The organism is Sphingobium sp. RSMS, from assembly GCF_005406185.4.
GTDB lineage: Bacteria > Pseudomonadota > Alphaproteobacteria > Sphingomonadales > Sphingomonadaceae > Sphingobium > Sphingobium fuliginis.
In genome coordinates, this window is record NZ_CM191257.1 from 740,490 (window position 1) to 796,626 (window position 56,137).

The 56,137-nt window shown below is 66.3% G+C and carries 53 protein-coding genes and 3 tRNA genes (2 of these 56 only partly in view); 23 read left to right on the forward strand and 33 right to left on the reverse strand.

Features of this window, described 5'->3' with window-relative positions; genetic code table 11:
* Positions 1-2,015, forward strand: partial view of a GumC family protein gene (locus tag EGM87_RS03405; RefSeq protein ID WP_137709859.1) — the 3' portion only. Its footprint begins 127 nt before the window's first position; only the last 2,015 of its 2,142 coding nucleotides appear in the window; its start codon lies off the left edge, out of view; it ends in the stop codon at positions 2,013-2,015.
* Positions 2,016-2,184: 169 nt separating this feature from the next.
* Here EGM87_RS03405 and purQ read toward each other — a convergent pair whose 3' ends face one another.
* Positions 2,185-2,859 (reverse strand): phosphoribosylformylglycinamidine synthase subunit PurQ, encoded by a 675-nt coding sequence (gene purQ / locus EGM87_RS03410; RefSeq protein WP_044661978.1) that lies wholly within the window; start codon positions 2,857-2,859, stop codon positions 2,185-2,187.
* Between the two features lie 3 nt (positions 2,860-2,862).
* On the reverse strand, positions 2,863-3,093 hold the full coding sequence (purS, locus tag EGM87_RS03415; protein ID WP_007682101.1) for a phosphoribosylformylglycinamidine synthase subunit PurS: 231 nt from the start codon (positions 3,091-3,093) through the stop codon (positions 2,863-2,865).
* A 199-nt stretch (positions 3,094-3,292) separates the two neighbouring features.
* On the opposite strand from purS, the gene EGM87_RS03420 reads away from it, so the two are divergent.
* Positions 3,293-3,442, forward strand: a complete 150-nt coding sequence (locus tag EGM87_RS03420; RefSeq protein ID WP_165363364.1) for a hypothetical protein — start codon at positions 3,293-3,295, stop codon at positions 3,440-3,442.
* Between the two features lie 68 nt (positions 3,443-3,510).
* A complete protein-coding gene (locus EGM87_RS03425) occupies positions 3,511-4,263 on the forward strand; it encodes a sulfite exporter TauE/SafE family protein (protein WP_137709858.1) in 753 nt (250 codons plus the stop codon).
* A 20-nt stretch (positions 4,264-4,283) separates the two neighbouring features.
* Here EGM87_RS03425 and purC read toward each other — a convergent pair whose 3' ends face one another.
* From purC to EGM87_RS03455, 6 genes are all read right to left on the reverse strand, one after another.
* On the reverse strand, positions 4,284-5,066 hold the full coding sequence (gene purC, locus EGM87_RS03430; RefSeq protein ID WP_137709857.1) for a phosphoribosylaminoimidazolesuccinocarboxamide synthase: 783 nt from the start codon (positions 5,064-5,066) through the stop codon (positions 4,284-4,286).
* Positions 5,067-5,209: 143 nt separating this feature from the next.
* The gene (locus EGM87_RS03435; protein WP_262857224.1) at positions 5,210-5,338 is read right to left on the reverse strand and encodes a hypothetical protein; all 129 of its coding nucleotides are present in this window, start codon (positions 5,336-5,338) and stop codon (positions 5,210-5,212) included.
* A gap of 31 nt (positions 5,339-5,369) precedes the next feature.
* Positions 5,370-6,773 (reverse strand): alpha,alpha-trehalose-phosphate synthase (UDP-forming), encoded by a 1,404-nt coding sequence (gene otsA / locus EGM87_RS03440; protein ID WP_082166324.1) that lies wholly within the window; start codon positions 6,771-6,773, stop codon positions 5,370-5,372.
* Between the two features lie 25 nt (positions 6,774-6,798).
* Positions 6,799-8,577: a glycoside hydrolase family 15 protein gene (locus EGM87_RS03445; protein ID WP_262857396.1), complete on the reverse strand. Its 1,779-nt coding sequence runs from the start codon at positions 8,575-8,577 to the stop codon at positions 6,799-6,801.
* Positions 8,578-8,676: 99 nt separating this feature from the next.
* A complete protein-coding gene (gene otsB / locus EGM87_RS03450; RefSeq protein ID WP_137709855.1) occupies positions 8,677-9,441 on the reverse strand; it encodes a trehalose-phosphatase in 765 nt (254 codons plus the stop codon).
* A gap of 70 nt (positions 9,442-9,511) precedes the next feature.
* Positions 9,512-9,658 carry a hypothetical protein gene (locus tag EGM87_RS03455; protein ID WP_165363363.1) on the reverse strand — a complete coding sequence of 49 codons (147 nt, stop codon included), beginning with the start codon at positions 9,656-9,658 and terminating at the stop codon, positions 9,512-9,514.
* A 130-nt stretch (positions 9,659-9,788) separates the two neighbouring features.
* On the opposite strand from EGM87_RS03455, the gene EGM87_RS03460 reads away from it, so the two are divergent.
* The 3 genes from EGM87_RS03460 (at position 9,789) to EGM87_RS03470 (ending at position 15,249) form a co-directional block, all read left to right on the forward strand.
* Complete coding sequence (locus tag EGM87_RS03460; RefSeq protein WP_025551056.1) at positions 9,789-10,709, forward strand: LysR substrate-binding domain-containing protein; 921 nt, start codon at positions 9,789-9,791, stop codon at positions 10,707-10,709.
* 415 nt (positions 10,710-11,124) lie between these two features.
* Positions 11,125-13,413: a DNA topoisomerase IV subunit A gene (gene parC, locus EGM87_RS03465; protein ID WP_171407189.1), complete on the forward strand. Its 2,289-nt coding sequence runs from the start codon at positions 11,125-11,127 to the stop codon at positions 13,411-13,413.
* Between the two features lie 93 nt (positions 13,414-13,506).
* On the forward strand, positions 13,507-15,249 hold the full coding sequence (locus EGM87_RS03470; protein ID WP_410483107.1) for a putative bifunctional diguanylate cyclase/phosphodiesterase: 1,743 nt from the start codon (positions 13,507-13,509) through the stop codon (positions 15,247-15,249).
* Here the strand turns inward: EGM87_RS03470 and EGM87_RS03475 are convergent.
* Genes EGM87_RS03475 through EGM87_RS03490 form a run of 4 tightly spaced genes read right to left on the reverse strand, consistent with a single transcriptional unit; the run spans position 15,213 to position 18,143 of the window.
* Complete coding sequence (locus EGM87_RS03475; protein WP_137709852.1) at positions 15,213-16,424, reverse strand: CCA tRNA nucleotidyltransferase; 1,212 nt, start codon at positions 16,422-16,424, stop codon at positions 15,213-15,215. The two genes, EGM87_RS03470 and EGM87_RS03475, sit on opposite strands and share 37 nt — an antisense overlap.
* Positions 16,405-17,016, reverse strand: coding sequence for a CoA pyrophosphatase (locus tag EGM87_RS03480; protein ID WP_137709851.1), 612 nt, complete (start codon positions 17,014-17,016; stop codon positions 16,405-16,407). Before EGM87_RS03480 ends, EGM87_RS03475 begins: the two co-directional genes overlap by 20 nt.
* Positions 17,013-17,579 carry a DUF1285 domain-containing protein gene (locus EGM87_RS03485; RefSeq protein WP_044661985.1) on the reverse strand — a complete coding sequence of 189 codons (567 nt, stop codon included), beginning with the start codon at positions 17,577-17,579 and terminating at the stop codon, positions 17,013-17,015. Before EGM87_RS03485 ends, EGM87_RS03480 begins: the two co-directional genes overlap by 4 nt.
* Positions 17,580-17,624: 45 nt before the next feature.
* A complete protein-coding gene (locus tag EGM87_RS03490) occupies positions 17,625-18,143 on the reverse strand; it encodes a GNAT family N-acetyltransferase (protein WP_044661986.1) in 519 nt (172 codons plus the stop codon).
* Between the two features lie 127 nt (positions 18,144-18,270).
* Here EGM87_RS03490 and EGM87_RS03495 point away from each other — a divergent pair, with 127 nt between their 5' ends.
* Positions 18,271-18,654 (forward strand): dihydroneopterin aldolase, encoded by a 384-nt coding sequence (locus EGM87_RS03495; protein ID WP_025551250.1) that lies wholly within the window; start codon positions 18,271-18,273, stop codon positions 18,652-18,654.
* 88 nt (positions 18,655-18,742) lie between these two features.
* Here EGM87_RS03495 and EGM87_RS03500 read toward each other — a convergent pair whose 3' ends face one another.
* On the reverse strand, positions 18,743-19,687 hold the full coding sequence (locus tag EGM87_RS03500) for an isopenicillin N synthase family dioxygenase (protein ID WP_048578245.1): 945 nt from the start codon (positions 19,685-19,687) through the stop codon (positions 18,743-18,745).
* A gap of 106 nt (positions 19,688-19,793) precedes the next feature.
* Here EGM87_RS03500 and EGM87_RS03505 point away from each other — a divergent pair, with 106 nt between their 5' ends.
* Positions 19,794-20,201 (forward strand): EVE domain-containing protein, encoded by a 408-nt coding sequence (locus EGM87_RS03505; protein ID WP_099185827.1) that lies wholly within the window; start codon positions 19,794-19,796, stop codon positions 20,199-20,201.
* Positions 20,202-20,341: 140 nt separating this feature from the next.
* Positions 20,342-20,620: a hypothetical protein gene (locus EGM87_RS03510; protein WP_025551248.1), complete on the forward strand. Its 279-nt coding sequence runs from the start codon at positions 20,342-20,344 to the stop codon at positions 20,618-20,620.
* A gap of 68 nt (positions 20,621-20,688) precedes the next feature.
* On the opposite strand, the gene EGM87_RS03515 is transcribed toward EGM87_RS03510, so the two are convergent.
* Positions 20,689-20,991, reverse strand: a complete 303-nt coding sequence (locus EGM87_RS03515; protein ID WP_025551246.1) for a glycine zipper 2TM domain-containing protein — start codon at positions 20,989-20,991, stop codon at positions 20,689-20,691.
* Positions 20,992-21,112: 121 nt separating this feature from the next.
* On the opposite strand from EGM87_RS03515, the gene EGM87_RS03520 reads away from it, so the two are divergent.
* On the forward strand, positions 21,113-21,553 hold the full coding sequence (locus tag EGM87_RS03520; RefSeq protein ID WP_048578243.1) for a cupin domain-containing protein: 441 nt from the start codon (positions 21,113-21,115) through the stop codon (positions 21,551-21,553).
* A 518-nt stretch (positions 21,554-22,071) separates the two neighbouring features.
* On the opposite strand, the gene EGM87_RS03525 is transcribed toward EGM87_RS03520, so the two are convergent.
* The 5 genes from EGM87_RS03525 to EGM87_RS03545 all read right to left on the reverse strand — a co-directional run bounded on the left by EGM87_RS03525 (position 22,072) and on the right by EGM87_RS03545 (position 26,067).
* Complete coding sequence (locus tag EGM87_RS03525; RefSeq protein ID WP_137709850.1) at positions 22,072-22,464, reverse strand: YkvA family protein; 393 nt, start codon at positions 22,462-22,464, stop codon at positions 22,072-22,074.
* Positions 22,465-22,586: 122 nt separating this feature from the next.
* Positions 22,587-22,661, reverse strand: a tRNA-Thr gene (locus EGM87_RS03530).
* Positions 22,662-22,692: 31 nt separating this feature from the next.
* Positions 22,693-23,553, reverse strand: coding sequence for a hypothetical protein (locus EGM87_RS03535; RefSeq protein ID WP_137709849.1), 861 nt, complete (start codon positions 23,551-23,553; stop codon positions 22,693-22,695).
* Positions 23,550-24,860 carry a replication-associated recombination protein A gene (locus EGM87_RS03540; protein ID WP_137709848.1) on the reverse strand — a complete coding sequence of 437 codons (1,311 nt, stop codon included), beginning with the start codon at positions 24,858-24,860 and terminating at the stop codon, positions 23,550-23,552. The genes EGM87_RS03535 and EGM87_RS03540 overlap by 4 nt, the downstream gene beginning before the upstream one ends.
* Positions 24,861-24,888: 28 nt before the next feature.
* Positions 24,889-26,067 carry a glycosyltransferase family 4 protein gene (locus EGM87_RS03545; RefSeq protein WP_137709847.1) on the reverse strand — a complete coding sequence of 393 codons (1,179 nt, stop codon included), beginning with the start codon at positions 26,065-26,067 and terminating at the stop codon, positions 24,889-24,891.
* A 123-nt stretch (positions 26,068-26,190) separates the two neighbouring features.
* On the opposite strand from EGM87_RS03545, the gene EGM87_RS03550 reads away from it, so the two are divergent.
* A complete protein-coding gene (locus tag EGM87_RS03550) occupies positions 26,191-26,409 on the forward strand; it encodes a hypervirulence associated TUDOR domain-containing protein (protein WP_025551239.1) in 219 nt (72 codons plus the stop codon).
* A gap of 57 nt (positions 26,410-26,466) precedes the next feature.
* Positions 26,467-27,117, forward strand: a complete 651-nt coding sequence (locus tag EGM87_RS03555; RefSeq protein WP_137709991.1) for an MOSC domain-containing protein — start codon at positions 26,467-26,469, stop codon at positions 27,115-27,117.
* 38 nt (positions 27,118-27,155) lie between these two features.
* Here EGM87_RS03555 and purU read toward each other — a convergent pair whose 3' ends face one another.
* The 3 genes from purU to EGM87_RS03570 all read right to left on the reverse strand — a co-directional run bounded on the left by purU (position 27,156) and on the right by EGM87_RS03570 (position 30,188).
* Positions 27,156-27,995 (reverse strand): formyltetrahydrofolate deformylase, encoded by an 840-nt coding sequence (purU, locus tag EGM87_RS03560; RefSeq protein WP_371873091.1) that lies wholly within the window; start codon positions 27,993-27,995, stop codon positions 27,156-27,158.
* An 88-nt stretch (positions 27,996-28,083) separates the two neighbouring features.
* Positions 28,084-29,112 (reverse strand): 2-oxoadipate dioxygenase/decarboxylase family protein, encoded by a 1,029-nt coding sequence (locus EGM87_RS03565; protein WP_137709846.1) that lies wholly within the window; start codon positions 29,110-29,112, stop codon positions 28,084-28,086.
* A 65-nt stretch (positions 29,113-29,177) separates the two neighbouring features.
* Entirely contained in the window at positions 29,178-30,188 is a 1,011-nt protein-coding gene (locus EGM87_RS03570; protein WP_137709845.1) for an SPOR domain-containing protein, read from the reverse strand.
* Between the two features lie 166 nt (positions 30,189-30,354).
* Here EGM87_RS03570 and EGM87_RS03575 point away from each other — a divergent pair, with 166 nt between their 5' ends.
* The 7 genes from EGM87_RS03575 (at position 30,355) to EGM87_RS03605 (ending at position 38,532) form a co-directional block, all read left to right on the forward strand.
* Positions 30,355-31,074 (forward strand): AAA family ATPase, encoded by a 720-nt coding sequence (locus tag EGM87_RS03575; RefSeq protein ID WP_044661996.1) that lies wholly within the window; start codon positions 30,355-30,357, stop codon positions 31,072-31,074.
* Between the two features lie 15 nt (positions 31,075-31,089).
* A complete protein-coding gene (locus EGM87_RS03580; protein ID WP_044661997.1) occupies positions 31,090-31,626 on the forward strand; it encodes a hypothetical protein in 537 nt (178 codons plus the stop codon).
* Positions 31,627-31,640: 14 nt separating this feature from the next.
* Positions 31,641-32,948, forward strand: a complete 1,308-nt coding sequence (locus EGM87_RS03585) for an SPOR domain-containing protein (protein ID WP_137709844.1) — start codon at positions 31,641-31,643, stop codon at positions 32,946-32,948.
* A gap of 279 nt (positions 32,949-33,227) precedes the next feature.
* Positions 33,228-35,651: a TonB-dependent receptor gene (locus EGM87_RS03590; RefSeq protein WP_171010034.1), complete on the forward strand. Its 2,424-nt coding sequence runs from the start codon at positions 33,228-33,230 to the stop codon at positions 35,649-35,651.
* An 85-nt stretch (positions 35,652-35,736) separates the two neighbouring features.
* The gene (locus tag EGM87_RS03595; protein WP_048577494.1) at positions 35,737-37,059 is read left to right on the forward strand and encodes an LLM class flavin-dependent oxidoreductase; all 1,323 of its coding nucleotides are present in this window, start codon (positions 35,737-35,739) and stop codon (positions 37,057-37,059) included.
* The gene (locus EGM87_RS03600; RefSeq protein ID WP_137709842.1) at positions 37,056-38,069 is read left to right on the forward strand and encodes an ABC transporter substrate-binding protein; all 1,014 of its coding nucleotides are present in this window, start codon (positions 37,056-37,058) and stop codon (positions 38,067-38,069) included. The genes EGM87_RS03595 and EGM87_RS03600 overlap by 4 nt, the downstream gene beginning before the upstream one ends.
* Positions 38,070-38,157: 88 nt before the next feature.
* Entirely contained in the window at positions 38,158-38,532 is a 375-nt protein-coding gene (locus EGM87_RS03605; protein ID WP_137709841.1) for a hypothetical protein, read from the forward strand.
* A 17-nt stretch (positions 38,533-38,549) separates the two neighbouring features.
* On the opposite strand, the gene EGM87_RS03610 is transcribed toward EGM87_RS03605, so the two are convergent.
* Positions 38,550-40,355: an IlvD/Edd family dehydratase gene (locus tag EGM87_RS03610; RefSeq protein WP_137709840.1), complete on the reverse strand. Its 1,806-nt coding sequence runs from the start codon at positions 40,353-40,355 to the stop codon at positions 38,550-38,552.
* Positions 40,356-40,505: 150 nt separating this feature from the next.
* Between EGM87_RS03610 and EGM87_RS03615 the strand changes: the two genes are divergently transcribed.
* Positions 40,506-42,710 carry a PQQ-dependent dehydrogenase, methanol/ethanol family gene (locus EGM87_RS03615; RefSeq protein WP_137709839.1) on the forward strand — a complete coding sequence of 735 codons (2,205 nt, stop codon included), beginning with the start codon at positions 40,506-40,508 and terminating at the stop codon, positions 42,708-42,710.
* A 100-nt stretch (positions 42,711-42,810) separates the two neighbouring features.
* On the opposite strand, the gene EGM87_RS03620 is transcribed toward EGM87_RS03615, so the two are convergent.
* The 4 genes from EGM87_RS03620 to moaA form a co-directional block, all read right to left on the reverse strand.
* Positions 42,811-42,885 (reverse strand) — tRNA-Asn (locus EGM87_RS03620).
* A gap of 182 nt (positions 42,886-43,067) precedes the next feature.
* Positions 43,068-43,142: transfer RNA gene (locus EGM87_RS03625), tRNA-Asn, on the reverse strand.
* Positions 43,143-43,220: 78 nt separating this feature from the next.
* A complete protein-coding gene (locus EGM87_RS03630) occupies positions 43,221-43,997 on the reverse strand; it encodes an NAD kinase (protein ID WP_025550952.1) in 777 nt (258 codons plus the stop codon).
* Positions 43,994-45,004: a GTP 3',8-cyclase MoaA gene (gene moaA / locus EGM87_RS03635; RefSeq protein WP_044662001.1), complete on the reverse strand. Its 1,011-nt coding sequence runs from the start codon at positions 45,002-45,004 to the stop codon at positions 43,994-43,996. The genes EGM87_RS03630 and moaA overlap by 4 nt, the downstream gene beginning before the upstream one ends.
* Before the next feature lie 94 nt (positions 45,005-45,098).
* On the opposite strand from moaA, the gene EGM87_RS03640 reads away from it, so the two are divergent.
* Positions 45,099-47,135 (forward strand): putative bifunctional diguanylate cyclase/phosphodiesterase, encoded by a 2,037-nt coding sequence (locus tag EGM87_RS03640; RefSeq protein ID WP_253719136.1) that lies wholly within the window; start codon positions 45,099-45,101, stop codon positions 47,133-47,135.
* Here the strand turns inward: EGM87_RS03640 and EGM87_RS03645 are convergent.
* The 4 genes from EGM87_RS03645 to EGM87_RS03660 all read right to left on the reverse strand — a co-directional run bounded on the left by EGM87_RS03645 (position 47,124) and on the right by EGM87_RS03660 (position 52,219).
* Positions 47,124-47,885 carry a TorF family putative porin gene (locus EGM87_RS03645; RefSeq protein WP_503345421.1) on the reverse strand — a complete coding sequence of 254 codons (762 nt, stop codon included), beginning with the start codon at positions 47,883-47,885 and terminating at the stop codon, positions 47,124-47,126. The genes EGM87_RS03640 and EGM87_RS03645 overlap by 12 nt on opposite strands.
* Complete coding sequence (locus EGM87_RS03650) at positions 47,857-48,267, reverse strand: hypothetical protein (RefSeq protein WP_025549031.1); 411 nt, start codon at positions 48,265-48,267, stop codon at positions 47,857-47,859. The genes EGM87_RS03645 and EGM87_RS03650 overlap by 29 nt, the downstream gene beginning before the upstream one ends.
* A gap of 108 nt (positions 48,268-48,375) precedes the next feature.
* A complete protein-coding gene (gene mfd, locus EGM87_RS03655) occupies positions 48,376-51,840 on the reverse strand; it encodes a transcription-repair coupling factor (RefSeq protein WP_137709989.1) in 3,465 nt (1,154 codons plus the stop codon).
* Positions 51,841-51,949: 109 nt separating this feature from the next.
* Positions 51,950-52,219 carry an FAD assembly factor SdhE gene (locus EGM87_RS03660; RefSeq protein WP_044662006.1) on the reverse strand — a complete coding sequence of 90 codons (270 nt, stop codon included), beginning with the start codon at positions 52,217-52,219 and terminating at the stop codon, positions 51,950-51,952.
* Positions 52,220-52,304: 85 nt separating this feature from the next.
* Between EGM87_RS03660 and recG the strand changes: the two genes are divergently transcribed.
* Both recG and EGM87_RS03670 read left to right on the forward strand, forming a co-directional pair.
* Positions 52,305-54,368, forward strand: a complete 2,064-nt coding sequence (gene recG / locus EGM87_RS03665) for an ATP-dependent DNA helicase RecG (protein ID WP_137709837.1) — start codon at positions 52,305-52,307, stop codon at positions 54,366-54,368.
* 148 nt (positions 54,369-54,516) lie between these two features.
* Complete coding sequence (locus tag EGM87_RS03670) at positions 54,517-55,608, forward strand: mechanosensitive ion channel family protein (protein ID WP_137709836.1); 1,092 nt, start codon at positions 54,517-54,519, stop codon at positions 55,606-55,608.
* Here the strand turns inward: EGM87_RS03670 and EGM87_RS03675 are convergent.
* Both EGM87_RS03675 and tyrS read right to left on the reverse strand, forming a co-directional pair.
* Positions 55,580-55,933 (reverse strand): PilZ domain-containing protein, encoded by a 354-nt coding sequence (locus EGM87_RS03675; RefSeq protein WP_061934687.1) that lies wholly within the window; start codon positions 55,931-55,933, stop codon positions 55,580-55,582. The genes EGM87_RS03670 and EGM87_RS03675 overlap by 29 nt on opposite strands.
* 76 nt (positions 55,934-56,009) lie before the next feature.
* Positions 56,010-56,137: the final stretch of a tyrosine--tRNA ligase gene (gene tyrS, locus EGM87_RS03680; RefSeq protein ID WP_099185818.1), read on the reverse strand. 1,090 nt of this gene lie beyond the right edge of the window; 128 of the gene's 1,218 nt are visible here — the last part of the coding sequence; its start codon lies off the right edge, out of view; the stop codon is at positions 56,010-56,012.

The window sequence follows — 56,137 nt, forward strand, 5'->3', positions numbered from 1 at the left end:
TCGTCACCATGGCGCTTTGCGTGCTGGCAGGCGTGGTCTTCATCCTGCTGTCGACGCCCGATTATCGCGCCACCGCCTCCGTCGAGGTGGAGGATGTCCCTGCCGGCGCCGCTGGGGCGGCCGCTGCGCAGCGACAGGCGACGCCGTCCGACAATGAAGCGTTGATGCAGACCGAACTGGAAGTGCTGCGCAGCCGCGCCCTGGCGGAAGATGTGGCTCGCGAACTGGCCTTGATCGGCAGCCGCACCTTCTTCGACGGCATGAACGTGCGCCGGCCGGAGCAGGGGACGGGCGCGCTCAGCCAGCGCCAGGTCGAGACCGAGACCGTTGTGGGCCTGCTGCGCGACAATCTGCATGTCGAACTGCCCGGCAAGTCGCGGGTCATCCGCATCAGCTTCACCAGCGCCGATCCGGTGCTGTCGGCGCGCGTCGCCAACAGCTATGCCGACAGCCTGATCCGCGCTGATCTGAAGCGAGGCTTCGAATCCGGCGTTCAGGCGCGGCGATTCCTGCTCGGCGAACTGGACGGAGCGCGGAAGGATCTGGAACGGGCGGAGCGCGACCTGGCGGTTTATGCCGCCAATGCGGGCGCCATGGCGCTGCCGGGATCGAAGGAGGCCGGATCGAAGGAAGCCGGATCGAAGGAGGATGACGGCGATCCGTCTCCCGAGGGCACGATCGCGACACGGCTGGCGCAACTCAACGCCTTCCGTGCGCAGGCGACCGCCGACCGCATCGCCGCGCAGAAGCGCTGGGAAAGCGCCCGCATGTCGAGTGTCGAGACGCTGCCGGAAGTGCTGAACAACGGCGCGATGCAGCAGATCATGACGGAAAGGGCGCAGGCGCGGGCGCAGGTCGTGCAGGAACGCCAGTTCCGCAAGGATGCCCACCCCGAAATGCGTGAGGCCCGCGCCCGGCTGGCCGCGCTGGACGATCAGGCGGAGGGCATGGCCAACACGATCCGCGCCTCGCTCAAGGAACAGTTCGATGTCGCCGTGCATGGCGAGAAGCAGATCCAGTCCGAAATCGCCAAGGTCGAGCGGCAGGCCCGGGCCGAACGCGGGCGCGGCGTGCAGATGAGCATATTGGAGCGGCAGGTCGATACCTATCGCCTGCTGCACGACAGTCTGCTCCAGCGTTATCGCGACATGGCATCGCAGGCAGGCTTCCAGGCCGGCCGCATCCAGCCGCTGGACCGGGCGGCGGTCCCTTCGCGGCCTTCTTCCCCCAATATCGGCGTCACCATGCTGTTCGCTTCGCTGGGTGGGCTGATCCTTGGGCTGATGGCGGTGGCGGGGCGGCATATCTTCGACGACGCCGTGACTTCCGCCGACACGCTGGCGGAGCGGGTGAACCTGCCGCTGCTCGGCGCGGTTCCGGCGGGGGAGAAGCCGGGGGCGGAGATTTTCGCGCCGATGGCTTCTTCGCTGCTTCTGGGTTCTGCGGCCGGTCTGCCGCGTTCCATACTCGTCACCAGCGCGCAGGAAGGGGAGGGGAAGTCCTCCACCCTCCATGCCCTGGCCAGGGCGCTGGCGAAACTCGACAAGCGGGTGCTGGTGATCGACGCCGATATGCGGCGGCCCAAGCAGCACAGCCTGTTCGGCATATCGCCCGCTCGTGGGATCAGCGAGTTGATGACGGGCCAGGCCAGGATGGACGACGTCATCGTGGATAGCGGCGTACCGGGCGTGGCCTTGTTGCCCTGCGGGGCGATCCCGCCCAATCCGGCGGAATTGCTGGTCACGCCCGCCATGGATTCCCTGCTGGCGACCGTTCGGGAACGCTATGACACGGTGCTGATCGATGCGCCGCCCATTCTCGGCCTGTCGGATGCCTGCCTGCTGGCGAGCAAGGCGCAGGTGACGTTGCTGGTGGTAGAATGGGGCCGCAATCATCATGGCGGCCTGCGCGTCGCCGTCGATCGCTTGCGCCGGGCGGGCGGCGCGATCATTGGCGCGATCCTCACCAAGCAGGAAGGCCGCGCCTTCGAATATGACTATCATCGCGGCGGGTAAGCCAAGTAGCGCGGCGCGACTTCGGCGGAGATTTGCTTAGCCCGCTATGCAATAGCGGCGCGTGGAGTGTTACGGCACAAAGCTGTTCATGGATTGAACGCTCTGGCTGACAACGGCGCAATTGCATGCCGAAAGTCGGTTCAGCAAGCCGGGCCATATCCCTTGGTTTTCAGGCCCGGGCAAGCAGCCCTTCCACCAGTCCTTCGAACAGCCGTCGGCCATCGGTCGCACCATGGGCCGGCTCTATCACCCGCTCCGGGTGCGGCATCATGCCCAGCACATTGCCGGCCTCGTTCAGGATAGCCGCGATGTTCCGCGCCGATCCGTTGACGCTCTCCGCATAGCGCAGCGCCACGCGGCCTTCGCCTTCCAGCCGGTCCAGCGTTTGCGCATCGGCAAAATAATTGCCGTCATGATGCGCCACCGGAAAGCTGATCGCCTCGCCAGCTTCATAGCGGCTGGTGAAGGCGCTCTGCGCATTCTCGACCGTCAGCGCCACGTCGCGGCAGACGAAATGCCCGCCCGCATTGCGCAGCAGCGCACCGGGCAACAGCCCGCTCTCCGTCAGCACCTGGAAACCGTTGCAGATGCCCAGCACATAGGCCCCCCGATCCGCCGCCTTCGCCACTGCCTGCATCACCGGCGAACGGGCCGCCATCGCGCCGGAACGCAGATAGTCGCCATAGGAAAAGCCGCCCGGCACGCCGATCAGGTCGAGATCGTCAGGCAGTTCCGTGTCGCGGTGCCAGATCATGGCAGGCCTTGTCCCGGTCGCCGTCTCGAACGCCACGGCGAGGTCGCGGTCGCAATTGCTGCCGGGAAAGACGATGACGGCGCTCTTCATGGCTCAGGCCTTTTCGATGCGGTAGTTTTCGATCACCGTGTTCGCCAGCAGCTTGCGGCACATGGCGTCGATGTCCTCGTCGCTGGTGCCGTCGGCCAGGTCCAGTTCGATCAGCTTGCCCGCGCGCACATCATTGACGCCGCCGAAGCCAAGGCCTTCCAGCGCGTGATGGATCGCCTTGCCCTGCGGGTCGAGGACACCGCCCTTGAGGGTGACGAAGATGCGGGCTTTCATGAGTGTGGAACTCCGTAAAACAGGCTTTCGCGCACCCCCAGGGCATTCTGCCTGCAGAATGCGCAAGCCGTGAAAACCGGAGGACTGGCGATCATTTGAATCGTCCAGCCCTCTAGTCCCGGAGCGCCCGGCAAGCAAGGCATTATGCTTTTGTTAGCGGCCATGGCGTTATCCATCCCGCAGAGGGAAGGATTTTCGCATGGCCGGTCTTGCTTTGGCGATGTTCGTGGGGCTTTTCGCCTTCGGTCAGCAGGTCATGGGCTATGACGATCCCCATGGCCGGGTTCAGCTGGCGCTTCTGGCGACCTTCACCTTCGGCGTCCTGATCGGCTATCGCGCGCATAGTTGACGCGCAGGCGCCAAACGCCGCAAAAAAGATGCTCCCCCAACGGGCCGCCTTGCTTTAGGCGGAGCGCCATGAATCCGGATTATCTCTATTATGCCTGCGCCATAAGCGCGGTGATCCTGTCGGGCCTTGCCAAGGGCGGATTTGCCGGGGTTGGCGCGCTGGCCATGCCGATACTCGCCCTGGGCGTCGATCCCGTGCGGGGAGCGGCGATCATGCTGCCCATTCTGATCCTGCAGGATGTGGTCGGCGTCTGGTCGTTCCGGCATAGCTGGGACCGGCATGTCCTTAAGGTCATGCTGCCCGGCATGGCGGCCGGGGTGGGGCTGGGCTATTTTTTCGCGGCCCGCGTGTCCGAAATCGCGGTGATGGGCGTGCTGGGCCTGATTTCGACATTGTTCGGCCTGCATCGGCTCTGGATCGAGCGGGGCGGCGCGATCATGTTGCCGTCGACCTCGCCCTCATGGGTGGGCGTGCTGCTCGGCGTGGCGAGCGGCTTCACCAGCCAGATCGCGCATGCCGGGGCGCCGCCCTTCCAGATGTGGGTTCTGCCCAAGCGCCTGTCGCGCGACGTTCTGGTGGGGACGACCGCGATCGCCTTTGCGGTGACGAACTGGATGAAGGTGCCGGCCTATGCCGCCCTGGGGCAGTTCACCAAAGCGAACCTGCTGGCGACGGCGATGCTGATCCCGCTTGCCGTCGTGTCGACCATGGCCGGCGTGGCGTTGGTGCGGCGCTTCGATCCTGCCCGCTTCTACACGCTGATCTATGTGCTGATGGTGTTGCTGGGGATCAAGCTGATAGCGGACGCGCTGCTCGCCTGAGCCGCGCGTCCGGATTCCCATCAGTCCTTGCTGCGCTTCTTGCGATGGGTGTCGAGGTCGAGGACGGTGGTATCCACGCCCTCCGGCATCAGGCCCAGGCGCCGGGCGACTTCCTGATATGCCTCGACTTCGCCGCCCAGATCGCGGCGGAAACGGTCCTTGTCCAGCTTCTCGCCGGTCGCCATGTCCCAGAGGCGGCAACCGTCGGGGCTGATTTCGTCCGCCAGGATGATGCGGCTATAGTCGCCGTCCCACAGGCGACCGAATTCCAGCTTGAAGTCGATCAGGCGAATGCCGATGCCCGCGAACAGGCCGCACATGAAGTCGTTGATGCGGATCGCCATGTCGGCAATGTCGTGCATTTCGTCCTGGCTGGCCCATCCGAAGCAGGCGATATGCTCTTCGGACACCAGCGGGTCGCCCAGCGCGTCGTCCTTGTAGCAATATTCGATGAGCGTGCGGGGAAGCTGCGTTCCCTCCTCGATCCCCAGCTTCTTGCTGAGCGAACCTGCGGCGACGTTGCGCACGACCACCTCGATCGGCACGATTTCCACCTGACGGACGAGTTGTTCGCGCATGTTGAGGCGGCGGATGAAGTGGGTAGGAACGCCGATCTGGCCGAGCAGGGTGAAGATATGCTCGGAAATCCGGTTGTTGAGCACGCCCTTGCCCGAAATCGTGCCCTTCTTCTGGGCGTTGAAGGCGGTCGCGTCATCCTTGAAATATTGGATGATCGTACCCGGCTCGGGGCCTTCATAAAGGATCTTTGCCTTGCCTTCGTAGATCTGGCGGCGACGGGCCATATGCGGTTCCTGTCTTCCCAATAAAGAATGTGCCCCGGCAAACGCGAATCGGGAAGGATCAGCGGGTGCCGGGGCTGCTTGGGCTGGCCCTTAGACCAAAAGGGGCGGGGGTGCAAATGGGCGAGTTCGGGCGAGGGAGCCCGCTACAGCACGTCGCCGAACATGAACCAGATCAGCGCCAGCCAGGCCAGAAGGCCGACCACGCCCAATATGACGCCCGATCTGGCGCGAATGGCGGCCAGGGCGCCGCCCGCTTCTTCCTCATCATCCATCGGTCCGACTGTAGCGGCGCTGGCGGGAAAGTTAAGCCGGTTGCGCCTCCTGTTTCACCTCGCCATTGCGTTGGACCGCCATCAGCCGTTCCGTGAAGCGCTGCCGCCACCAGCTTATGTCCTGCTTTTCGACACTGTCCATCATGGCGCGCCATCGCCGCTTGCGCTCGTCCAGCGGCATGGAGAGCGCGCGGGTGATGGCGTCGGACATCTCCTCGGGACTATAGGGATTGATCAGCAGCGCGTCCTTGAGCTGCTGGGCGGCGCCGGCGAAGCGGGACAGGATGAGGACGCCTGGATCGTCCGGATTCTGCGCGGCGACATATTCCTTGGCGACCAGATTCATGCCGTCGCGCAACGGCGTGACGAGCCCGATCTTCGCCGCGCGGTAGATGCCGGCCAGCTTGTCGCGCGGATAGCCCTGATTGACGTAGCGGATCGGGGTCCAGTCCACATCGCTATATTCCCCGTTGATGCGGCCGGCGAGCGCATCCAGGGTTGCGCGGATCTGCTGGTAGCTCTCCACCTCGCCGCGGGAAGGCGGGGCGATCTGCGTCAGGACGACGTTGCGATGCTGTTCGCTATGATCCTTCAGGAAGCGGGCGTAGCCGTTGAACCGTTCCTCCAGTCCCTTGCTATAGTCCAGACGGTCGACGCCCACGATCATCGCGCGATCCTGCAGCGACCGGCGGACCTTTTCATACATGTCCTTGGCCGCATCGCTGACGGCGGCGCTGGCATATTCCTGCGCGTTGATGCCGATGGGGCAGGCGATCGCCTGAATCGTCCGCTTGCCCAGCGTCACGAAATCGCCGTCCACCGAACCGCCCATTTCGCGTTCGACATAATGGCGGAAGGATTCCAGCCATTCCTCGGTATGGAACCCCACGACATCATAGGCGAAAAGCGCCTGCACCAGCTTGCTGTGGTGGGGCAGCGACACCAGCAGCCGGGTAGGCGGCCATGGGATGTGCAGGAAGAAGCCCATGCGATTGTCATGGCCCCGGTCGCGCAGCATCCGGCCGAGCGGGATCATGTGGTAATCCTGGACCCAGATGATGTCTTCCGGTTCGATCAGCGGGCTGGTCGTGTCCGCGAAGCGTTGGTTGACGCGGTTATACCCGCCTTCGAAATCGCGCGCATATTCGGCCAGGTCTATCCGGAAGTGGAACAGCGGCCAGAGGGTCTTGTTGGCATAGCCATTATAATATTCGTCGACATCCTGCTCCTCCAGGTCGATGGTCGCGGTCTTGACCCCTTCATCCTCCGAAAAGCCGATCTGCCCGGTGAAATTCTCCGTGATCTCGCCGGACCAGCCGACCCAGATGCCGCGGCTTTCGCGCAGCGCCTGGGAAAGCGCGACGGCCAGGCCGCCCTGGTTGCCGTTCTTGGTCGGGCGGCTGACCCGGTTCGAAATGACTATCAGGCGGCTCATGCCAAGCGCCTCCATGCCAAGCGCTTCATCGCATCACGCTCCACGGTTTGCTCAAGAGCACGGCGCAATTGATGATGCCGACCAATGAGTAGGTTTGGGGATAGTTCCCCCACAATTCCCCGGTGACGGGATCGATGTCTTCGGAAAGCAGACCGGCGGCGGTGCGGCGGGACAGCATCTCCTCGAACAGGGCGCGCGCCTCCTCGCTGCGGCCGGTCCGATGCAGGGCCTCTATCAGCCAGAAGGTGCAGACGTTGAAGGCGGTGACCGGCTCCCCGAAATCGTCCGGCGCGCTGTAGCGCAGCATGTCGTTGCCCCGGCGCAGGTCCTTTTCCAGCGCCTTCAGCGTTCCGATGAACATGGGATTGTCCGCCGTCAGGAAGCGCAGGTCGATCAGCTGGAGCAGGGAGGCGTCCCTCGCATCGTCCTCAAAATTGGCGGAGATGGCGTTGCTGTCCGTCCGCCAGGCCGACTGGAGGATGCGGGCCTTCATGATTTCCGCCCGCTCGCGCCAATGGACTTCGCGGTACGGCAGCCCAAGGGCGGCTGCCGCATGGGCGAGGCGGTCGCACGCCGCCCAGCACATCACCGCGCTGTAGCTGTGGACATGGGCGCGGGTGCGCAGTTCCCACAGGCCGGCATCGGGCTTGTCATAGACCTGCCAGGCGCGCTCGCCCACGGCCTCCAGCGCTTCGAAGTCCGACAGCCCCGCCATGCGCAGCAGGCGCTGGTCGATGAAGCCCTGAACGGAGGAGAGGACGATCTGCCCATAGGCGTCGTGCTGTACCTGGGAATAGGCGGCATTGCCGACGCGCACCGGCCCCATGCCGCGATAGCCGGGCAGGTTCTGCGCCTCCCGCTCCTCCAGCGTGGCGTTGCCGCGCACGTCGTAGAGCGGCTGGATATGGCCGCCCCGCGCGCCGTCGACGATGTTGCGGAGATAGACGAGATAGCTTTCCAGAACGTCCAGCGCGCCCAGCCGGTTCAGCGCCTCCACCGTATAATAGGCGTCCCTGATCCAGCAGTAGCGATAGTCCCAGTTGCGGCCGCTGTCGGCATGTTCGGGGATGCTGGTGGTCAGCGCGGCGACGATGGCGCCGGTCTCCTCATGCTGGCAGAGCTTGAGCGTGATGGCGGAACGGATCACCGCCTCCTGCCACTCGGCCGGAATGGCCAGGCTTCGCACCCAGATCTGCCATTCGTGGATCGTGTCGTCCAGCATCCGCTCCACCGCGGGGCGGAGGGCGTCGGAAAAGCTCTCGTCCGGCCCCAGGAAGAAATGCATGTCATGTTCCAACCGGAACCAGCTTTCCTGGGAAATCAGGCCGATGGGCGCATTGGTGGACATGCGCATCGCCATGTAGGACAGCACCAGCCGGATATGGTTGGAGCCATAGCTGATCGGCACCTTTTCCGAATGCCAGGAGGTGGTGGGGCGCAGCCTGACGCGGATGCGCGGGCTGCCCGATACGGGCCGGACGACGCGGGCGAACGCGACGGGGCGGTACATCCGCCCCTGATGCTTGTGGCGCGGGCAGAAATCGTAAAGCTCTATCGCATTGCCCTGCGCGTCGGTCTGACGCGTCACCAGCACAGGCGTGTTGCGGATATAATGCTGCTCGATCCGGGCGCAGTTCTCCAGCTCTATGGCCCAGAAGCCCCGCGAATCCGGTTGGTCCCAGGCGGCATCGTCCAGCAGTGCCGAGAATACGGGATCGCCGTCGACGCGGGGGACGCAGGCCCATATCATCCGCCCGGCCCGGTCGATCAGCGCCGATGCCTGGCAATTGCCGATGGGCCACAGGTCGAGCGTGCGCTCATCCCCGCCCGGAAGGTCGTTTTTCTGCGTTTCTATCGGTCCGTCCCCCTTGTTCGTGCACGACAGGGGCGCCGGACCATCGGATCAGTCGGTGCCAGCGACCCCCTGGGCAAGATAATGCCTGACGGCGGCAACCTGTTCCAAAGAGAATGCGGCGAGCGTCGCCCTGGGCACGCCGACGAGAATGCCGGAGCCGCCCAGATCGCGTGCGACGGCAAAGCCCTCCTCATCGGTGACGTCGTCCCCGATGAACAGCGGCGTGCCGCCGGCCATGGGTGCGCGGCGCATCAGTGTGCGGACGGCGCTGCCCTTGTCGGCGCCGCCGGGACGCAGTTCGTAGAGCATCTTGCCCGGCTGGAGCGCGAGGTCGAGCCGATCCGCCAGGCTGGCGGCCAGATCGCCTGCTTCCCGGCCCCATTGCGGGGCGCCGCGGAAATGAAGGCCGACGCTGATCGTCTTGCGTTCTACGAGGACGCCGGCCTTTCCGGCCGCGAAGGTCTGGAAGGCGGCCTCCGCCTCATTGATCGCGGGGAGGCGGGCAGGCGCTTCTACGGGGCGGCCAGGTTCCGCCAGTTCCAGCCCATGGGTGCCGGCGAGCAGGAACTGCCCGAAGCCGAAATCGCGCAGCGTCGCGATGGATCGGCCGCTGACGATGGCAAGCCGCCCATCCAGCCGGTCGCGCAGACGGCCGAGCAGGGCGAGCAGATCGTCATCGACCTCCACGCCGTCGGGCGTATCGGCTATCGGGGCCAGCGTTCCGTCGAAGTCGAGGAACAGTGCGGCCCCTGTCAGCAGCCGGGGCGGCGGAGGGGGAAGATCGGGAACAGGGGAAAGGCGGGAATCGGACACGCGCGCAAGTTGGCGTGTGGCGCGGATTGTGCAACCCCCGTCGCACCATGTTCGCGATTTTCGAGGGGCTTCATCGCCGTTCCTCGATCCAGGGGGCAGACCAGGCGATGCGGTGGAGCGCGCAGAAGGCCTGCATGATGGCGGCGATCAGGCCGGGGCGATTCCGGGCGGCTTCGTGGCCGTTGGGGGACAGCCGGGCGTCCTTGGACAAGTGCATGGCAAGGCTCCTTTTCCATGAATGATCCGGAGAATGGATTTCGTTTCGTGGGAATTCCTATCGCTCTTTTCCGGTGGGGCGGCCAACAAAAGGATGGACGCGAATCATAAGGCTGGCTTATCCATGGCGGATGAGCCAGTTGCCGCCCCTATCCGCCGTCCGCGTGTTCGAGGCCGCCGCGCGGCTGGAGAATTTCACGGTTGCGGCGCAGGAGCTGGGGATGACCCAGGCGGCCGTCAGTTATCAGGTGAAATTGCTGGAGGAGCGGCTGGGCATCAGCCTGTTCCAGAGGGCGGGGCGGAAAGTGGCGCTGACCGACAAGGGGCGGGAGATCGCCACGATCCTGTCCCGCGCCTTCGACCAGATGCGGGAAGGGTTCGCCGCGCTGACGCAGGACCATTCGACGATCCTGACGATCAGTTGCACCAACAGTTTCGCGCATCTGTGGCTGGCGCAGCGCATCGGCACGTTCCAGATGCGCCAGCCGGGGCTGGCCGTGCGGATCGACGCGACCGACCGGGTGGTGGACTTCGCCCGCGACGGCGTGGACGTGGCGGTGCGGGGCGGGCGGGGCGATTGGCCGGGGCTGGAGGCGAAGCTGCTGACCCACAACCGGCTGGCGCCGCTGTGCAGCCCGTCATGGCTGGCGGCGAACGGGCCGATAGCCGATGCGCGGGCGCTGCACGCCATGCCGCGCCTGTCGCCGGACGACATGTGGTGGCATGAATGGTTCGCCGCCATGGGGGTGGAAGCGGACGGCAAGGGGCTGCCGCCCGCGATCGCGCTCGATTCCCAGGTGATGGAGGGGCGCGCCGCCATGGCGGGGCAGGGCGTGGCCATCGTCAATCCCTTCCTGTGGAAGACCGAGGTGGAGGCCGGGTTGCTGGTGGAGGCCCTGCCATCCTATGTCCGGGAACGGGCGAGCTATTGGGTGGTCTATCCGCCCCATGCCCGCAACACCGCCAAGGTGAAGGCCTTTCGCGACTGGATCGGCGCGGAGTTCGCGCGGGAGATCGCGGCGGACCCGGAGGCGCGGTTTTTGCCGCGGTGATAGGAGTTGATGTCGCTTGTTCCTGCGGAGGCGGGAAACCAGTTCTGCCCTAGGTCGCGTGGGTGAATTCGGAATGTCGGGAAATGGCCGATTCAAGACCTTCCCCTCCCGTAAACGGGAGGGGTTAGGGGTGGGCGCGAGCTTAGCGAGCTTCTGACTTAGCCGTTGAAAATTCACGCTGATGTCGCGCCAGCCCACCCCCTAGCCCCCTCCCGCCTGCGGGAGGGGGAATGTCCGCTTTCTACCCGGATCGCTCAGTCCGGCGGGTCTTGCATTTGTCCATGCTGCCTGGCGTGAAAGGGCGACGGCTGAACCGGGCTCTCATGAGCCACTTGTCTCCTTCGAGTGCCTTCGCAGGAGCAGGGGGATTAAACCCCGTTTCCGTTTTGTCGCGGCGCTGCTATTCCCCGTTGCGATGACCGAATTTCGCGACCCGTTCGACGCTATCAAGGATCACCCGTTCGACGATGCGCTGTCCCAGCGCTACCTCGTCTATGCGCTCTCCACCATCACGGCGCGGTCGTTGCCGGATTTGCGCGACGGGCTGAAGCCGGTGCACCGGCGGCTGCTCTGGGCGATGCGGCTGCTGCGGATGGAGCCGGGCGGGGCTTCGCCCGACTTGCTGGTCGCCAATCCGGCGCGCAACACCACGCCGTACAAGAAATGCGCCCGCGTCGTCGGCGACGTCATCGGCAAATATCACCCCCATGGCGACGCGTCGGTGTATGACGCCATGGTGCGTCTGGCGCAGGATTTCTCGCTGCGCACGCCGCTGGTCGACGGGCAGGGCAATTTCGGCAATATCGACGGCGATAATGCGGCGGCGATGCGCTATACCGAGGCGCGGCTGACGCAGGCCGCCGCCGACCTGATGGCCGGGCTGGACGAAGGCACCGTCGAATTCCGCCCGACCTATAATGGCGAGGATCAGGAGCCGGAGGTGTTTCCCGGCCTGTTCCCCAATCTGCTGGCCAATGGCGCCACCGGCATCGCGGTCGGCATGGCGACCAGCATCCCGCCGCATAATGTCGCCGAACTGATCGATGCGGCCAGCCTGCTGATCGACAATCCGGACGCCGAGCATGCCGAGCTGATGCGGATCGTGCGCGGCCCGGACTTTCCGACCGGCGGCGTGCTGGTGGACAGCGCTTCCATCATTTCAGAGGCTTATGCGACGGGGCGGGGATCGTTTCGAACCCGCGCCCGCTGGCACAAGGAGGATGGCGGGCGGGGCACATGGGTCGCGGTGGTCACGCAGATCCCCTTCCAGGTGCAGAAGTCCAAGCTGATCGAGCAGATCGCGGCGCTGATCAACGACAGGAAGCTGCCGATCCTGGCCGATGTGCGCGACGAGAGCGACACCGAGATCCGCATCGTCATCGAACCCCGCGCCCGCACCGTCGACCCGGACGTGCTGATGGACAGCCTGTTCCGGCTGACCGATCTGGAAAACCGCTTTCCGCTGAACCTGAACGTGCTGGACGCGACGCGCACGCCAAGGGTGCTGGGGCTGAAGACGGTCCTCGTCGAATGGCTGAAGCACCAGATCGACGTGCTGGTGAAGCGCGCCCAGCACCGGCTGGACAAGATCGCGGCGCGGCTGGAGCTGCTGGACGGCTATATCATCGCCTATCTGAACCTTGACCGGGTGATCGAGATCATCCGGACCGAGGATGAGCCGAAAGAGGTGATGATGGCCGAGTTCGGCCTGAACGACCGGCAGGCCGAGGCGATCCTGAACATGCGGCTGCGGTCCCTGCGCAAGCTGGAGGAGATGGAGCTGCGGCGCGAGCATTCGGAACTGCTGAAGGAACGCGACGAGCTGACAAAGCTGGTGGAAAGCCCGGCGCGGCAGCGGACGCGGCTGAAGAAGGACCTGGCGGACCTTCGCAAGCGCTACTCGTCCGAGAGCGATTTCGGCCGGCGGCGCACGCTGGTCGAGGAGGCGGCGCCGGCGCGGGAAATCCCGCTGGAGGCGATGATCGAGAAGGAGCCGATCACCGTGATCCTGTCCGAGCGCGGATGGATCAGGGCGATGAGCGGGCATCGCGACCTTGCTTCGGCGGACACGCTGAAATTCAAGGAAGGCGACGGTCCGATGATCGCCTTCCACGCGCAGACCACCGACAAGCTGCTGCTGGCGACGGAGACCGGGCGCGTCTTCACGCTGGGCGCGGACAAGCTGCCCGGCGGGCGCGGCTTTGGCGATCCGGTCCGGTCGCTGGTCGACATGGACGGCACCGGCAATATCGTCGCCCTGCTGCCTGCGCGGGTAGGTGGCGAACTGCTGCTTGCATCCTCGGACGGGCGCGGCTTCGTGGCGGCGGTGGCGGATGTGATCGCCGAAACGCGCAAGGGCAAGCAGGTCGTCAATGTGCGGACCGGCGCGAAGCTGAGCGTCGTGCATCCCATCGCGCCGGAGGCGGACAGCGTCGCCGTGATGGGCGAAAACCGCAAGCTGCTGGTCTTCTCGCTCACTGAAATGCCGCGCATGGCGCGCGGTCAGGGCGTGCAGATGCAGCGCTATCGCGACGGCGGGCTGTCCGATGCCATCGCCTTCCGCCTGTCCGACGGGCTGAGCTGGGCCATGGGTGGCGGAACGGGGCGGGTGCGCACGGAAGCCGACATGACGCCATGGCGCGTCGCCAGGGGCGCGGCCGGGCGCATGCCGCCCACGGGCTTCCCGCGCGATAACCGGTTCTGAGAAGCTGATTTTTTCGTTACTATCGCGCTGGAATCGGGAATGTCGTTTCCCGAAAATTTACCCTTTGGGCCTATCGCCGGGCCTATGGAAGCCATGTCGATGCGTGATCGGCCGACCGAAATGCCGGACATCCAGCTCCTTCTGGGGCAGGATGACGCGCATCTTTCCCATCGCGTGGCGATAGCGGACTGGCTGGCTGCGCTGCCTTATCCGGCGGCTGCATTCTCCTTCGAAGACAACAGGTTGTCCATGGTGGCGACCAATGCGCCGTTCGGAAACTGCTTCACCTGCAGCAACCCGGCCGAAGCCGAACGGCCCCATGCGGCCGAATGGCGCAGGCGGATCGTGCAGAGCGTCCTGTCCGGGCGCGATTCGGAAGGTTTCGAACTGCGCCGCGACGGCATGTTGGGGCCCGAATATTTCTACTGCACCGTCGGGCGGCTGCCCGAACCGGATGGCGAACCCAATCTGTTCCTGTTCACCGCACTCGACCGGACGAGCGACCGCACCATCGAGAAGAACCTGCGGCGGGAATTATTGTCCGACGGCCTGACCGCGCTTCCCAACCGCACGGGATTTGGCGAGGAGATCGAGGACCGGCTGACCAACGCGCCCTGGCCGGACAATGCGCAGTTCGGCATCCTCGCCATCGATCTGAGCCGGTTCAGCCGGGTCAATGAATCCCTGGGCCCGATGGCCGGCGACGAGTTGCTGATCACGGTTGCCAAGCGGTTGAAGTCCAGCCTGCGGCAGGGCGATGTGCTGGCGCGCATCGGCGGCAACGACTTTGCGATTTTCGCCAGGCTTAACAATGGTTTGTCGGACGCTCTTCATATTGTTCAGCGCATCCGGGACTCGCTCAGCTATCCGATCAGGCTGAGCGATCTGCAAATCCGGGTCGATTGCGCGATCGGCTGCGCCCTGTCGACCAGCCTGACCGAAGACCCCGAGGATGTGGTGCGCAAGGCGCAGGCCGCGGTGAAGATCGCCAAGCGCAGCGGCAAGGTGGAAATCTACCGCAACGGCGTGCTGAAGGAGGCGCAGCGGCGATTTTCCGTCGAGAGCCGGCTGCGCGATGCGCTGGCCCAGGGGGGGCTGACCCTGGCCTTCCAGCCGCTGATCCACCTGCAGACGGGTGAAATCACCGGCTTCGAGGCGCTGGCGCGGTGGGAGGATGAAGAACTGGGCCATGTGTCGCCCGCCGAGTTCATCGCCGTGGCGGAGGAAAGCGGGCTGATCACGCCGCTGGGCCGCTGGGCGGCCTATGAGGCGGCGCAGGCGCTCAGCCGGTGGGATGCGAAATTCGGCCAGGCGTTGCCGGTGGGCGTCAATGTGAACCTTTCCCCGATCCAGATGGCGCGGGACGATGTCGCATCCATGTTCGAGGAAGCGCTGCGCTATGCGGGCATTTCGGGCAAGCGGCTGACGGCGGAACTGACCGAAAGCGCCATCGTGGCGGACCCCGAAAAGGCGCGGAAGCTGCTGTTCGCGCTCAAGGACCTGCACATGCCGATCGCCATGGACGATTTCGGCACCGGCTATTCCAACCTGGCGAGCCTGCACAGCCTGCCCATCGACATATTGAAGATCGACCGCAGTTTCGTGACATCCATGCTGGAGGACCGGGACAAGGAGATCATGGTGCGCACCATCCTGTCGCTGGCCGAATCGCTGGGGCTGCATGTCACGGCCGAGGGGATCGAGACGCAGCAACTGGCCCATGCGTTGCAGAATCTGGGGTGCTGGCAGGGGCAGGGCTATTATTTCGCGCGGCCGATGGCGGAGGGCGACGCCTATGACTATTGGCGGGCGCGCTGGAATTTCGAAACGGTCTGATCCGCGATTTCCGAGACGCGGGCTGCGTCGGGAAAATCCTCCGCCACCCAGATGTCCTGAACCTCGGCCAGCGCCTTCGCCACGTCCGGGCCGGGCTGAAGGCCCCGCGCGATCAGGGCGCCGCCGCCCAGCGGCAGGCGCGGCGGGGCCCAGTCCGCGAGCATCTTCAGGCCGTCGAGCGGAGCCGAGGGATCGATCAGGATACGGTCGATGGCCCCTTCCACGCCGATCCGGAAGGCGAGGGCGCGGGGGGTCGCGCCGGTGGCGGCGCCTGCCAGCGCGGCGGTCAGGCGCTTGCGGGCCTTGTTGGACAATTTGAGCCGGGCGCCCACCTGATCGGCGGCGCGCGGGTCCGGCGGAAGCAGGGCCGCCAGGCGGCGCAGGGCTGCAGGGGCGGTGCCGGAGGCGGCCTCCCGCTCGATCAGCATGGACAGGCGGGTCAGTCCGTCATGGTCGACCTCCGGCAGGACGGGCAGCAATATGCCGCCGTCGACCATGAGCCGGAGCGAGGCGAGCGGCCCGGGCAGGGCGAGCAGTTTGAGCAGTTCGTCCGCAATGCGTTCGCGCGAAAGGGCCATCAGGCTGTTGGCGGCGTCGCGGCAGGCGGCATAGGCCTCCACATCCGGTTCGTCATGGCCGAAGCGCGCGAGGAAACGGAAATAGCGCAGGATGCGGAGATGATCCTCCGCGATGCGGGCGCTTGCCTCTCCGATGAAGCGGACGCGATGCGCGCGGAGATCGGCGACGCCGCCGAAGAAGTCCGTGATGGTGTGGGTGAGGGGGTCGGCATAGAGCGCGTTGATCGTGAAATCGCGCCGGGCGGCGTCTTCGCGCCAGTCGTCGGTATAGGCGATGGTGGCGCGGCGGCCGTCCGTGCTGACGTCGCGGCGGAGGGTCGTGATCTCCACCGGCCAGCCGTTGATCACCGCCGTGATCGTGCCATGGTCGATGCCGGTGGGCACGGCCTTTATCCCGGCGGCCCTGAGGCGGTCGATGACCGACTGCGGCTCCAGCACGGTGGCGATGTCCAGGTCGTTGACCGGCAGGCCCAGAAGGCCGTCGCGAACGGCGCCGCCGACGAAGCGGGCGAGGCCCTGTTCCGCGCCGAGCGCCCTCAGCAGCGCGTCCAGGCCGGGGCGATGGCGCCAGTCGGCGTCAGGCAGCAGGCTGGTCATGGCCTAGCCTGCGCGACAGATTGGCGAGGATCGCGGCGGTGATGCCCCAGATGCGGCGTCCTTCCCAGAATATTTCGTAATAATGCCTTTCAACACCCTGATAATCTATCGATTTCCTGATCCGGTTGGCAGGATTGAGGGCGAAGGAGAGGGGAAGTTCGAACAGGTCCGCCACCTCCGCTTCGCGGGGGGAGAGGGGAAGGTCGGGCGGGATCACGCCGAGCACGGGGACGATGTCGAAGCCGGTGAAGGTGTGATAGCGGTCCGACGTGCCGATGATGTCGACGAGGCCGGGAGGGAGGCCGATCTCCTCCTGCGCTTCCCGCAGGGCGCCGGCGATTTCGTCGGGGTCGTCGTCGTCGACCCGTCCGCCGGGGAAGGCGACCTGTCCGGCATGCTGGCGCAGTCCTGCGGAGCGCTGGGTCAGGATCAGTCCGGGTTCGGGACGGTCGGTGATCGCGACCAGCACGGCCGCGGGCGAGAGCAGGATGTCGCCGTCGATCCGGGGGTCGCGGGTGTCGGAGGGTATCAGGCCGACCTCCCGCTCATGTCCCTGCCTGAGGGCGGTCCGCAGCCGTTCCGCCAGGGTCATGCCGATCCGTCCAGCGCGAAGAAGGCGCCGTTGCTCCAGAGGCCGATGGGTTGGGCGCCTTCGTCCAGCGCCAGGTTCATCAGTTCATAATAGACGCTGCGGGCGATCAGCGCCTCCAGCCCGCCGCGGACATGGAGATAGGGATGCGGCCCGTCCGGCGTTTCGCGCAGGACAAGGGCATTGTCCGGGCCGGCGGCGACCAGGTCGCCCGTGTTGAGCCGGAAGGCGAGGTTGCGCGCCCGGCCTTCGCCTTCGCTCTTGAGCTCGACGGCGATGAAGGGGGCATCCTCCACCTCGATCGAGAGTTTCTCCACGGGCGTGACCAGGACGTGGCTGCCGTCGGGTTCGCGGCGCAGGATGGTGGAGAAGAGGCGGACCATGGCTTCGCGGCCGATGGGCGAGCCCTGATGGAACCAGGTGCCGTCGCGGGCGATGCGCATGTCGCTGTCGCCGCAATGGTCGGGGTTCCACTTCTCCACGGGCGGAAGGCGCTTTTCCGCCAGCAGGCGCGCGACATCGCTGAGGGACAGGCTGGAAAGATCGGGGGGCGGCTCCATCGGCATGGGGCGGAGATAGGGGCGCTTGGGCGCGAAGGCAAAAGGGAAATTTCAGGCGCGGACGGTGGCGCGCGGACCCAGCATGCCCGTGCCGCCTATCGGCCTACCGTCGACCGACAGCGCCAACAGGCGGCGCGGCTCGAACGGGCCGGGGCAGTCCCAGCCGCCGGTGCCTTCGGCCGAAAAGCCCCAGAAGCGGCCATAATATTCCGGATCGCCGATCATCATCAGCGGATCGCTTCGCCGCGCGCGGGCGGCCGCGACGACCGCGTCCATCAGGGCGCGGCCGTGGCCCGCGCCCTGCACCGCGGGGTCCACCGCGACGGGCCCGACCATGATGAGCGGCGTCCGGCTGCCGTCTTCATGGGCGAGCGCGACGGGCCAGCTTTGCAGGGAGCCGATGAGCCTGCCCTCCCCATCCCGCATGCCGAAGGAGAGTTCGGGCAGCCAGGGCATGCCGTCGCGAATCAGATAGGCGGTGCGACCGTGCCGGTCAGGGCCGAAGGCCGCGTCAAGCAGTTGCTCGATCGCGTTCCGCGACATCATGTTGAGGGGCACTATCACAGACACGTCTTGCCGATCCGTCCTCAATGGCGCATGGACGCGCCGAGAGCGGCGGGCTTTAGCGCGTGGCTCGCAAAATAAAAGTCTAAACTGGGGCCGGCCCGCGGCAGGGACGGCCTGAATGTGGCGAGCTATGAACAGCGGATTTGACGATTTCCTGACGTTGGAGGTGAATAATCTGGACGTGGATGTCCTGACCGGCATCTATTCGGAGGAGACGCACCTGCCGCAACCGCTGCGCATATCGATCAGGGCGCGGCTGAAGATCGCGGATCATTACGATCCCGACACGCCGCTGTCCCGGTCCAAAAATTACATGGACCTGAAACATGCCGCGACCGCGGCCCTGCCGGAAGGACAGCATTTCACGCTGATCGAGGCGGTGGCCGATCATATCATCGAGACGATCTTCCTCCAGGACGACAAGGTGACCCATGTCGAGGTGAAGATCGTGAAGCTCGCCCTCAGCGAGAAGGGCGAGGAGATCGGGATCACCATGGGGCGCGGACGGAGATAAGGCGGTTTCCGGGCGATCGGAACCGATCGCCGGTCAGGACATGGCGGGCGGGCTCCTGCCCCGGGGCAGGAGCCCGTCATTCCCGTCGCTACCCCTTGATCAGGCCGATTTCCCGCAACCGTTCGGTCAGATAGTCGTGCGCGGTTATGGGCGGGTCGCGGCGGGGATGCGCCGCATCGACGCATTGGGGCAGGGCGTCGATCAGGAAGTCCGGCCGCAGGTGCAGGAAGAAGGGCATGGAATAGCGCGAATGGCCGCGCCGTTCCGGCGGCGGGTTGACGACGCGGTGGCTGGTCGAGGGCAGGCGATGGTTGGTCAGCCGCTGGAGCATGTCGCCCACATTGATGGCGAGCGCGCCCGGCGGCGGAACCACGGGCAGCCAGTTGCCGTCCCGGTCCCTGAGTTCCAGCCCGCCTTCCTCGGCGCCCAGCAGCAGGGTGATGAGGTTGATGTCCTCATGCGCGCCGGCGCGGATGCCCGGCGCTTCCGGCGAGACGGGCGGATAATGGAGCAGGCGCAGGATCGAATTGCCGTTTTCGATGGGCTTGTCGAACCAGCGCTCCTCCAGCCCCAGATAAAGGGCGATGGCGGACAGCAGTTCGGCGCCGACGCGGTCGAATTCAGCGTAGAGGCGCGTGAACGTCTCATGGAATTCCGGCAGCTCGTCCGGCCAGACATTGGGCGGCATGCTTTGCGCCAGCGGATCGCCCTCGGGCAGGTCGCGACCGACATGCCAGAATTCCTTGAGGTCGTTCTCGCTCGCGCCCTTGGCGATTTCCACGCCGAAGGCGGTGTAGCCGCGCTGGCCGCCATTATATCGGGCGTCGTAGCGGCGCTTTGCCTCCTCCGGCAGGGCGAAGAAGCGGCGGGCGAGCGCCCAGCCCCGGTCGATCAGCGCCGGGTCCATGCCATGGTCCTTCACCATGGCGAAGCCGAAGCGCTGGAAGGAGCCGCCGAAGGCGGCGGCGAAGTCGGCCCTTTCCATATTGCCCAAGGACAGGACAGGCACTTGTCCCAGCAGGGATTGCGACACGTGATTCTCCGAAATTCAACTGGACCCGCCCTGGCGCGCCGTCCTGGCGCCGCCGGGCCATGCGCGCATCCTTGATCGTCCTTCGCGGCTGATGCAAGGAGAAGCCATGAACTATTGGCTGATGAAATCGGAACCCGACGCCTTTTCCTACGACGATCTGGCCGCAAAGGGGAAGGCGGAGTGGGACGGGGTGCGAAATCATGCAGCGCAAGGCCATATGAAGGCGATGCGCAAGGGCGATCTTTCGATCTTCTACCACAGCAATATCGGGGTCGAGGCGGTCGGCATCATGGAGATCGTCGAGGAAGCCGCGCCCGACAGCACGGACGGTACGGGCAAGTGGGTGGCCGTGCATGTGGCGCCGAAGGAAAAGTTCGCCAAGCCCGTCACGCTGAAGACGATGAAGGCCGATCCGAAGCTGGCCAATATGGTGATGATACGCCAATCGCGCCTTTCCGTGTCCCCGCTGACGGCGGCGGAATTCAAGCATATCCTTGATTTATCAAAGGGTTGAGTTGGCGGTTGCGGGAAATGCAATCGTTTCGCCTTTGTTTGCGATTGTCGTTTTAGCGCGGCGCACCATAAATCGGCATCAACAGAAAAGAATATTCCAGAGGTGTTTGATCGGCATTCACAAGGAGTTTACCCATGCGAATGCTGTCCAAGTTTGTCCTTTCCGCCCTGTTCGCCGCCGGCGCCGCCAACGCTCCCGCCCATGCCGAAGACGCTGCCAAGCAGAAGTTCACGCACGAGGGCTACACCTATGTGTATGACGTCAAGGACACCAAGACCGGCAAGGTGATTTCGGGCCGTCGCTATCCCGACGCCGTCGCCTTCAACCTGTCGGTCAAGAATGGCCGCGTGTCGGGCGTTTCCGGCGGTCAGTCGGTGGCCTTCAAGGTCGATGAGGCGCGCGGCGCGGCTGCCGAATAAGCCTTGAATGTCTTGAAGACATGAAAAAAGGGCGGCTTCCCATCGGAAGCCGCCCTTTTTCGCGCCTGTCAGCGGCAGCGACGCTTGCTGTCGATTTCCTTGCCGAGCAGCGCGCCGCCGGCGGCGCCCAGGATCGTGCCGGTCGCGCGGTCGCCGCGGGTGTCGATGGCGCGGCCGACCAGAGCGCCGCCCACGCCGCCGACGATCAGGCCGGTGGTGCCGTTGGACTTGCGGCAGTACATGCGGCCGTCGCGGCCGCGCCATTCGCGATATTGATAATGGCGGCGGGCGTTGGCGCCATCCGTCGGGATCGCCATCGAAGCGGGAATGGCCAGCGAGACGGCGGCCATGGCCATAAGGGCTTTACGCATTTTTTCTCCTCCAAAAGACGTGCTTTGATCGTTCAACCCGCGCATATTGATGGAGGTTGCATGAACCTGCGACAACGACGCATCATGTTGTTTTTCCGGGCATAAATTTTGAGGCAGGGCGATGGACGGTTGCGATGAAGCGGCAGCGGGGGCTTTGATCCGGCTTCTCGACCTTGCGCCGCATCCGGAGGGGGGATGGTTTCGGGAAAGCTGGCGGGCGGCGGCCGGAGCGGGCGAACGGGCAGGCGGGACCGCGATCTATTTCCTGCTGGAGGCGCATCAGGCTTCGCACTGGCACCGGGTCGACGCCGTCGAGCACTGGTTCTGGCATGCCGGGGCGCCGCTCACCCTGTCGATCGCGGACGAAGGAGGGGCTGCACGGGACATGCTGCTGGGCGGGGACGTGCTGGCGGGGCAGCAGCCGCAAGGGCTGGTCCCGGCCCATCATTGGCAGGCGGCGCGGCCGATGGGCGGATGGACGCTGGTCAGTTGCGTGGTCGTGCCGGGCTTTGAATTTTCCGGCTTCACGCTGGCGCCGCGAGGCTGGTCGCCGGGCGGCTGAACCGTGCGGAAAAATTATCCACACTTATCCACAGCTTTAGCGCGAGGCGGTCTTCAGGGTGCAAGATTCCGCTTTGAGCGACTCGCTTTTGGTGAGAGCATCCTCTTATCGGAAAGACCGGGAGACAGAGCGATCTGGATGCCAAAGTCGATGAGAAATCAGCGACTTGAAGGGATTTTCGAGCGTCGGGAAAGAAGCATGGACCGGAAGGAAAATGCGGAAATCCGATGGTTCTCAATAGACGGTGCCGTGCACGCGCGAAAGTGAACGTCGGGCATCGAATAAAGAGGACAGGCTGCGGGAGAACGGCCGACCGGCCGGGCAAACGGAGCCGACACGATAGCAAAGCCTTTGAGGCGGACCTATCGCACGCCGAGTCCGATGATCGCATCTTGAAAGAGAAGCGGATCGAGAGACGCGACGGAAGTGGGGACCGGCAGAAATGCCGGCCCCCATTTTGTTTTTGGGGCGTCAGGGCGCGCTGCGTCAGATTGCGCAGGTCGCGCTCTGAAACATGATCAGCGGGCGCGATGGGCGATCCAGTGGGCGGCGTACAGTGACAGCGCCAGACCCGAAGCAAGCCAGATCAGGAGGATGACCGCCATTGCCGTGCGGCTTTTGGGACGGTCCGACAGGCGTTGCGCTTCGGTGCGGAACTGCGCCATCAGCGGCGCGGGAATGAGGCGGATCGCCAGGGCGATGCCGAGCGGCAGGATGATGAGATCGTCCAGATAGCCCAGGATCGGGATGAAGTCCGGGATGAGGTCGACCGGGCTGAGCGCGAAGGCGGCGACGGCGGCGGCGACGAGCTTTGCGGCCGGGGGCGTGCGGCTGTCGCGGGCGGCGAGCCACAGGGCCATGATCTCGACCTTCAGCGCGCGGGCCCAGTTTTTCAGGCGTCGATATGCCATCGGGCGAGTATAGGGCAGGTGGCGTGGAATCAGAACCTGTCGGTTCGGGCTGCGCGGAATGTTTCGACAGGGGACTTCGGCTTCGTCCAGCCTCACCCCGGCATGAACGGTTCTGGAAGTCATGGTGCCGGCTGAGGGGATCGAACCCCCGACCTTCGGTTTACAAAACCGCTGCACTACCGCTGTGCTAAGCCGGCCCATCCGTTTCGGACGGGGAGCGCCTTACTATCAGATGATGCCGAACGTCCAGCCCTCTGTTGCGGCGATTTTTTCGTCGAGCGGCGCAGGGTTCCACAGGCTGGGGCGGGGGGCCGCGCGGCGGAGCCAGGCGGCGGTCAGGATCGCGTCGGCGCCATGGTCGTCGGGGGGAAGGCCCATGTGCGGTTGTGATCCGACGGCGAATAGCGCGTCGTTCAGCGCCGGGAGGTCGCGCATCTTGGCCCTGCCCTTGGGGCGTCCGGCGGCGCGCGCGGCGATGCTGGTGTAGATTTCCACGATCAGCGAGCCGATCCTGGGCGGCGGGTCGAAGGGCCAGACGGGGACGTGCGGATGGACGTGGTGGAGCAGGCGCATCCCTGAAAAACTGGCCTTGGCGACCTGCGCCGCGCCGATGGCGTCATAGACGGTGGAGGACTTACTGCCGCCTTGCGCGTTGTAATGCGCCTCGCAGGCGCGGTTGTGCATATAGTCCGCCTTGATGCCGTCGGCCTTGCCGAAATAGAAATGCCGCCGGTGGGTGCGTTCGAGCAGGCTGGCGGCGCCCAGATCCTCGTCCGCGCAAATGCCGTCGACATAGGCCCAGAAGGCCGGGCCGGTGGCGGGCACGTCGTCGCCGGGCAGATAGCTTCGGCGCGCGACATAGGGCGGGGCGAAGCTGAAATCGAAGCCGAACAGGGTCGGGGCTTTGGCCGCGGTGCGGACAAGCCAGTCCGCGACGGCGCGGCGCGACCAGAGGCCGCCGCCGTCCGGATGCTGGAGCCGGGGCGCCGCATCGCCGGCTTCGCACAGGGCGACGGCTATGCCCTTGTGGCGCGATCCCTTTGCGCCGGACCAGTCGATGACCGCATAGCGGGCGAAGCGGGGGGTCATTTCGGGCGGCGTTCGGCCCTCAGGCGGTCCCAATAGGCCATGCGTTCGGCAATGCGGGCTTCGAAGCCGCGTTCGGTGGGGGCGTAGAAGCTTTGGGGCTGCATTTCCTCGGGCCAGTAATTGTCGCCGGAAAAGCCGTCCTGCGCGTCATGGTCGTACTGATAGCCCTTGCCATAGCCGATGGTCTTCATGAGCTTGGTCGGGGCGTTCAGGATGTTCTGCGGCGGCATGAGCGAGCCGGTCTCGCGGGCGGACCTCCAGGCGGATTTCATGGCGCTGTAGGCGGCGTTGGACTTGGGCGCGGTGGCGCAATAGAGGCAGGCCTGGACGATGGCGAGTTCGCCTTCGGGGGAGCCGAGAAAGTCGTAGCTGTCCTTGGCGGCGAGGCACTGGACGACCGCCTGCGGGTCGGCAAGGCCGATGTCCTCCACGGCGAAGCGGACGAGGCGGCGCAGCACGTAGAGCGGCTCCTCGCCCGCGGTCAGCATGCGGGCGAGATAATAGAGCGCGGCCTGCGGGTCGGAACCGCGCAGGCTTTTGTGGAGCGCGGAGATGAGGTTGTAATGACCCTCCCGGTCCTTGTCATAAACCGCGACGCGGCGGTGGAGCAGGGCGGAAAGGCCCGCCGGATCGAGCGGCTGCGGGACGTCGATGGAATAGAGGGTCTCCACCTGGTTCAGCAGGAAGCGTCCGTCGCCGTCGGCGCTGGCGAGCAGGGCTTCGCGGGCGTCGTCGTCGAGCGGCAGGGGGCGTTCCATCAGCGATTCGGCGCGTTCCAGCAGCTGTTCGAGGGCGGTTGCGTCGAGGCGGCGCAGGATCAGCACCTGCGCGCGGGAGAGGAGCGCGGCGTTGAGTTCGAAGCTGGGATTTTCGGTGGTCGCGCCGACCAGGGTGACGGTGCCATCCTCCACGAAGGGGAGGAAGCTGTCCTGCTGCGCGCGGTTGAAGCGGTGGATCTCATCCACGAAGAGCAGTGTCTTTTCGCCCCGCCGGGCATGGTCCCTTGCGGCGGCAAAGACCTTCTTGAGGTCGGCGACGCCGGAGAAGACGGCGGAGATCGGTTCGAAACGCATGCCCACGGCATCCGCCAGCAGGCGGGAGATGGTGGTCTTGCCCGTGCCCGGCGGGCCCCAGAGGATGATCGAGGAGAGCCGGCCGGCGGCGACCATGCGGCCGATCGCGCCATCCGGTCCGGTCAGATGATCCTGCCCGACGACGTCCGCCAGCGCGCGGGGGCGCAGCTTGTCGGCCAGCGGCGCTTCGGCTGGGACAGGGGGGAGATCGTCGGGGGCGAAAAGATCGGCCATCGCCTGTGATATAGGAAGGCTTTTGCGTTCAGGGAACAGGGCTCGACCGGACCAGCGCGCCATGTTCGCGCTGGCGGATGATGCGGATATAGGTGTCGACCAGCGCCTGGTTCACCTGATCCCAGCCATAATGTTCCGCCTGCCCCATGGCGGCCGCGCCGGCGGCGGAGCGGGTGGCGGGATCGGTGCAATAGACGGTCAGCGCGTCGGCAAAGGCGGTGATCGCGCCGGGGCGGATCAGGCGGCCGGTGACGCCGTCGGTGACAAGGCTCTCGCTGCCGGTGGCGCGGGCGGCGACGGTGGGCAGGCCGCAGGCCATCGCCTCCAGCGTGACGTTGCCGAAGGTTTCCGTGACGCTGGGGTTGAACAGCATGTCCATGCCCGCGACGGCGCGGCCGAGGTCGGCGCCCTTCTGGAATCCGGTGAAGACGGCGTTGGGCAGGCGGTTCGCGAACCATTCCCGCGCCGGCCCCTCGCCGACGATCAGCACCTTGTGCCGCACATTCTTCGCCGCCAGATGATCGATCGTGTCGGAAAAGACGTCGAGGCCCTTTTCCATCACCAGGCGGCCGATGAAGCCGATCACCGGTTCGTCGTCCGCGATGCCGAGCGACCGGCGCCACGCCATGTCGCGGCGGCCGGGATGGAAGATGTCCCGGTCTATGCCGCGGGTCCAGATGCCGACATCATAGCTCATTCGCTGTTCGCGCAGGAGCTGCGCCATCGATTCGGACGGGGCGACGATGGCGTCGCAGCGGCGGTAGAAGCGGCGGAGCAGCGATTCGATCACCGGCTCCAGAAAGGCGAGGCCGTAATAGCGCGGATAGGTTTCGAAGCGCGTGTGGACGGAGGCGACCGCCGGCAGCCCGTGGCGGCGCGCCCAGGCCACGGCGCGATGGCCGAGCGGATCGGGGCTGGACACATGGACGAGGTTCGGGCGGAAGGCCTTCAGGTCGCGGCGGACGGCGCCCGACATGCGGTAGGGAATCCGATATTCGCGGCGGCCGGGCACGGGCACCGACGGCGCGCTGACCAGATCGCCCGCCGGATCGAAGGCCGGGCTGTCCGTGGTGGGCGAATAGACGCGCACCGCCGCGCCCTGCCGCAGCAGATAGGCGACGAAGCGGTTGAGCGCCTGGTTCGCGCCATCGCGCACATAATTGTAATTGCCGCTGAAGAGCGCGACGCGAAGCCCCGTGACATCCATCCGCCGCCCTTAACGCAGGCAGGCGCAAAACCCAAGGGAACCAGGACGGCATTCGGGATTTTTGCCTTGCGGCAGCAATGATGGCCGGCCGGCGCGGTTGTTCCCCGAAGGAGAGAATGCTTGATGACCGGAAGCTTTCGCAAAGGAGCGAGGGTCAAGTGGAATTGGGGGCAGGGCGTCGGCCGCGGGAGAGTGGCTGAGCGGTTCGAGCAACAGGTCGAGCGCCGGATCGAGGGCGCCGTCATCAGGCGGAACGGTTCCCGCCGCAATCCCGCCTATCTGGTGACCACCGACAGCGGTTGCGAAGTGCTGAAGCTGGGTTCGGAGCTGTCCCCCGCCTGAGTCCTTTTCTTGCCGAGCGGCCTTTTCCCGGTCATGGCTTCCATGGCAAGGGAGGGCATGACCCTTTGTTCCATGACCGTCGACGCGCTGCTGACCGGGATGCCCGCGCCCTTTCGCGACGGCGACTATAGCGCGATCGCGAAGAAGCCGGTGACGGGCGCGGTGCGGATCGGCTGGCTGGGCCTTGAAGGCGACGGGGTGGCGGACAAGGTGCATCATGGCGGGTGGGACAAGGCCATCCACCTCTATCCGCAGGACCATTATGGCTGGTGGCGCGAGCGCAAGCCCGGTCATCCCTTGCTGGAGGGGCCGGGCGCCTTTGGCGAGAATATCGCGTCGCGCGGGATGACCGAGGAGGATATCTGCCTTGGCGACCGCTTTGCGCTGGGCAGCGCGGTGGTCGAGGTGAGCCATGGACGGCAGCCCTGCTGGAAGCTCGACCATCGTTTCGGCGCGCGCGACGTGATGGCGGCCATCGTGAAGACGGCGCGATGCGGCATCTATTTTCGGGTCTTGCGGGAGGGGGAGGCGGAGGCCGGCACGCAGATGGAATTGCTGGAGCGGCCATGGCCCGAGTGGCCGGTCGCGCGGCTGTTCCGGCTGCTGATCGGGGGAGGGCACAAGGGCGAGCCGGACGCCGTGAGGGCGCTGGCGGACATGCCGGTGCTGGCCGAGGCGTGGCGGGACAGGGCGCGCAAGCTGGCCTGAAGGCCGGCGGGGTCGCGCTTGCCCCGATTAGCGCCCGATTAGCGGAAAACCACCGTTTTGCCGCCATTTTGCAGGACCCGGCGGTCGGCCAGCCATGTGACGGCGCGGGCGAGCACCTGCGCTTCGATGTCGCGTCCGATGCGGATCATGTCCTCCGCCGTGGCGCGATGGTCCACGCGCTCCACCGCCTGTTCGATGATCGGCCCTTCGTCGAGATCGGCGGTCACGAAATGCGCCGTGGCGCCGATCAGCTTCACGCCCCGCTCATGCGCGCGGTGATAGGGGCGCGCGCCCTTGAATCCGGGAAGGAAGCTGTGGTGGATGTTGACGCAGCGGCCGGCGAGTTTCTCCACCAGTTCCTCCGAGAGCACCTGCATGTAGCGGGCGAGGATCAGATATTCCGAGCGTGTCCGTTCGAACAGGCCGAGCAGCGCTTCCTCCTGCGCGGCCTTGTCGCCATTGGGCGGAAGCTCATGATAGGGGATGCCGTGCCATTCGGTGATCCGGCGCATGTCGGGATGGTTGGACACCACGCCCATGATGTCGACCGCCAGCGTGCCCGTCTGCCAGCGGTGCAGCAGGTCCGCCAGGCAGTGCGACCCCTTGGACACCGCGATCAGCATGCGCGGCTTTTCATCGGCGGCGGTCAACCGCCAGTCCATGGCGAAGCGGGCGCCGACATCGCCGAATTCGCCGCGCAGCCTGCCGGTGTCGCCCATGCGGCCGTCCGTCGCCTCGAACGCGACGCGCATGAAGAAGCGGCCTGCTTCCCGGTCGGCATATTGCTGGCTGTCGGTGATGAAGCCGCCGCGTTCCGCCAGGAACTGGCTGACGGCGGCGACGATGCCGACGCGGTCGGCGCAGGCCAGGGTCAGCACCCAGGATGGGACAACCGGATCAGTCAACGCGCATCTCCCCGCAAAAATCGGGAACCCGTTGCCTCAAGCCCGCGCGCCGATCAACCCGTTATGCGCGTCCTTCGCCCTGGGTGCTGGTCATCGCGAAGATGCCGGTCGCATTGCCGGTGTCGAAGGCCAGGTCCAGCCTGCCGGTTGCGGGATCGATGTCCCGGCTGATAAATTCGTAGAAGGAGCCCGGAACCCGGCGCAGTTCGTTGCCGGCGAAGAGCCGTTCCACCGTGTCGGCGCGCAGGGCGGTTTGCCGCACCCGCCCGGTGCGGGAGATTTCCAGCCGATCCTTGATCGGCCAGTCCTCCGCCTTCAGCCGTTCCGCCAGCGCGGCGACGTCCGCCACCCGGTCGGTGGCGTGGTTGAAGGCGTTTCCTTCCGTCGCGATCCAGCCCGCCTCATGGGATCGGGAGAGCAGCAGTTCATAATCCTCGACGCTCGGCGGCTGATGCTGCCGGTCGAAGGCGGCGACGATCACCGGCAGGGCGGCGGCCGCCTCCGCCAGCGTGACGGGCTGGCCGTCCGCGAATTTCCCGAGCACGGCCTGCGCCTCCCCCGTCAGCGGATCGCGGGATGTGCCGAACACCCGCGCCGCCGTTTCGGCGAATTCCGGGTCGAAGCGGTCGGCATGCAGTTCCGACAGGAAGAATTGGGGAATCGCTTCGGGCAGGTCGGCATGGCGATAGGCGCGGCCCGTCATCCGCAGCCGGTCGAGCGGATAGACCGCCGCCATCTCATAGCCCAGCGGCAGCAATATGCGGGTGAAGGCCTCCTCCCCGGGGGGCAAGCGTCCGGTCGCGCCTTCGGCCAGCCTCATGGTGCGCAGCGCGCCATGGTCGAACAGCACCTTGCCCCCATGCGCCAGCCGGTCCGCGACATAGGCCGCTCCGCTCGGCACCCGCCGCAGCAGGTCGTGGAACAGCGCCACGTTCATCGCCATGGCGAAGGCGGCGCGGGAGACATGGGGGCCGCCCTGTTCCGTCAGGCGGCGGTCCAGATCGAGCGCCGCCAGCGCTGCACCCGCTGCTTCCGGGCCAAGAAGCCCCTCCACCAGCGCATGGATCACCGATTGATTTTCGATCGACATGGGACGCTCCGTGCTGAGATCCCATTATCGCACGGTTGAAATAAAATTCCAAGCTTTGGCAAGATTTACATCTTCTTCGGCATGCACTCCGCGCCGGCCGCCCTGATCGCGCCGCACAGCCGGGTCGCGTCCGCGCCGCTCGCCAGGGGACCGGCCTGAAGCCGGGTCACGCCGCCGCTGGTCGATATATAGGGCTGGTAGCCGGACAGGCCGCCGACCTTGGCGCTGAGCTGGGTCCAGAGCGTCCGGGCCCGCGCCTCCGCGCTGAAGGCGCCGATCTGCACGCGCCAGCCGCCGGCGGCCGGCTTGGGGAGGGCCGGCTTGGGGAGGGCGGGCTTCGGGGCGGCGGGTCCGGCCTCCGGGGGTTTAGCGGCGGCTGTCCTTGCGGGCGCGGGTTTGGCCGCGGGTTCAGGCGCCTTGGGCCTGGGGGTGGAGGGCGGCAACTGCGCCGTCCGCACCGGGGCGGGAGCCTCCCGCACCACGGGGGCGGGCAGGCGAGGATCTTCCTCCTGCCGGCCGATCGAGCGGGCCATGGCGATGGCGTCGTTGCGCTGATCCTGCGGAATATATTTGTCCATCTGGCGGAGGCTGGCCGTCGCCTGCGCCAGTCCGGACTGCGACGCCCGCGTCATCAGCGCATAGGCGCGCACCCAGTTCTTGGCGGTCAGGTCTCCGTTGAACAGGGCGGTGCCGACGATATATTGCGCACGCGGCTCACCCCGTTCGGCGGCGCGTTGCAGATAGGGAAAGGCGCCGGCGCGGTCGCCCTGCTGGAACATCAGGAGGCCCAGATTGTCCTCGGCCCGGGCATGGCCCTGCTTCGCGGCCTTGCGATACCAGTCGATGGCGAGGGCGGGATCGGCCTTCACGCCGCGGCCCAGCTTATAGGCCTGTCCCATGTTGAACTGGGCATCGGGATCGCCGGACTGCGCCAGCGGCTGCCACACCGCCACCGCCCTGGCATAATCGCCCTGTTGCCAGGCATCGACCCCGGCCTTCACATCGGCCGATGCGGCCTGCGTCAGGCCCAACATTGCTCCAGCGGCCAGCACGCCCCAGATACGCTTCATGCTCATGCTCCCAAGGGTTCCTGCCTGATCCTATGCCGTCACAAGGTTAATAGCGACTTAGCATTGAGAACATCGCCTTTTTAACGGGCGTCAGGCTTCCGCGCGGATTAACCAATTCTTAGGCGGGCCTGTGGCACTGCTTCCCTCCATTGGATTTTCTGGGGGAAATTGCGTGCGCATATTGGCATTGGCATCGCAAAAGGGGGGATCTGGCAAGACCACCCTGTCGGGGCATCTGGCCGTCCAGGCGCAGATGGCGGGCGCCGGTCCGGTCGTGCTGATCGACATCGACCCGCAGGGATCGCTGGCCGACTGGTGGAACGAGCGCGAGGCCGAATATCCCGCCTTCGCCCAGACCACGGTCGCCCGTCTGGCCGCCGATCTTGAGATACTTCGCCAGCAGGGCTTCAAGCTGGCCGTCATCGACACGCCGCCCGCCATCACCATGGCGATCCAGAGCGTCATTTCCGTGGCCGAGCTGATCGTCGTTCCGACCCGTCCCAGCCCGCACGACCTGCGCGCCGTGGGCGCCACGGTGGACCTGTGCGAGCGCGCGGGCAAGCCGCTGATCTTCGTCGTCAACGCCGCCACGCCCAAGGCGCGCATCACATCCGAAGCGGCGGTCGCCCTGTCGCAGCACGGCACGGTCGCGCCGGTCACGCTGCACCACCGCACGGATTTCGCGGCGTCGATGATCGACGGCCGCACGGTGATGGAGGTCGACCCCAATGGCCGATCCGCTGGGGAGGTCACGCAGCTCTGGACCTATGTGTCCGACCGGCTGGAGAAGAATTTCCGCCGCACCGTCTTTTCCGTGCCGCACAATGCCGTCGGCACGGCGGGCACGGTTCGTCCGGCAAGCGGCGGCTTCGGCCGCCGGGTCACGCAATAAGGGAAGGGGAGCATCATGGTCGAACCGAAACCTCTCGCTTCGCTGACGTCCGGCCTGCTGGCGCGCAAGGGCGCCGCATCGCCCGCCATGCGCCGTCCCGTCTTCGGCCTGACCGCCGGAGCCACGGCGCTGCAGGAGGATCTGGGCTGGAACGACATGGGATTTGACGTGACGCAGCCGGAACCGGCGCCGTCCGAGGCCCGCTCCGTCGCCGGGCTGACCCCCATGACCGCGGTTCCCGCCGTGGCGCCGGTGCCCGCCGTCGTCACCGAACGCGAGGAACTGGCCGAGCGCATCGCCGAAACGGCCGTGCCGGCAAAGGTCGGGAAGGCCGGGAAGAAGGCCCGCGCCTCCGCCGTGGCGAAGGGGCGCAAGGCCGCCTTCACCCTGCGGCTGGATGCCGACCGTCATCTGAAGCTGCGCCTTGCCAGCGCCATCGTCGGCCGCTCCGCGCAGCAGATGGTGACCGAGGCGCTGGACGCCTATCTTGGCAGCCTGCCGGAAGTCGACCGGCTGGCCCAGCAACTGCCGCGCGCCCGCGGCGACAATTGAAGGTTGGGAAAGCCATGAAGCGCAAGGCCTTCGCCAAAGCAGCGGCCGCGTCGATGCTGATCGGCACGACCATGGTGGGATGCACCGGTGCGGCGTTCCGCACCACCGCCGCCGTCGCGCCGCAGAAGCCGGACCGTCTGGCGGCCGGCGTCGAGAAGGCGCTGGCGGATCGCGACGGGGCCCGCGCGGTCGAACTGGCGGAGGCGGCCGTGCAGGCGGCGCCGCAGGATGCGGGCTATCGCCAGTTGCTGGGCCGCGCCTATGTCGCCGGCGGTCGCTTCGCATCGGCGGAAACGGCGCTGACCGATGCGATGACGCTGGGCAATCGCGACGCCCGGACGATCATCACCCTTGCGCTGGTGCAGGTGGGACTGGGCAAGGATCGCGCGGCGCGCGACCTGCTCGCCAGCCATGCCGACATCGTTCCGGCGGCCGACTATGGTCTGGCGATGGCGATGGCGGGCGATGCGCCGGAGGGCGTGCGCATCCTGTCCGAGATGATCCATGATCCGTCGGCCAATGCGCGCACCCGCCAGAACCTGGCCTATGCCTATGCGCTGGCGGGCCGGTGGAAGGATGCGCGGATGATGGCGGGATTCGACCTCGATCCGCTTGCCGCCAACCAGCGCATCACCCAATGGGCGCAGAACGCCGCGCCCGGCCTTTCGCAGCAGCGGGTCGCTGCGCTGATGGGCGTGACGATCGACGGCGCCGATGCCGGTCAGCCTGTGGCTCTTGCCCTGGCGCCGCCAGCCTCGCCGGCCCGGATGGCGGAAGCCGCCCCGGTCGAGCAGGCCGTGGAGGCGGGTCCTGTCGCGCTTGCCGCCGCCGATCCCGCACCCGCGCCGCCGCCGGCCATGGCGGAAACGCCGGCGCCGATGATCCAGGCCATTGCGGCCCCCGTCCGCGTCGCCGCCCCGCGCCAGGCCGCTCCGGCGCGTGTCGCGGCGGCTGCGCGCATGCAGCAGGCTCCGCGCCTTCAGCCGGCGGCTTTCCGCGCGAGTGGGAAGGGCGGCGGCCACTGGGTGGTCCAGCTCGGCGCCTATGACAATGCGGCCATCGCCAAGGAAAAATGGTTCTCCATGGCTCGCCGCAACAGCATGCTGGCGAATTTGCCGGTCGTCACCAGCCAGATCGCGGTGAACGGCGCCACCCTGGCCCGTCTGGCGGTTGGCGGCTTCGACGAGAGGGCGGAGGCGGTCGCGCTTTGCCGGGCCATACAGGCGCGGCGCGGTCAATGCTTCGTGCGGGAGAATGTGGCGGACGCGACGCCGCAGCGCTGGGCGCTGGCGACGCGCGGGCGCCAATTTGCCGGCCGCTGAAAAAGATCTTTGCATTACAGGCGTCTTGCGGGCGGCTCCCCCATGGGAGCCGCCCGCTTCCTTTTTCGCTGCTGCCTGCGGGGCGTGAAATGGGGAAGAAGGCGGGGCGCGGGACATCTGCCCTCCTCCTCCTCCACCTATCAGCATTTCGAATGGGTGTATTCGAAGAACTAAATCGCCTCCCTTAGATTATATTCATAATGCAACGCCCCGAAGGCCGACCGGACGTCGTGCCGAATGGAGCGGCGCGCGACAGCGCCGCCTGGGGGATATATGCGGTTGAGTTCGAAAATCGGGCGGGTCCTGGCGGCCGGCGCGAGCGCCATGGCCTTCTGCGCGGGCGGGGTTGCCGGGGCCGCGGAGCCCGATGCGCCGTCCCCGGCGCAGGCCGGGCCGGGAGACACCGGCGTGGAGGTGATCACGGTCACCGCGCGCCATCGCGCCGAAAAGCTTCAGGAAGTGCCGATCGCCGTCACCGCCCTGACGGAGCGGGACCTTGCCGCGTCCGGCAATTCCAGCATCCGCCAGATGCAGAGGCAGGTGCCGAGCCTTCAGATATTGGGGTTCAATCCGCGCAACATCACGATCCAGATCCGTGGGCTGGGAACGACGGGCGGCGCGGCCAACAGCGGCACCGAGCCGGGCGTCGGCATCTATGTGGACGGCGTCTATCATGCGCGTCCGTCGGTGGTCGTCTTCGACACTTTCGACGTGGCCAATGTCAATGTCCTGCGCGGTCCACAGGGCACGCTGTTCGGCAAGAACACGGTGGCCGGCGCAATCGAGATCACCAGCCAGCGCGCATCCTATGAGCCCGAATTGCTGGGGGAGGTTTCCTATGGAAATTACGACTATGGCCAGATCAAGCTAGCGGCGTCGGGGCCATTGGGGGACAGCGGCTTCGCGGTCCGGGTCGCGGGCATGAAGGCGGACCGCAACGGCACCGTCTATAACAGCGTCTACAGGGACGACTGGCAGGATCACCATAACCAGGCCGTTCGCGGGGAGCTGGCCTATCGCAATGGGGATGAGAGCTTCACCGCCCGGCTGAACGCCGATTATAACGACCAGAATTCCTATTCGGCCATGCCCCGGCGCGGCGTCCTGCCGAAGCTGCGCGCGGATGGCAGCGTCGCGACCGCAAGGGGCTATTACGACCGGGCGCGCGACGCCGGTTATGTCCCGCCGCCCATAGACGCCTTTGCGCGGCGCATCGATGTGGATACGCCGTTCACGATCAACATGCAGACCGGCGGCGCTTCGCTTACCCTGGTGAAGAAGCTGCCGGGGGATCACAGCCTCACCTCGATCACCGCATGGCGGTTCTGGGACTGGAATCCCTCCATCGACAGCGACGGCACCGGCGCGGCGATCAACATCCAGACCAATCTGCCCACCGCCCAGCGGCAATGGAGCCAGGAACTGCGCATCGCCTCCCCCGGCGGGGGCGCGGTCGACTATACGGCGGGGCTTTATTATTTCTGGCAGCGCACCCGCGAGGTGCCGTTCAACACCTATGGCAGGGATGCCGCCAAATATCTGCTGGGCGCCGCCTTCCCTTCGGAAGCGCTGAACAATTTCAGCCAGACCGGCCTGCAGCTCTTCCACACCAAAAGCTATTCCGCCTTCGCCAATGCGACATGGCATGTGGATGAGCGCCTCGACCTTACCGGGGGCATCCGCTACACCTATGAGAAGCGCTCGGGCCGTTTCGAATCCGTGGCCGTGGGCGGCGTGCCGCTGACCGACCCGGTCTTCTCCTCCCTGTCCCCCGAGCAGCTTACCGCCATCGCGTCCCGCCGGAACGGCTTCGCTCCCACGGCGCGATACGATGCGGCGACCGAGGGCGGGCGCGTGTCGGGGACGGTCAACGCGCTTTATCGGCTGGCCCCCGGCATCAACCTTTATGCCGGTTATTCGCGCGGCTTCAAATCGGCGGGGATCAACCTGGTGACGCCGGTGCAGCTAGCCAACGGGCCGGCTCCGGTGACTTTCGATCCGGAGATCGTGGATTCCTTCGAAATCGGCCTGAAGACCGACCTGTTCCACAACGCCGTCACCTTCAACCTTGCCGCCTTCCGGTCCGACGACAAGGGCTATCAGGCCAATCAGGGAGTGATCGTGCAGACGGGCACCGGGCCCATCGCCCGCTATTTCATCACCAATGCCGGCAAGGTCCGGACCCAGGGCGTCGAAATGGATGTCCGGGCGAGATGGAACGGCCTGTCGCTGACGGGCGCCGCCACCTATAACGACGCCAAATACCGGTCCTACACCAACGCCCAATGCCCCTATCTCTGGGTCACGGCGGCCAATGGCGGGATCTGCGACATTTCCGGGCGCCAGATCGCGGGCGTGTCGAAATTCGTCTATACCATCGCCGCCGAATATGCCTTCTCCCCACGGCCGATATTGGGCACGGAGGCGACGCTGTTCCTGGGCGGCGACTATAATCACCGGACCGGTTTCTACGGATCGCTCAATACCGATCCCTTCGCCCGCGTGCCGGGCTATGGGCTGGCGAGCGCCTATGCCGGAATCCGGAGCGCCGACAATCGCTGGGAATTGCGGCTGTGGGGCCGCAACCTCTTCGACAAACAATATTTCGTCAATGCGTCGGTCGATCAGGTCACGACCTATTCCTACAACGGGACGCTTGGCGATCCGCGCTTCTATGGCGCCACGCTCCGGATGAAGCTGTGAACCGCGCCGCCGCCGCCCGCCGGGCCGCCCGAACCCTTCCAACGATCCCCGCCAGAAGCGGCTTTGCCCAGACAGGAGACAGCAGATGACGATTGCCAACCGGTTGAAGCTGGGCCTTGTCCTCCACGGCGTGGGCCGGGGATGGCAAAGCTGGCGCCATCCCGAAGCCATCATCGATGGCAGCACCAATATCGACCTTTATGTCGAGCAGGCGCAACTGGCCGAAAAGGGCCTGTTCGACTTCGTCTTCGTGGCCGACAGCCTTCAGATCGACGAAAGGTCCATGCCCCATTATCTGAGCCGGTTCGAACCGGCGACGATCCTTTCGGCGCTGGCGACCGTCACCAGCCATATCGGCCTGGTCGGCACTTTCACGGTATCCTATTCCGAACCCTTCAACCTGGCCCGCCAACTGGCATCGCTCGACAAGATCAGCCGGGGCCGGGCGGGCTGGAACGTGGTTACGTCCTGGCTTGCCGGGACCGCCGCCAATTTCGGCAAGGACAGGCATTTCGACCATGACGAGCGCTATCGCCTGGCCGCGGAATATGTCGACGTTGTCCGGGGGCTGTGGGACAGTTTCGAACCCGGCGCGCTGGTGGGGGACAAGGAGGCGGGCGTCTTCCTCGAACCCGGCAAGCTTCACACCCTGGATCATGCCGGGGAGTTCTTCCGCGTTCGTGGCCCGCTCAACCTCGACAGGACGCCGCAGGGCTATCCCGTGACCTTCCAGGCCGGCACGTCGGAAGAGGGCAGGAACTTCGCCGCCAGCTATGCCGACGCGATCTTCAGCGTGCCGCGCAGCAAGGAACAGTCGATCGCCTTCCGCAGCGATCTGCGCCGCCGCGCCGCGGAGGCCGGGCGCGATCCCGACAAGCTCTATGTCTTCGGGGCGATTTCCGCGCAGGTCGCCTCCACCCGGGAGGAACTCGACCGCCTGGTGGAGGAGCGCAATCGCTATAATTCGATCGAGAATGCCCTGTCGTCGCTCGGCCAGTCGTTCAACGACTATGATTTTTCCAGGCATGATCTGGACGCGCCCTTTCCCGCAGTGACGGAGGAATGGCTCAACAGCAGCCAGGGGGCGGTCACGCGCATCGTCAGCGCGGCGGTCGAGGAAGGGCTGACGCTGCGGCAGACCGCGCTGCGCTTCGGCAGGCCGATCGACAGCCTGGACGGCACGCCCGAAGAGATTGCGGACCAGATGCAGAGCTGGCTGGACGACGGCGCGATCGACGGCTTCATGCTGACGGAGGGGCTGCCGGGCCAGTTGAAGGCCTTTGTCGAGCAGGTCGTGCCGGTGCTGCAGCGGCGCGGATTGCTGCGGACCAGCTATGAGGGCGCGACCTTCCGCGAGAATCTGGACCTGCCGATACCGCAGAACCGCTATTCGGGCGCGGCGGCATGAGAATGAGTGGGGCGATCCGCCGGATGAAGGCGCTTTGGCGGACGCTGGCCGGCGCGGCGGTCGCTGTCCTGCTCGTTCCGCTTGGCGGGTGCGATCGCCCGGCCGACGGCGACGGTCAAGTCCTGCGCGTCGGCACGCACAGGGGCGGCACGCGGGGCATGATGCTTGCGGCCGGAGAGTTGAAGGACGTGCCCTACCGGATAGAATGGGCGCAGTTCCCGAGCGCCCAGACGCAGATCGAGGCGATTTCAGCGAATGCGGTGGATGTGGGGATCGCCGGCGCGGCCTCCTTCCTCTTCGCCTATAACGGCAACCCGCAATTGCGTGCGATCCAGGCCATGGACGGAGGACCGGAGCAGAAGGCGGTCGCCGTCATCGTTCCGGAAAAATCGGCGGCGCGGGACATGCGCGACCTTCGCGGCAGGTCGATCGCCACGACCAGGGGGTCGGTCGGGCACATCACGCTGCTCCAGGCGCTGGAACAGGCCCATCTGAAGACCAGCGACGTGTCGATCAGCTTCCTGAGCCCGAACGATGCCATGACCGCCTTCGCCACGGGCAAGGTCGACGCGCTTGCGATATGGCTTCCCTATCTGGCAACCGCCGTCCGCAGCCACCATGCGCGGGTGCTGACCTATGCCTGGAACGGCACATCCAACTATCTGGTGCAGGTGAGCAGCGATGCTTCGGTGCGGGCGAAACATGCGTTGCTGGAGGATTTCCTGCGCCGCTATGCGCGGGCGCAGCTCTGGGCGAACGGGCATCCGCGCGAATGGTCGGAAATCTCTTCGCGGGAAACCGGCGTTCCGCGCGACATCGCCGCCTACAGCGCCGAACGCTGGCACTGGACGCCTGCCCCGGTGGACGGCCGGGTGGCCGACGCCCTGCACGAAACGGCGCGGATCTTCGCCGCGGAGCTGCCGCCGCCGCACCGAGACGGCGCGGCGGGCCTGGATTCCAGCTTCGACCATGCGGTCGACGGATCGGGAGGCCCGCGCAGCGGAGGGTGATCCGCCCCCCTGAAAATCCCTGGTGGTGCGGCCATCGCTTTGCGCTTAGGTTCCCCCCTCGAAATCACGATCGGTCATGAGGTGGAGGATGAAGTACAGGATCGGTTTCGACGATCAGCGCAAGCTGGTTTCCGTTTCCTTCTTCGAATTTCTGGATGCGGAAACCGGCCAGCGCTACACCACGGAATTGTCTGACGGGCTGCGCGCCAGGCAGGGGAGGGGGCGCTATAACCTCCTCATCACGGTCGGGCAGCAGGACATCATGCCCCAGGGCACCGTGGAGGCGATCAACGATCTGGTCGAATCCGAAGCCTTCAGGATCATCCGCAAGACGGCGGTGGTTTCGCACAGCGCGCTGCATGCGATGCAGGTCAAGAGGATCGGAGAAAACCGCCTGATCAGGCCAGTGGCCACCGAAAAGGAGGCAATGGACTGGTTTGCCGAGGAGGAAGGGCCGGAGTAGCGCCGCCGGGCGATGCGCTAAACCGGATGTCGTGGCAGATCGCTGAGCGCCGAGACATTGCGGTAGCGGGTGGCGCGGCCGATGACCATGCCGTCGGAAAGCTGATCGACCAGTTCCCGCTGGATTTCCTGCCACGGCGTCTGCGCGCTGGGCATGGGGAAGCCGCCTGCCGCCTCCAGCGCGTCCCGCCGCCGCGTCAGTTCGGCCTGCTCGACCAGCAGGTCCGCCCTGCGGCGGCGCAGATCGATGCGAATCCGGTCGCCGGACCTGACCAGAGCCAGATTGCCGCCGCTTGCCGCCTCCGGCGAGGCGTTGAGGATCGACGGGGAGGCGGAGGTGCCCGATTGCCGGCCGTCGCCGATGCAGGGCAGGACGCTTATTCCCCGCTTCACCAGGGCGGCTGGCGGGCGCATGTTCACGACCTCCGGAGCGCCGGGATAGCCGATCGGTCCCGCGCCCCGCATCACCAATATGCTGCTTTCGTCTATCCCGCTTGCCGGATCGTCGATCCTTTTCCGGAAATCCTCCGGGCCTTCGAACAGGACGGCCGTGCCTTCGAACGCGTCCGGATCGTCGGGATCGGTCAGATAGCGGTCCCGGAATTCGGATGTGATGACCGACAATTTCATGATCGCCGATGCAAAGAGATTGCCGCGCAGCACGATGAAGCCGGCATTCCGGCGCAGGGCCGTTTCGGCGGTGCGGATCACATCGCTGTCGGTCGCCACGGCGTTCCGGCAATTCTCGCCCAGCGTGCTGCCGTTGACCGTCAGCGTGCCTTCATGGATGCGGCCCATCCGCATCAGTTCCGCGACGACCGCCGGAACGCCGCCCGCCCGGTGGAAATCCTCCGCCAGATAGGCGCCGGCGGGCTGCATGTTGACGAGCAGGGGAACGTCATGGCCCCGTTCCCAGTCCGCGATGCCGAAATCGACGCCGACATGGCGGGCTATGGCTATGATGTGGACCGGCGCGTTGCTCGATCCCCCGAGCGCGGTGTTCACGACCACGGCATTTTCGAAGGCTTCGCGCGTCAATATGTCGGAAGGGCGGATATTCTGCCGCACCAGTTCCACGATCCTGCGCCCGGTGCGATAGGCGGCGGCGCCGCGTTCCCGATAGGCGGCCGGAATGGTGCCGCTGCCGGGCAGGGAGAGGCCGAGCACTTCGGCCAGGGCATTCATCGTCGACGCGGTGCCCATCGTGTTGCAATAGCCGGCGGAGGTGGCGCCATCCATGATCGCCTTCCTCATCTCGCCCTCGCTGATCCGGCCGGCGGCATGTTCGGCGCGCAATTTCCAGGCGATGCTGACCGCGCCCGCCCGCTTGCTTCTGTACCAGCCGTTGAGCATCGGCCCGTTGGTGAGCACCATGGCGGGGATGTTGGCGGTCGCCGCCGCCATGATGCAGGCGGGGGTCGTCTTGTCGCAGCCCGTGGTCAGCACGACGCCGTCCAGCGGATAGCCGTGCAGCGTTTCGACCAGTCCCAGATAGGCGAGGTTGCGGTCGATCGCGGCGGTCGGGCGGCGGCCGGTCTCCTGGATGGGATGGACTGGAAATTCCAGCGGAATGCCGCCTGATTCGCGAATGCCGTCCTTCACCCGCTGCGCGAGTTCGAGATGGCTTCTGTTGCATGGCGAAAGGTCGCTGCCGGTCTGGGCGATGCCGATGATGGGCCGCCCGCTCTGGAGCTCTTCCGGCGTCAGTCCGAAGTTCAGATAGCGTTCCGTGTACAGCGAGGCGAGCACCGGATCCTCGGCATTGTCGAACCATTGCCGGGACCGCAGCCTGTGTTCCTCCCCGGACTTTCCGCCGCCGCTCATCTGCCGCCTCCCTAAAAAGTGACTTCCAGTAAAAAAGTCGATTTAATATTGTATGGTGGATAATGTGGCATATGATCGCGTCGGTGACAACTGCCGCCGAGTCCGGCGGATGCGGGGCGGGAAAACCCGGCCGGTGGGAGGGGGAAGATCATGAGCGGACCCAATCATGTCGATCGAGGCCAGCGGAGTCCGGAAGGCGGCAGGCCTGCCATGGCGGGCATTGCCGCCGGGCTGTGCAGGCGTCTTCTCGCCCCTTCCCTCGTGGCTGCGATGACGATCGGCCTTGCCGCCTGCCGCGGTCCGGCAGAGCCTTCCGTCGGCGGCAGTTCAGCGGACTGGGCGCATTATGGCGGGACGCAGGACGAGATGCGTTTCAGCCGGCTGGAGGAGATCAACGACGGCAATGTCGGGTCGCTGGGCCTTGCCTGGTCGCTCGATCTGGAGGGGGAGCATCAGCTGGAGGCGACGCCGCTGGCGGTCGGCGGCACGCTCTATTTCACCGGTCAGGACGCATCGGTCTATGCGGTCGATGCGCGGACCGGAAAGCGGCTCTGGCGCTGGGACTCACGGGAATGGGCGCTGCGCCCGCAGACCATGCACTATATCTTCTCGGTCAACCGAGGCGCCGCCTATTGGCAGGGCAAGGTCTATGTCGGCACGCGCGACGGCCGGCTGGTGGCTCTGGACAGCCGGACCGGCCGCCCCATCTGGTCGCGGCAGACGGTGGCGGAGGATTCCTTTCAGTTCATCACGGGCGCTCCGCGCGTGTTCAATGGCAAGGTGATCATCGGCAATGGCGGGGGGGACTGGGCCGCCAGAGGCTATGTCACGGCCTATGACGCGAACAGCGGCAGGCAATTGTGGCGTTTCTACACCGTGCCGGGCGATCCGGCGAAGCCGTTCGAGCAGCCGGCGCTGGCGATGGCCGCGAAAAGCTGGACCGGGCAATGGTGGAAATGGGGCGGGGGCGGCACCGTCTGGGACGGCATCACCTATGACGCGGAGATGAACCGCATCTATATCGGCGCAGGCAATTCGGGACCCTATAATCCGCGCCTGCGCACGCCCGGCGGCGGCGACAATCTCTTCCTCGCCTCCATCGTCGCGCTGGATGCCGATACGGGCCGCTATATCTGGCATTATCAGGTCAATCCGCAGGAAGCATGGGATTACAAGGCGGCAGCCCAGATGACGCTGGCGCGGCTCGACATCGACGGGAAGCCGCGGCGCGTGTTGATGCAGGCGCCGACCAACGGCTTCTTCTATGTGATCGACCGCGACAGCGGGAAGCTGATTTCGGCCGAAAAGATCGGCAAGGTCAACTGGGCCGAGCGGATCGACGCGAAATCCGGCCGGCCTGTGGAGGTGCCCAATGTCCGGTATGAAAAGGGGCCGATAACCATCTGGCCGGGCCCGCAGGGCGCGCATAATTGGCAGTCCATGGCCTATAATCCGGATACGGGGCTGGTTTATATACCCTATATGCAGCTCGGCGCCGTCTATGAGGAAGACAAGGCCTTTCTGGAGAGGGTGAAGGCGAACGGCGGCGAACCCATATTCGGCGTTTCGGGCGCAGGCACGCATTTTTCGATCCATGCCGATCCGAACGACCCGCGCGACGGCAAGGGCGAACTCATCGCCTGGGACCCCGTGGCGCAGAAGGCCCGGTGGAAGGTCCAGTATGACAGCCTGTGGAACGGCGGCACGATGACCACGCGGGGCAACCTGGTCTTCCAGGGCGATGCCGACGGGATATTGCACGGATATGACGCCCGCACCGGCAAGGAACTGTGGCGTTTCAACGCGGGGCTGGGGATCATCGCGCCGCCGATCACCTATGAAGTGGGCGGCAGGCAATATCTCTCGCTGCTGGTCGGCTATGGCGGCGGCGTGGCGATGCTGGGCCGGTATGCGGATCGCGGCTGGAAATATAATGCGCAGCCCCGGCGTCTGCTGACCTTCGCCCTGGGGGGCAAGGCGCGGCTTCCGAAGACGGCGCCCGCGGATTTTCAGGTTCGCGCGGTGGACGATCCGAAGCTGGTTCTGGATGAAGCCGCGGTCAAGCGCGGCGGCAGGCTCTATGGAGCGAACATGTGTCACGCCTGCCATGGCGCGGGTCTAAACAATACCGGCGTTCCCGGGCCGGACCTTCGGGAATCGGGCGTGGCGCTGGATTACCAGGCCTTCTCGCAGCTTCTGTCGGAAGGGCCGCTCATGGAACGGGGCATGCCCCGCTTCGAAACCCTCTCCGATGCGGACAAGCGCGCGCTGTGGAGCTATATCCGGGCAGGAGCGCGCGTGTCGCTCGGCAAGCGCAAGGCGAACGACGCGCCCGTGAAGGCGACCGCATTCTGATGGCATGATGATGCGCGGAAACTGCTGGGGGACATGCTTTCACGCCCGAATGGAGCGGAATGTCCCTCTGGTTTCGCGAAGCCGATCCGGTGTGAAAGACTGGCTCCCCGAGTAGGATTCGAACCTACGGCCATTCGATTAACAGTCGAATGCTCTACCGCTGAGCTATCGGGGAGCGGCCCGGCTTGCGCCGGGCAGGCCGCGCATATGCAGCGGCTTTGGCGAAATGGCAAGGGCCGGAACCGCCGCCAGTCCGAAAAAAATGCCTGAATGGCCCGATGCGCGCGGGGCATGAGCCAAGGCGCGTCAATCTGCCTGAATTTGGGAGGTTTTCCGGTGCCGCCGCAGGATGGAAAGTGGCTCCCCGAGTAGGATTCGAACCTACGGCCATTCGATTAACAGTCGAATGCTCTACCGCTGAGCTATCGGGGAGCGACCCGGCTTCCGCTGGGCAGGCCGCGCCTATAGCAGCGGATTTCCGGCAATGGCAAGCGCCAAATGACGGAATTTTCACGCGATGAACTGTTCGGCCGCGATCCGGTCGTCCAGCGTATGTTCGGGGTCGAACAGCAAGGTCAGCGGGGTCGCGCGGTCGATCTTCACCTCGACCTGCGCGACGTCGCGCACTTCGCGCTGGTCGGCAACGGCGCTGACCGGGCGCTTCACGGGATCGAGCACCGTGAACTGGATCGCCGTATTTTCCGGCAGGATCGCACCGCGCCAGCGCCGGGGACGGAAGGGGCTGATCGGCGTCAGCGCCACCAGCGCCGATCCGAGCGGCAGGATCGGTCCATGCGCCGAGAGATTATAGGCCGTCGATCCGGCCGGCGTCGCCACCAGCACGCCGTCGCACACCAGTTCGGGCAGGACGGTGCGGTCGTTGACCTTCACCTCCAGCTTGGCGGTCTGGCGCGTTTCGCGCAGCAGCGAGACTTCGTTGATGGCGGGGATGGAGAAACGCTCCCCATCCACGGTGTCGACGACCATGCGCAGCGGATTGACCTTGAACGGCTTGGCTGCTTCTATCCGCTGTTCCAGCCGTTCGAGCCGCCATTCGTTCATCAGGAAGCCGACCGTGCCCAGGTTCATGCCGAACACCGGCAGGATTCGCCGCCCCTCCAGCATGGAGTGCAGCGTCTGGAGCATGAAGCCGTCGCCGCCCAGTGCGATGATCATGTCCGCCTGCTCCACGGGCACGAAATCATAGGCGGCGCGCAGCCTTTCCTCCGCCGCCTTGGCCGCCGGGCTGGGGGACGCGACCAGAGCGCGCCGGACGTCGTCGGTCATCCGCCGGTCACGCTCATATGCCGCCGCACCGCCGGCGCGGCATCGGCGCCGATGCGGAAATCATGCGCCGCCGGCTTCAGCCGCAGGGCGCGGTCGATCAGCGGTTCCACCGCGGGCAGGCCGCCCTGGCGGAAGGCGGCCTTCAGGTCGACATGATCCTCATGGCCCAGGCACATGAAGATCTTGCCTTCGCAGGTCATGCGCATGCGGTTGCAATCGGCGCAGAAATTATGGGTGAGGGGCGTGATCAGTCCCAGCCGCGCCTTCAACCCCTCGACCGCATGATAGCGCGCGGGGCCGCCGGTGCGATGCGGGACCGGCGTCAGCGCGTGATGCCGGCGGATCGAATCGGCCACCTGCGTCAGCGGCAGATAATGATCCGTCCGGTCTTCCCCGGTTTCGCCCAGCGGCATGGTCTCGATCAGCGTCAGGTCGAACCCCCGCGCATCGCACCAGTGCAGCATCGGCAGGATCTCGTCCTCATTGATGCCCTTGAGCGCGACCATGTTGATCTTGACCGACAGGCCGGCGGCCCGCGCCGCCTCCAGCCCTTCGAACACGGGCCGGATGTCGCCGTTCCGCGTGACATGGGCGAAACGTTCAGGGTCAAGGCTGTCCAGGCTGACATTGATGCGCCGGACGCCTGCATCCGCAAGCGCCTGCGCATGATGCGCGAGCCGCGTGCCGTTGGTGGTGAGCGTCAGTTCGTCGAGGCCCGCCCCCACATGCCGGCCGATGCGCCGGACGAGGTCGACGATGTCGCGCCGCACCAGCGGTTCGCCGCCGGTCAGCCTGATCCTGCGCACGCCCCGGGCGATGAAGAGATCGGCCAGCAGCGCAATCTCCTCCAGCGTCAGGACCTGGTCCCTGGGAAGGAAGGTCATCCGCTCCGCCATGCAATAGCGGCAGCGCAGGTCGCACCGGTCCGTCACCGAAATCCGCAAATAGCTGATCCGGCGGCCGAGTGCATCGGTCAGGACCGTGCGCCCAAGATCGGCCATCTCCATATATGCTAGCTAGGCGATGGACCTGCCCCGTGCAAGCGTCACCGGTTGCGGCAGCGTAAACAGGACGCTAACCGATGGGGTCTAGGAAGGGGCGATGGACCGTCCCGAGGAGCATCATGTGAGCGGCGAGACCGCACTGGACGGACAGCGCAGCCTCTTCATTCTGTCGCCGGGGGACCGCGACGGACTGTCGCAGCAGGTGCGGACGGCCGGCTGGCGCGCCATCGCCGCCCGTCGCGCGACCGATGCGGCGCAGCGCTTCCTGCACAGCGATGCCCAGATCGCCCTGATCGACATGCGCGGCGCGCGCGATGGCGAGGCCGGCCTGATCACGTCGCTGGTGCCCGCGGTGGATGCGGGTGGGGGCGCGCTCATCGCGCTGGTCGACGCTCTCGACATGGCCGCCGTGCCTGGATTACTGGAGGCGGGGGCGACGCATTTCCTTGCCGTGCCCTTCACGCCGGTCGAGCTGCGCGCGACGCTGGCTTCGGCGCAGCGGCTGGTCGACCGGCTCGTTGGCGGGACGACGCACAGCCGGCGCGCCCAGCGCATCCGGCGCGGGGATGCGCTATACTGGGAAAGGGACGGGGACCGCATCCGCCTCAGCGACAATCTTGCGCGCCATCTTGGCCTTGAGCGGCAGAGCGTCGATCCGGCCGCCTTTATCCGCCGCCTGCCGCGATCGGAGCGCCGTTCGGTGATCGCCGCCCTGCGCGGCATGATGCGTTCCGGGCGTCCGGAGGCCTTCGCCCATGCCGCGCCGGGCCGTCCGGGCGACCGGCTGGTCCACCATCTGCGGCTGATCGACGGGGTGGTCGCGGCGGATGTGGAATGGTTGTCCGACGCGCATGGCCATGATGCGACCGGCCGCGACGACCTGACCGGGCTGCGTTCGCGTCAGGCGGCGCTCGACTGGCTGGAACGGCGGCAGGGGCTGGCGACGACGGTGCTGCTGCTGTCGATCAGCCAGTTCGACCGGATGAACGCCGCCTATGGCCAGGTGGTGGGCGACGCGCTGCTGGGCCGGATCGCCCGCCGCATAGAGCGCATGACCGTCGACATGGCGGTCGGCGCGACGGTCGCGCGCATCGCCGGGACCGAATTCCTGATCGGCCTGACGGGCGAAGCGGCGACGGCGGAGAAGGCGACCTTCCTGGCCCGGCAACTGATCGGCGCCATCGGCCGTCCGTTCAGCGCGGGCGACCATCTGATCCGTCTGACGGCGCGTTGCGGCATCGCCCAGTCGCGTCCGGACGACGACGCCACCCGGCTGATCCGCCGCGCCGGCACCGCTCTGGCCGACGCCAGGGTCGGGGGAGGGGAGGGCATCCGCATCTTTTCTTCGGAAAAGCGCAGCCGACAGGTGGATGCCGACCAGTTGGAAACCGACCTGCGCCTCGCCTTGCATCGCGGGGAGATCGGCATATTGTTCCAGCCGCAATATCCGGTCGGGGGCGAGCATATGATCGGGGTCGAGGCGCTGGCGCGCTGGAACCACCCGCAATATGGCGCTCTGGGGGCGGGGATGCTGTTCGCCACGGCGGAGCGTTCCGACTATATGCTGCCGCTTTCGGCGCATATTCAGGCCGAAGCGCTGCGGCAGGCCGCCGCCTGGCCGCGCGCGCTGTCGCACCTGCGCCTGTCGATCAACGTCACGGCGGAGGACATCGCCCAGCCCGGCTTCATGCCGCAGTTCCTGAACCTGGTGGACATGAGCGGATTTCCCCGGTCGCGCCTGACGGTGGAGATCACCGAGAGCGGCCTGATCGAGGATGTGGACAATGCCACCGCCTTGCTGACGGCGCTGCGGGCCGAAGGGCTGGCGGTGGCGGTGGACGATTTCGGCACCGGCTATTCCAGCCTTGCCTATCTCAAGAGCCTGCCGCTCGATTATCTGAAGATCGACAGCGGGCTGGCGCAGGACATTGCGGGGACCGCCCGCGACAGGATCATCGTGCGGGGCGTCATCCACATGGCGAAGTCGCTGGGCCTGCGCGTCATTGCCGAAGGGGTGGAGACCGAGCAGCAGCTCGATCTCCTCACCCGTGAAGGTTGCGACTATTATCAGGGTTTCCTGCGTTCGGCGGGCGTTTCCTCCGCCGATCTGGTGGCGCTGGCGCTAAAGGCCTAACCCCACCCGTCCGATCAGGCTTGCCCCCGCATGGCGGCCTCCGGGGCCTGCGATGCCGCTGTCGGCATAGCGCAGGCCGGCGAACCAGCGGCCCTTCATATAATCGACGCCGATCCCATGGTCCCAATAGGCGCCGTCCGGGCGCAGTCGCGCGGCGCGGGCCGGGTCGCGCGCATCGCCCGAAGACCGGCCGATCCGCGCGGAGACGGTGAGGGGCGTGCCCGGCAACCCCATCGCCGCCGACGCGGACAGATAGAGATTGTCCCCGCCGATGGACGACTGCCTGGGGGCATAGCTGCCGTTGACGTCGATGCTGGCCGGCCCGATCAGGAAAGCCGCGCCAGCGCCGATTTCGCCATAGCCCTGTCCGGAACTTCCGGGGAAAAGGTGATAACGGCCTTCGGCGGAAAGCCGCCATCCGCCGATCTGCCGTGCATAGGCCGCCCCCAGGTCGACGACGGCATCGGCTCCGCCATGCCGGGCGCTGCCCCATAGCGAGGCGGCGGCGCCGTCGAGGCTCAGCCCGTCAGCAACGGGCACGGACAGCGTACCACGCAGCACCGGGTCGCCCTCGCTCCAGCTCAGGCCCCGGCGCCGCTCGCCGCTTGCGACCTCGACCGTGGCCGACACGCCGTCGGCATATTGCGCAAAGGCGGGGCCAGCGCCGACGCCAGCCAGGAAGGCGCTGGCCAGAATGGCGCAGGCCAGCGCCGCCCTGTCTTCAGTTGGAGGCAAGATTGCGGACGGCATCAAGCTCGGCCAGTAGCGGCGCGTGGTCCGCCTGTGCAACCGCGATCAGATGTTCGCGGATTGCGCCTTCATAACGGGCCAGATTGCGTTCGCCCGACTGGCGGCCGGGCGTGCAGGCGCCATGCTCGCTGCCGGAAAACTGCCTGTCGCTGGAAACCGTGCGGCTGAGCGCAGGTCCATGGCTGAGCGCCCGGTCGACCAATATGGTGGCGGTCCACTGGCACCGTTGCATGTCCGTTCGGTTCGGGGTCCGGGCGCCGATGGTTCTGGTGCGGAACTCGGCGCGGGCGCTGTAGGTCGCCTCGACAGGCTTTCCGCCATGGTCGATCTGCACGCTGTGCGTGGCCGCTGCCGCGGCCAGGGCAATAAGGGTCAAACTCATGTCATTCTCCTGCTTGGCGCCGGACTTTGCTGTCCGGTCGCCAGAGCGGGATTTAGGTTGCGACTGTTGCTGGCTGTTGTCCGAGGGATGACAAAGGGGTGCTGGCGTTCAGGCAGCAGCCTTCGCCAGCCCCTTGGAAAGCTGCAGCGCGCCGTTGAGCCGCGCCGCCGGATCGGCCCAGGCCCGGTTCACCACCACCTTGCTGTCGGGCCGCAGCCGCGCCACGCCGTTCAGCCGCTGGATATAGGCGACCAGCCCCTCGGGCCGGGGGAAGCGGTCCTCGAAGAAGCTGACCAGCGCGCCCTTCGGTCCGACATCGATTTTCGCGATATTGGCGGCGACGCAATTCTGCTTGATCTCGATGATCTTGAACAGGTTCTGCGTCGGCGCGGGCAGCTTGCCGAACCGGTCGATGAGTTCGGCGGCGAACGCCTCCAGCCCCTGCCGGTCCTCGACTTCGTTGAGGCGTCGATAGAGCCCCATGCGCAGGTCGAGGTCGGGCACATAATCCTCCGGAATGAGGATCGGCGCGTCCACGGTGATCTGCGGCGAGAAGCTCTCGCGCGCCTTCTCCAGCCCCGCGCCGCCGGCCTTCGCCTCCAGTATCGCGTCCTCCAGCATCGACTGGTAGAGTTCGAACCCGACCTCCTTGATATGGCCGGACTGCTCGTCGCCCACCAGATTGCCCGCGCCGCGTATGTCGAGGTCGTGGCTGGCAAGCTGGAACCCCGCGCCCAGCGTATCCAGGTCGGACAGCACCTTCAGCCGCTTTTCCGCCGTTTCGGTGATCACCCGGTTGGCGGGCGTGGTGAAATAGGCATAGGCGCGCGTCTTCGCCCGCCCGACCCGCCCGCGAAGCTGGTAGAGCTGCGCCAGGCCGAAGCGGTCCGCCCGATGGATGATGAGCGTGTTGGCGGACGGAATGTCGAGCCCGCTTTCGACGATGGTGGTCGAGAGCAGCACGTCGTAGCGCTTGTCGTAGAAGGCCGACATGCGTTCCTCCACCTCCGTCGCGCTCATCTGGCCATGGGCGACCACCGGCCGCACTTCGGGCACTTCGGTGCGGAGAAATTCCTCGATCTCCGTCAGGTCGGAAATGCGCGGCACGACGAAGAAGCTCTGGCCGCCGCGATAATGTTCGCGCAGCAGCGCCTCGCGGATCACGACCCCGTCCCACGGCATGATGTAGGTCCGCACCGCCAGGCGATCCACCGGCGGCGTCTGGATGACCGACAGTTCGCGCAGGCCCGACATCGCCATCTGCAAGGTGCGCGGAATGGGCGTCGCCGTCAGCGTCAGCACGTGGACGTCGGTCTTGAGCGACTTCAGCCGTTCCTTGTGGGTCACGCCGAACCGCTGTTCCTCGTCCACGATGACGAGACCCAGCCGCTTGAACTCCAGCCCCTTGGCCAGCAGCGCATGGGTGCCCACCACGATGTCGACGGTTCCGTCGGCAAGGCCGGCCTTCACCGCCTTCGCCTCCTTGTCCGGCACCAGCCGGGACAGGCGGCCGATCTTCACCGGGAAACCCCGGAAACGCTCCTCGAAATTCATGTGATGCTGCCGGGCGAGCAGGGTGGTCGGGCAGATCACCACCACCTGCATCCCCGCCATCGCCGCGACGAAGGCGGCGCGCAGCGCGACCTCCGTCTTGCCGAAGCCGACATCGCCGCAGACCAGCCGGTCCATCGGCCTGCCAGCGCCCAGATCCTCGATCACGTCGCTGATCGCCCGGTCCTGATCGTCGGTTTCCTGATAGGGGAAGCGGTCGACGAAGGCGGGATAGCCCGCGCTGTCGGGTTCCGCCACGGTCGCGGGCCGCAGGGCGCGCTCCGCCGCGGTCTTGAGCAGTTCGCCCGCAATCTCCCGGATGCGTTCCTTCATCCGCGCCTTGCGCCGCTGCCAGGCCTCCCCGCCGAGCCTGTCCAGGCTGACGCCCTCGCTTTCGGAGCCGTAGCGGGAGAGAACCTCCAGATTCTCGACCGGCACATAGAGCTTGTCGCCGCCCGCATATTCCAGCGCGACGCAATCATGCGCCGCCTTGGCGACGGGAATCTGGGTCAGCCCTTCATAGCGGCCGATGCCATGGTCCATGTGCACGACCAGATCGCCCGGCGAGAGCGTCGCCAGTTCGGCCAGGAAAGCGTCGGCGCTCTTCTTGCGCTTGGCCCGCCGCACGAGCCGGTCGCCCAGCATGTCCTGTTCGGTCAGCACCGCCACGTCGGGCGCGGTGAAGCCATGGTCGAGCGGCAGGACGGTCAGCACCGTGCTGCCCCCCGCCGCGATGCCCAGCGCCTCCTGCCAGCTGTCCGCCGCCGCGATCCGCTTCAGCCCATGGTCGGCCAGCAATCCGGACAGCCGTTCCCGCGCGCCGCCCGAATAGCTGGCGATGACCACCTTCTTCTTCGCCCGCTGGAGCGCGGCGATATGTTTGCTCACCGCCTCATAGACATTGGCGTTCTGCGCCCGCTCCGGCGCGAAGTCGCGTGGGCCATCCACGGCGAAGTCGAGGACGGAGGCGGTTTCCGGTTCATGGAAAGGGGTGGTGGCGTGCATCGGCCAGTCCCGCGCCAAAGCGGCCCATTCCTCCGCCTCCAGATAGAGGGCCCTGGGCTCCAGCGGCCGATAGGCGCCGGGATCGGAGGATTTTGCCGCCGCGCGGTTCGCATGATAGTCCCTGATCGCCTCGAACCGCGCCTCCGCCGCGCCCGCGACGCCATGGTCCAGCAGGATCAGGCTGTCGTCGCCCAGATGGTCGGTCAGGGGCACCAGCCGTTCCTCGAACAGCGGCAGCCAATGTTCCATGCCCTGCAGGCGGCGCCCGTCGCTCACCGCCTGATAGAGCGGGTCGCCGGTGGCCGTGGCGCCGAAAATTTCGCGATAGCGGCCGCGGAAACGCTTGATCGTCTCCTCGTCCAGCAAGGCCTCCGACGCGGGGAGCAGGGTGAAGCCCTCGACGCTCCCGCTCGTCCGCTGGTCGGCGGGATCGAAGCGGCGCACCGTCTCTATCTCGTCCCCGAAGAAATCGAGCCTGAGCGGCTGTTCCTCGCCGCCGGGGAACAGGTCGACAATGCCGCCGCGTATGGCGAACTCGCCCCGGTCATGCACGGTGTCGGTGCGCACATAGCCATTGGCCTGCAGCATGTCGGCCAGCCGCGAGATGGCGATCCGTTCCTTGGGCGCGAGTTTCGCCACCAGTTGCCGCACGCGGAACGGCGTCAGCGTGCGCTGGGTGAGGGCGTTGAGCGTGGTGAGGACGAGTTGCGGTCCCTGCGGCTTGCCTTGCAGGGCGTAGAGGCCCGCCAGCCGGGCCGCGGCGGTGCGCAGCGAAGGGCTGGCCCGGTCATAGGGCAGGCAGTCCCAGGCCGGGATTTCGACGATCTCGATCTCCGGCGCGAAATAATGCGCCGTATCCGCCACGGCGCGCATCAGCTGCTCGTCGGGGGCGACGAACAGGGTGCGGGACGGGGCGGCGCGCGCGATGTCCGCCAGCAGCCAGGGCTGAAAACCGGCCGGCACGCCGGAAAGGGTCATCGGGGCGGAGGCTTTGAGGATTTTCTGGAGATCGGTCATTTCTTGCTTCGTCATTCCCGCGAAGGCGGGATGCGTTTCCCGGCCCGGCGTGTGGATGCTCCGTCAGGAGATGAATCCCCGCCTTCGCGGGGATGACGGCGTAGGGCTTCTATTTCTTCCCGATCTCCACGAAATCCATCTTCACGAACCTGTCCCACATCGGCCCGCGCCATTGTTCCGGCAGCGGCAGCGTGCCGAGGGCCCAGGCCATGATGTCGGCATCCTGTTCCTCGATAAAGCGTTCGAACCAATCCAGTTCCTCTTCGCCCCATTCGGCATGGTAGCGATCGAAAAATCCCCCCACCGCCAGGTCCGCTTCCTTGATGCCGCGATGCCAGGCCCGGAATTGCAGGCGGCGGATGCGGGGGTCTTCGTTCACAATTTGTTCCTTGCGCGAGCATGGCGAAATTGCCGATCGGATGTTTGCGCATCGTCCCGGCTGGGCTAGACGCATGCAGATAGCCATGCGACCCGATATCCTCAACCCACTCTTCACCGAAATCGAAGCGCTGAAAGGCGTCGGCCCAACATTGGCAAAACCGCTGGAGCGGCTGGGCCTGGCGCGCGCCGTCGACGTCGCCTTCCATCTTCCGGTCAGCTTCATCGACCGCCGCATGGTGGACGAGCTGATCCTGGGCGATTCAGGCCGGGTCATCGGCATCACGCTGACGCCCACCGATTATCGCGCGTCCGGCAGCGCCCGCGCGCCGTTCCGCGTGATCGCGCAGGACCGGCACGGGAACAGCGTCGCGCTGGTCTATTTCGGCCGCAACAGCGCCTGGCCGCGCAAGCTGCTGCCGCTGGGCGAAGCGAAGTTCGTCTCCGGCAAGCTGGAGGCCTATGGCGACAATCTGCAGATCGTGCATCCCGACCATGTCCTTCCGCCGGAGGAAGCCGCCACCATTCCCGCGCGGGAGCCGGTCTATGGCCTGTCCGAAGGGTTGACCAACAATCGCCTGCGCGACCTGGTGGCGCAGGCGCTGGCCCGCGCCCCCGAACTGCCCGAATGGATCGAACCCAGCCTGCTCGCCCGCAAAGGCTGGCCCGGATGGCGGGAGGCCCTGCATCGCATCCATGCCGATCCCACGGACGCGCTGGCCCGCGAGCGGCTCGCCTATGACGAGATATTCGCCGGGCAGCTTGCGCTGATGCTGGTGCGCCAGTCGTCCCGCAGGCGCCGGGGCGTGCCCGTTGCCGGTGACGGCCGGTTGCGCGCCATGCTCAAGCTGCCCTTTGCGCCGACCGGCGCGCAGAGCCGCGCCTTCATGGAAATAGAGGGCGACATGGCCCAGCCCGTGCCCATGCTGCGCCTGTTGCAGGGCGATGTGGGGTCGGGCAAGACGCTGGTCGCGCTGATGGCGCTGCTCAACACGGTCGAGGCGGGGGCGCAGGGCGCGCTGCTGGCGCCGACCGAAATCCTTGCCCGCCAGCATTATGAAACGCTGCGCGGGATGGCGTCGGGCCTGCCGGTGAATATAGCCATCCTGACCGGGCGCGAAAAGGGCAAGGCGCGCGAATCCACCCTCATGGGACTGGCGGACGGGAGCATCGACATATTGGTCGGCACCCACGCCATCTTCCAGGATGCAGTGCGATACAAGAACCTCGCCCTGGCGGTGATCGACGAGCAGCATCGCTTCGGCGTCGCGCAGCGCATGATGCTGGCGGCCAAGGCGGAGCGCGCGCCGCACCTGCTGGTGATGACCGCCACGCCGATCCCGCGCACGCTGACGCTCACTTATTATGGCGAGATGGACGTGTCCCGCCTGGACGAGATGCCGCCGGGCCGGAAGCCGATCCAGACCGTCGTCATGTCCTCCGGGCGTCTGGACGAAGTGGTGGAGGCGCTGGCCCGCCATGTGGAGGGCGGGGGTCAGGCCTATTGGGTCTGCCCGCTGGTCGAGGAAAGCGAGAATAGCGACCTTGCCGCCGCCGAGGCGCGGGCGGAAACGCTGCGGATGCGCTTCGGCGAGCGGGTCGCCATCGTGCACGGCCGGATGAAGGGGCCGGAGAAGGACGCCGCGATGGAAGCCTTCGCCTCCGCCCGGGCGAAGATATTGGTGGCGACGACCGTAATCGAGGTCGGCGTCGACGTTCCCAACAGCAACCTCATCATCATCGAAGGGGCCGACCGCTTCGGCCTGGCGCAGCTTCACCAGTTGCGCGGGCGCGTGGGGCGGGGGCAGAACCAGTCGGTCTGCATCCTGCTGCGCGGCAATGCGCTGAGCGAGACCGCCCGGGCGCGGCTGGCCCTGATGCGGGAAACCAATGACGGCTTCCGCATAGCCGAGGAAGACCTGCGCCTGCGGGGCGCGGGCGAGATATTGGGCACGCGCCAGTCGGGCGAGCAGCAGTTGAAGCTGGCCACGCCGGAGCATCTCTCCGCCCTGCTCGATCCGGCGCGCGACGACGCGCATCTGCTGATCGACCGCGATGGGGGACTGAGCGAGGCGCGGGGGCAGGCGGCCAGAACCTGCCTCTATCTTTTCGAACGCGACGCGGCGGTGGGTCTGCTGCGCAGCGGGTAGGATCGCTGCCTGTTCTGGCGAAGGCAGGAATGCGGTGCCGGCGGCTGTGCGACCGGGCGGCGTTTCCCTCGCAGGGTCGGCACGCATCGTGGAAGCAACGGCCTGCCGCACCTGCGAAACCATCCCGCGGCCCTGTCGTTGCAGGACCATGCAATCCGACATCAGCCTGCACCATGTCACGTCGATGGCGGCGATCTCGATCGGCCTGTCGGTCGCCGTCGCCTTCCTGCTCCATTGGCTGGTCTATTGGCTGGCGACCCGCATCGTGCGGCGGATGCGGATAGAGCCGGTGATCCTTCCCGCCCTCTATCACCCCAGCCGCTGGCTGATCGTCCTCATGACGCTGGCGGCGGGCATTCAGCCGCTGACCTTCAGCCCGAATGTGGAGGCGATCTGGTCCATCGGGTCGAAAATGCTGTTCATCCTGCTGATGGGCTGGCTGATCTTTTCCCTGATGCGGGCGGGGCGCATCATCCTGGAGCGCCGCAGCGACATCAGCGTGGAGGATAATCTGAAGGCGCGGCGGCAGCATACCCGCATCCGCATCCTCTACCGCGTGACGCAGTTCATCGTCAGCTTCCTGATCGTCTCGCTGATGCTGATCGCCATTCCCGGCGTGCGGAGCGTCGGGGTTACTCTGATGGCGTCGGCGGGGCTGGCCGGGCTGGCCGTCGGTGCGGCGGCGCAGCCCGCGCTCAAGAACCTGATCGCCGGCATCCAGATGGCCTTTTCAGAACCGATCCGGCTGGACGATGTCGTGATCGTCGAGGGCGAGTGGGGCCGGATCGAGGACATCAAGCTGACCTATGTCGTCATCCGCATCTGGGACGACCGGCGGATGATCGTGCCGGTGTCCTATTTCCTGGAAAAGCCGTTCCAGAACTGGACGACGAAAACCTCCGACCTGCTCGGCACCGTATTCCTTTACGTCGATCCCGCCGCCGACATAGAGGCGATCCGGGCGAAATTCATCGAGGCGGTCAAGGCCAACAGCCGCTGGGACGGGCGGGTCGCGATATTGCAGGTCACCGACCAGCGCGCCGATGCGCTGGAGCTGCGCGGCCTGCTGAGCGCCCGCAACGCCGGCATAGCCTTCGACCTGCGCTGCGAGGTGCGGGAGGCGATGATGAATTTCCTGCGCACGCAAATGCCGCAGGCGCTGGTCCGTTCGCGCCAGCGGCTGGAGGCGGGGGATGATCTTGGGAAGGCGTTTACCAGGCCGTCTGCCGTGGTGGAATGAGGGACAGCATCGCGTCATAGACATGCGGTTCGATCCGCCTCAGGAACTCGACGCCGATCCGTCCATCTTCCGACCAGCGCACGTCCCCGGCATGGTCCTTGACCACGGGCAGCCATATCGTCACCCGTTCGCCCATGGCCAACGGCGCATCCGTCCGGCACATCAATCCCAGGGCGGAGATGTTGATGATCCGCGCGCCATGGGTTCGCCCCTGCGCGGTGATATGGCTGACCATATCGACCAGATCCCGCTGCACGCGTCGCTGGTTGGCGGCGGGGTCCCGCGACTGGTTCAGATGGGACAGGCTTGCGAACACCGAAGGCATGCCCGCAGGATAAGATAAGGAAGGTGGCCTATTCCTTACCTTCCATGGTTAAGGCGCGCTGCACGCTCTTTCGATTTCAGGCGGTTACCAGCCCGTGCTTCTTCGCGCCGAAGCTGACCTTGTCCCCCGCCTTCAGGGGCAGGGCGGGGTCGTTCACCACCTCTCCATTGACGCGGATGGCGCCTTCCGCCAGCTTCCGCCGCA

Coding starts and splice junctions, on each gene's coding strand:
- purQ (WP_044661978.1), bottom strand. CDS start 2,859: ATGAAGAGCGCCGTCATCGTCTTTCCCGGCAGCAATTGCGACCGCGAC.
- purS (WP_007682101.1), bottom strand. CDS start 3,093: ATGAAAGCCCGCATCTTCGTCACCCTCAAGGGCGGTGTCCTCGACCCG.
- EGM87_RS03420 (WP_165363364.1), top strand. CDS start 3,293: ATGGCCGGTCTTGCTTTGGCGATGTTCGTGGGGCTTTTCGCCTTCGGT.
- EGM87_RS03425 (WP_137709858.1), top strand. CDS start 3,511: ATGAATCCGGATTATCTCTATTATGCCTGCGCCATAAGCGCGGTGATC.
- purC (WP_137709857.1), bottom strand. CDS start 5,066: ATGGCCCGTCGCCGCCAGATCTACGAAGGCAAGGCAAAGATCCTTTAT.
- EGM87_RS03435 (WP_262857224.1), bottom strand. CDS start 5,338: ATGGATGATGAGGAAGAAGCGGGCGGCGCCCTGGCCGCCATTCGCGCC.
- otsA (WP_082166324.1), bottom strand. CDS start 6,773: ATGAGCCGCCTGATAGTCATTTCGAACCGGGTCAGCCGCCCGACCAAG.
- EGM87_RS03455 (WP_165363363.1), bottom strand. CDS start 9,658: ATGCACTTGTCCAAGGACGCCCGGCTGTCCCCCAACGGCCACGAAGCC.
- EGM87_RS03460 (WP_025551056.1), top strand. CDS start 9,789: ATGAGCCAGTTGCCGCCCCTATCCGCCGTCCGCGTGTTCGAGGCCGCC.
- parC (WP_171407189.1), top strand. CDS start 11,125: ATGACCGAATTTCGCGACCCGTTCGACGCTATCAAGGATCACCCGTTC.
- EGM87_RS03470 (WP_410483107.1), top strand. CDS start 13,507: ATGTCGATGCGTGATCGGCCGACCGAAATGCCGGACATCCAGCTCCTT.
- EGM87_RS03475 (WP_137709852.1), bottom strand. CDS start 16,424: ATGACCAGCCTGCTGCCTGACGCCGACTGGCGCCATCGCCCCGGCCTG.
- EGM87_RS03480 (WP_137709851.1), bottom strand. CDS start 17,016: ATGACCCTGGCGGAACGGCTGCGGACCGCCCTCAGGCAGGGACATGAG.
- EGM87_RS03485 (WP_044661985.1), bottom strand. CDS start 17,579: ATGCCGATGGAGCCGCCCCCCGATCTTTCCAGCCTGTCCCTCAGCGAT.
- EGM87_RS03495 (WP_025551250.1), top strand. CDS start 18,271: ATGAACAGCGGATTTGACGATTTCCTGACGTTGGAGGTGAATAATCTG.
- EGM87_RS03505 (WP_099185827.1), top strand. CDS start 19,794: ATGAACTATTGGCTGATGAAATCGGAACCCGACGCCTTTTCCTACGAC.
- EGM87_RS03510 (WP_025551248.1), top strand. CDS start 20,342: ATGCTGTCCAAGTTTGTCCTTTCCGCCCTGTTCGCCGCCGGCGCCGCC.
- EGM87_RS03515 (WP_025551246.1), bottom strand. CDS start 20,991: ATGCGTAAAGCCCTTATGGCCATGGCCGCCGTCTCGCTGGCCATTCCC.
- EGM87_RS03520 (WP_048578243.1), top strand. CDS start 21,113: ATGGACGGTTGCGATGAAGCGGCAGCGGGGGCTTTGATCCGGCTTCTC.
- EGM87_RS03525 (WP_137709850.1), bottom strand. CDS start 22,464: ATGGCATATCGACGCCTGAAAAACTGGGCCCGCGCGCTGAAGGTCGAG.
- EGM87_RS03535 (WP_137709849.1), bottom strand. CDS start 23,553: ATGACCCCCCGCTTCGCCCGCTATGCGGTCATCGACTGGTCCGGCGCA.
- EGM87_RS03540 (WP_137709848.1), bottom strand. CDS start 24,860: ATGGCCGATCTTTTCGCCCCCGACGATCTCCCCCCTGTCCCAGCCGAA.
- EGM87_RS03545 (WP_137709847.1), bottom strand. CDS start 26,067: ATGGATGTCACGGGGCTTCGCGTCGCGCTCTTCAGCGGCAATTACAAT.
- EGM87_RS03550 (WP_025551239.1), top strand. CDS start 26,191: ATGACCGGAAGCTTTCGCAAAGGAGCGAGGGTCAAGTGGAATTGGGGG.
- EGM87_RS03555 (WP_137709991.1), top strand. CDS start 26,467: ATGACCCTTTGTTCCATGACCGTCGACGCGCTGCTGACCGGGATGCCC.
- EGM87_RS03565 (WP_137709846.1), bottom strand. CDS start 29,112: ATGTCGATCGAAAATCAATCGGTGATCCATGCGCTGGTGGAGGGGCTT.
- EGM87_RS03570 (WP_137709845.1), bottom strand. CDS start 30,188: ATGAGCATGAAGCGTATCTGGGGCGTGCTGGCCGCTGGAGCAATGTTG.
- EGM87_RS03580 (WP_044661997.1), top strand. CDS start 31,090: ATGGTCGAACCGAAACCTCTCGCTTCGCTGACGTCCGGCCTGCTGGCG.
- EGM87_RS03585 (WP_137709844.1), top strand. CDS start 31,641: ATGAAGCGCAAGGCCTTCGCCAAAGCAGCGGCCGCGTCGATGCTGATC.
- EGM87_RS03595 (WP_048577494.1), top strand. CDS start 35,737: ATGACGATTGCCAACCGGTTGAAGCTGGGCCTTGTCCTCCACGGCGTG.
- EGM87_RS03600 (WP_137709842.1), top strand. CDS start 37,056: ATGAGAATGAGTGGGGCGATCCGCCGGATGAAGGCGCTTTGGCGGACG.
- EGM87_RS03605 (WP_137709841.1), top strand. CDS start 38,158: ATGAAGTACAGGATCGGTTTCGACGATCAGCGCAAGCTGGTTTCCGTT.
- EGM87_RS03610 (WP_137709840.1), bottom strand. CDS start 40,355: ATGAGCGGCGGCGGAAAGTCCGGGGAGGAACACAGGCTGCGGTCCCGG.
- EGM87_RS03615 (WP_137709839.1), top strand. CDS start 40,506: ATGAGCGGACCCAATCATGTCGATCGAGGCCAGCGGAGTCCGGAAGGC.
- EGM87_RS03630 (WP_025550952.1), bottom strand. CDS start 43,997: ATGACCGACGACGTCCGGCGCGCTCTGGTCGCGTCCCCCAGCCCGGCG.
- moaA (WP_044662001.1), bottom strand. CDS start 45,004: ATGGAGATGGCCGATCTTGGGCGCACGGTCCTGACCGATGCACTCGGC.
- EGM87_RS03640 (WP_253719136.1), top strand. CDS start 45,099: ATGGACCGTCCCGAGGAGCATCATGTGAGCGGCGAGACCGCACTGGAC.
- EGM87_RS03645 (WP_503345421.1), bottom strand. CDS start 47,885: ATGCCGTCCGCAATCTTGCCTCCAACTGAAGACAGGGCGGCGCTGGCC.
- EGM87_RS03650 (WP_025549031.1), bottom strand. CDS start 48,267: ATGAGTTTGACCCTTATTGCCCTGGCCGCGGCAGCGGCCACGCACAGC.
- mfd (WP_137709989.1), bottom strand. CDS start 51,840: ATGACCGATCTCCAGAAAATCCTCAAAGCCTCCGCCCCGATGACCCTT.
- recG (WP_137709837.1), top strand. CDS start 52,305: ATGCGACCCGATATCCTCAACCCACTCTTCACCGAAATCGAAGCGCTG.
- EGM87_RS03670 (WP_137709836.1), top strand. CDS start 54,517: ATGCAATCCGACATCAGCCTGCACCATGTCACGTCGATGGCGGCGATC.
- EGM87_RS03675 (WP_061934687.1), bottom strand. CDS start 55,933: ATGCCTTCGGTGTTCGCAAGCCTGTCCCATCTGAACCAGTCGCGGGAC.